Below are 53,981 nucleotides of genomic sequence, written 5' to 3' on the forward strand. Positions count from 1 at the left end.
GGGTCCGAGGACGGGCACGGACACGGGTCGGAGGACGGGCACGGCGGCGCGCGCTGACGCGCGCTGACGGGCCGGGTGGCGCCCCCGGACCCCGCTCGGGCGGTCCGGGGGCGCCGCCCCGTCAGCGGGCGGTGTCCGCGCGGCGGGCGCGCCATTCAGGGGCGAGGACCGCCCACAGTTGCTGGTCGCGGCGGACCCCGTCGTAGAGCCAGGCCTCGCGCCGTACCCCTTCGAGGGTCATGCCGAGCCGCTCGGCCACCGCGGCGCTGCGGTCGTTGTCGGCCCGGCAGAGCCATTCGGCACGGTGCAGCCCGCGCTCGACGAGGGCCCAGTCGAGGAGGGCCTCGCAGGCGCCGGTGACGAGACCGTGCCCCTCGCCGGCGGGTTCCAGCCAGCAGCCGAGCTCACAGGTGCCCGCGGCGGCGTCGAAGGCGGTGAACATGACGCCGCCGACCAGCGTCCCCTTCCGCCAGATCCCGTAGAGCCGCCCGCCGTCGGCGGCCCGGCGCTCGCCGTAGCGGACGAGAGTCCCGCGGGCCCCTTCGAGGTCGGTGGTGACGAAACCCTGCCCGACCCACGGCCGGATGTGCTCGCGGGCCCGGTCCAGATGGGCGGCGAACTCCTCGGCGTGCCAGGTCTCGAGCGGCCGGAGCTCTGCGTCGTCCCGCAGCGGGAGGGAAAACATGGGGACCCCATTCACACAACAGGCGTTATGACTATTACCGTAGCAGCATGCCACGTACCAAGGGCGACCACGAGGCCCGGCGCCGCGATGTGTCCGAGGCGGTCTGGCGCGTGCTCGCCGCGCACGGGTTCGACGGCCTCACGCTGCGCGCCGTCGCTGCGGAACTGGGCGCCACCACCGGCCTGTTGACCCACTACTTTCCGGCCAAACGCGACCTGCTGGCCCATGCCCTCGACCTGCTCGACGAGCGCACCGCCGCCCGCCCGCGCCGCTCCGCCGGACAGGGCCTCGCCGCCGTGCGGGCCGCCCTGCTCGACATACTGCCGCTCACCGCCGAGGCCACGGCGAGCAACCGCGTCTGGGTCTCCTCCTGGGACACCGCGCTCGCGGACCCCGCCCTGAGCGAGGGCCACGCCGGCCGGTACGCGCGCAGCCGGGTCCGGCTCGGCGAACTGATCGCGACGGCCCAGGAACTCGGCGAACTGCCGCCCGGCGACCCGGCCCGCCTCGCGGCCGGCGCGCAGGCCTTCACCCTCGGCCTGGTGGTCCAGGCACTCTTCGACCCCGCCGCCTTCCCGCCCGAGCACCAGGTCGCGCTCGTCGACGACTACCTGACGTCCCTGGCGGGCGGGCCGTCGGAGAGCGGGCCGACGCGCAGCGAGCCGCCGTTGTCATAGCCCTCGCATAGGGTCGCGCTCATGTGGGAGGGGCACGAGCGACACCAGACACCGCAGGGGCACCAGGCACCGCAGGGGCACCAGGCACAGCAGGAGCTCCAGGAGCACCGGCAGCACCACCACATCGACGCGGTCGACTGGTCGGCGCTCCGGCACGCGTACGGTCCGGCGGACGACGTCCCCGGTTTGCTGCGCGCGGCCGGATCGCCGGACGAGGAGGTCCGTGCCGCGGCGATGGAGGAGCTGAACTCGGCTCTGTGCCACCAGGGTTCCGTCTACTCGGCGACGGCCGCCGCAGTGCCGTTCCTGGCGCGGCTCGCCGCCGACGGGCCGGGGCACCGGCTGTCCCTGCTGTGGCTGCTGCACGCGGCGGCCGTCGGGAGCGGGCGGGAGTACCGGGAGGTACGCAGGGCGGTGGCGGCGGCGCTGCCGGGGCTGCTGGGCCTCGCGGAGGACGGGGACGCGGATGTCCGGCGGGCGGTGGTGTGGCTGGTCGCGGCGGGCGGGGAGGCGTCGTTGCCGCTGCTGCCGCTGCTGCGGGCCCGTCTCGACGCGGAGGACCACGCCGACGTACGGGCCGATCTGGTCACCGCCCTCGGGCTGCTCGACGTGTCGCCGGGTCCCCGGGACGACCGCAACCGGGCCCTGCTCGCCACGGCGCCCGAGCCGGAGGTGCGCAGGGCCGCCGCGACGGATCTGCTGCGGACCGCGGCCCTGCCGCTGCCGGGCCCGCTGGTGGAGGCGGCGCTCGACGCGTACGAGGCGGCTCCCCGAGACGACGTCCCCGACTACTGGCCGGACGCGTACCGGCCGCTGACCGACCGGCTGATGGACGACCCGGACGCGGCGCTGCGGGCGGTGGCGCGCGGGCTGCCGCTGGCCTGGGAGCTCACCGAGACCTGGCGGGACCGGGAGCGGGACGTGCTGCCGTGGCTCGGCGCCGCGGCCGAGGACGCGGAGGACCTGTGCGGGGTGGCTCGGGTGGGCGCCGCCCTGGACGACGGCGCGCCCGCGCCCTGGCTGGAGCCGCCGCTGCGGTCGCCCGATCCGGCGGTGCGGACGGCCGCGACCCTGGCGGCGGTACGGCTCCGGGTGCCGGGAGCGCTCGATCTGGTCCTGCGTCTGATGGACGAACTGCCGGAGGCGGCCGCGTCCTTGCGTCTCGGGCCCCTGTCCGCGCCGGGTGCGGTGGTGACGGCCGCGGTCGAGGTGTTCGGCGCGGCGGCCGAACCGGTGGCCCGGCGCGTTGCCGCCCGGCCGTGCGCGGCCTGGCTGCCCGCGCTGCTGCCCTTCCCCGAGCTCGCCGCCGCCTGCCGGGACGACCTCGTCCGCCTGCTGCCCGCCTCGGCGCCGGTCCTGGTCGCGCTGGGCGGAGCCGCGGGACCCGCCGGACCCGCTGCCGAGCGGGCCTTGCGGGTACGGGCCGAGGCCGGTGACCTGGAGTGCGCGACGGCGCTCGGCCGGCTCACGAGCGACGCCGGGCCCGCCGTCGCGGCCGTACGGGCGGAGCCGGACGCCCTGGCCCGCCGGATCGGGGCCGTACGGGTGGCGAACGCGCTCGGACCGGCCGCGCTCGACCTGCTCCCGCTGGTCGAGGAACGGCTGCGGGCGCCGAGCCGCGAGGCCCGGGCGGACGCCGCCGGCGCGGTCTGGCGCCTCACGGGCCGCGTCGCCGACACCGCCCCCGTGGTCGCGGCGGCCCTCGCACGCCCCGGCGACCCGCACCAGCCCCATGTCGCCGCGCTGCGAACCCTGCTCGCGATGGGAGTCCTTCCGCCCTCCGCCCTTCCCGACGTGCGGCACATCGCCTGCTCCCCGCGCCGCCTCGTCTCCGGCTTCCCCTGCGACGGCTCACCCCACCCGGACCTGGAGGCGAGACGGCTCGCCCGCGAACTGCTGGCGAGGGCAATGGGCTTCGGGGGCGGGACCGGGGTCGGGGCTGGGGTCGGGCAGGCAGGTGGCGTCGCGTGACGGTGGGGGCATGGTGCTGTTCCCCAGCGAGCCGGCCCGGGGAGCGCGGACGGGACGGGCACGACGTGCCGCTCACCGTCCCTCCCTTCTTCGACCTGATGCCGGACCTGCCGACTGCCTTCGACGCGCCGGACCGGCTGGGGCACGAGCCGGCGTGGCCCGCGGCCCGGTCCGGGGCGCGCCGTTCGAGCCCGTCCCACCGCACCTCCCGCCGCGGCCGGTTCCGCCGCCCCCGGCCCGTAATCCGTCCGGCCGGTCCCGCCTTTCGTGTCCCTCGTGCGGCGGCGGGCGTTTCCCTCGTATGAACGCTCTCTTCCCCGCCGGCTTCCGCTGGGGCTCCGCCACCGCCGCGTACCAGATCGAGGGCGCGGCGGCCGAGGACGGCCGTACGCCCTCGATCTGGGACACCTTCAGCCGTACGCCGGGCCGGGTCCGCAACGGCGACACCGGTGACATCGCCACCGACCACTACCACCGGACGCGCGAGGACGTCGCGCTGATGAAGGAGCTCGGGCTCACCGACTACCGCTTCTCGCTCTCCTGGTCGCGCGTTCTGCCCGGCGGCCGGCGGCCCGCCTCGCAGAAGGGGCTCGACTTCTACCGGGGCCTCGTCGACGAGCTGCTCGACGCCGGCATCCGGCCGGTCGCCACCCTCTACCACTGGGACCTTCCGCAGGAGTTCGAGGAGCGGGGCGGGTGGCCGGAGCGGGCGACGGCCGAGCGGTTCGCCGAGTACGCGGCGGTCGCGGCCGACGCGCTCGGTGACCGGGTCGCCACCTGGACCACGCTCAACGAACCGTGGTGTGCGGCCTTCCTCGGGTACGGCGCCGGGGTGCACGCCCCGGGGCGGACCGACGACCGGGCGGCGCTGCGGGCCGCGCACCACCTCAACCTGGCGCACGGTCTGGCCGTACAGGCGCTGCGCGCGGTACTGCCCTCGCCCGCCGAACTGTCACTGACCCTGAATCTGCACGCGCTCCGGCCGTACCGGGACACACCGGAGGACCGGGACGCGGTCCGCAGGGTCGACGCCGTCGGGAACCGGATCTTCCTGGAGCCGGTGTTCCACGGGCGGCTGCCGGACGACCTGGTGGCCGACACGGCGGGGATCACGGACTGGTCCTTCGTGCACGACGGCGACCTGGAGGCCGTCTCCACCCCGATCGACGTCCTGGGCGTCAACTACTACTGTCCCGCCGTGGTCGCCGCCGGGACCTCCGAGACGCCCTCGCCCTGGGCCGGCACCGCCGGGCACGTGCGCTTCCCGCACGTCCCGGGCCCGCGCACCGCGATGGACTGGCCGGTGGACGCGAACGGGCTCCACGAGCTGCTCGTGCGGCTGCGGGACGAGCTGCCGCACGTACCGCTGCTGATCACGGAGAACGGCGCCGCGTACGACGACTACGCCGACCCGGAGGGCGACGTCCACGACCCCGAGCGCATCGCGTACCTCCGCGCCCACCTGGCGGCGGCGCACCGGGCGATCGCCGACGGGGTGGACCTGCGCGGCTACTTCCTCTGGTCGCTGCTCGACAACTTCGAGTGGGCGTACGGCTACGGCAAGCGCTTCGGGATCGTCCACGTGGACTTCCCGACGGGCCGCCGTACGCCGAAGGACAGTGCCCGCTGGTACGCGGACGTCATCGCCCGCAACGGGCTGCCGCCGCGCTGACCCGGGCCGCCCGGCGGGCCCGCCGGGCGAGCGGGAGGTAGCGCAGTCGCTCGGGGAGCACGGGCACCACGGTCCGTGCGACCCGGGCGAAGCGGCGCAGCCGCCGCTCCTGGTCCTCGGTCCACTCCAGGCCGAGGGCGGCGCGGGCGTCAGGGGGCATGAGCCCGACGGTGAGGAAGGCGCGGGCCCGCAGGAACGGGCGTCGGAGCAGCGGCCACAGCGCCTTGAGGACGAGCCGTACGGGCAGCGGGCCCCGGTCCGGGGCGGGCACCGGCACATCGGTGGCGACCAGCTCGCGGACGACGGCGGTGGCCTCCAGCTCCTCGTCGAGGACGCGGCGGTAGTACGGCCAGAACTCCTCGATCGTCTGGGGCATGTCCCGGTCGTGGATGCCGAGCACCCGGCCGACCTGGAGCCACTCGGCGTAGAGCTGCCGTTCCTGGGCGTCGGTGAGGGGGCGGAAGAGGTAGCGCAGACCGTGGTGGTAGACGGGGAAGCCGGTGGCGTGGACCCAGGCGTAGTTGGCGGGGGTGAGGGCGTGGTAGCGGCGGCCGCGGGTGTCGGTGCCCTGGATGTCCTTGTGGAGCGCGCGGAGCCTGCGGCCCTCCTCGGCGGCCGCCTCGCCGCCGTAGATCCACAGCTGGAGCGAGAGCAGGGAACGCTCGCCGCGGCCCCAGGGGTCGGTGCGGAAGACGGAGTGGTCGTCGACTCCGGCGCCGACGGCGGGGTGGGCGACCTGGAGGGTGAGGGCGGCGGGCAGCATCAGCAGGGCCCGGACGTCTCCGGCGAGGGTCCACAGGGCGCCCCCGACGGGCGGCGGCACGGGCTCTCCGCGCCGCACCGCGGCCGTCCGTGAGGGGTGCGACCCGGGCTGCCCCTGCCGCCCCGGCCGCCCGGAGCCGGCGGACCCGGGGCTCTGGTCGGCCGGGGCCGGGTCGGACGGCGTCGTGTCGTTCGGGGCCGCGTGCGTCCGGGCCTCGTCGATCCCCGCCGGGTCGGACGGCGTCGAGCCGGTCGGAGCCTCGTCGGTCCGCCCGGGGTCGGTCCGCACCGGGTCGGACGGCGTCGAGCCGGTCCGGGCCGGGCCGGGCGGCGGAGTGTCGGGGGCCGGGGGCTGCGGGCGGGGCATCGGAGGCTTCTTCCTCACACGGTCGTCTCTGTCTCAGGCTGCCGGGGCAGGGCGCGGCGGGCAAGGCGCGGGCGGTGGCACCGGGCCGGTCGCGGATACGACGCGGGGCCGCGGCCCGGGCGTGGTGGCCCGGGGCGCGGCCCCGTACGGGTGGGTGCGCGACGCGTCAGGAGCGCTCGGCGCCGACCGGCTCGCCGACGATACGGCCGGCCAGGGCACGGGCCCAGGCGTCGACGTCACCGGCGAGCTCACGCTCGGCGGCCTCGCGCTCGACGGCGATCTGCGCGTGGCCGGCGGCGAGGATGGCCTCGCGCTCGCGGACGCCCTCGGCGCGGGCGGCGGCGATGGCCGCGGAGCCCTCCTCGGTGGCCTGGGCGCGGATGCGGGCGGCGTCGTGACGGGCCTCGGCGAGCTCGGCCTCGTACTGGGCGCGGATGGCGGCGGCCTCGGAGCGCAGGTCGTCGGCACGCTCGGTGCCGCCGTCGATGGCGTCCTCACGCTCGGCGAGCGTGCGGTTGATCTTCGGCAGGATTCCCTTGGCCAGGATCAGGAAGGTGAGGCCGAAGAGAACGGCACCCAGGATGAGCTCGGCCCAGACGGGGTTGAGCGGGCCCAGGTCAATCGGGAAGATCTGCGAGTTCTGCGCGAGGGTCATGCGCGCATCCTACCTGGTCGCAATGCTCGCAATTCAGGCAGACGGCGGGCCGCGGCCGGAGAGTTGGCGCGTTTGTGCGAGCCGCGCAAGATTCGCGGCATCCAATGGCTACCGGAAGGTAACCACGACTGATTTGATGTGCGGCGCCCGGTCCAACCCCCCACTCTTCCCTGGGAGTTCACAGTGCCGTTCGCCGCGCTCCGCCGCATCCCCGGCGCAGCCCTCTCCGTCGCGCTCGCCGCCGCCACCCTGACCGCGACCGCGCCCGCCGCCTCGGCCGCCGAATCCGGGGCCACCGCGACCCCGGCGCTGAAGGTGCTTTCCTATAACGTGTTCTTGTTCTCCAAGAGCCTCTACCCGAACTGGGGCCAGGACCACCGGGCCGCCGCGATCCCCCAGACGCCCTTCTTCCAGGGCAACGACGTCGTCGTGCTCCAGGAGGCCTTCGACAACGCCGCCTCCGACGCCCTGAAGGCGAAGGCGGCGGCGCAGTACCCGTACCAGACGCCGATCGTCGGCCGCTCGACCTCGGGCTGGGACGCCACGGGCGGCGCGTACTCGGCCACGACGCCAGAGGACGGCGGCGTGACGCTGCTGAGCAAGTGGCCGATCGTGCGCAAGGAGCAGTACGTCTACAAGGACGCCTGCGGTGCGGACTGGTACTCGAACAAGGGCTTCGTCTACGCCGTCCTCAACGTGGGCGGCACCAAGGTTCACGTGGTGGGCACGCACGCCCAGTCGACCGACCCGGGCTGCTCGGCGGGCGAGGCGGCGCAGATGCGCAGCCGGCAGTTCAAGAACATCGACGCCTTCCTGGACGCCAAGAACATCCCGGCGGGCGAGCAGGTGATCGTCACGGGCGACCTGAACGTGGACTCCCGCACCCCCGAGTACGCGACCATGCTCGCCGACGCCGGCCTGGTCGGCGCGGACGCCCGCACCGGTCACCCCTACTCCTTCGACACGGAGCAGAACTCGATCGCCCGCGACCGCTACCCGGACGACCCGCGCGAGGACCTCGACTACGTCCTCTTCCGCGCCGGCCACGCCCGCCCGGCGAACTGGACGAACCACGTGGTCCTGGAACAGAGCGCGCCGTGGACCGTCTCCAGCTGGGGCACCCGGTACACGTACACCAACCTGTCGGACCACTACCCGGTCGTGGGCAGCGCCTAGAAGAAAGCGCGGGCGGCGGCCGCCGGCACGGCGCCCGCGGCCGAGGTCGGCGCGGCCTCGCCCGGCCACGCGAAGCTCAGCACGAACGCGCCCCCTCCCGCGCCACAGCGCGGGGAGGGGCGCATTCGCCACGTCTGGGGTCAGCCGGACGCAGGGAACGAGCCAGGGTGCGCCCGACGGACGGGGTGGCCGTCGGGATCTTCACTGAGCCAGGAGCCGTCCCCCAGGGGCTCCAGCTCGTACGGATGGCTCACCTCGACGATGATCTCGCCGTTCAGCGTGCCCGTGCGCACGTCGACCAGGTGGTAGCGGAACCACTCCTCCTCGTCCTGGCCCTCACCACCCAGGGCGACGATGGCCAGGTCCGGGCTCAGGTAGCCCCCGCTCCACTCCACGAACGACTCCTCCGGGTCGTATCCGAAGGCTTCGACGGGCAGGGTGAAGAGTGCGTCCCCGCTGGGGTGACGGTGGAAAGCGACGTCATTCTGCCCATGGTCGACCGTCATGAACTGCTGCCCATCCGGCGACAGGCCGATCATGCAGCGGTCCCACCAGGGATAGGTGACGAACTCCGGCTCGCCGTCCGCCCCGGCCGTCACCCTGCAGATGACGGAGCCGTCCTGCCCCTCCCCGATGTTGAGGTAGATGCTGCCGTCCACCGGGTGCACATACTGGAAGGCGCCGTGCCCGGACGTCTCCAGCTCCCGGCGGCCCAGGACCACTCCGCTGTCGGCGTCGTGCATGACCCACTGGTCTCCGCCTCCGCGTCCCGCCATCGCATCCGGCCTGTAGACCCACACGCTCCGGCCGTCCAGGGACAGCGCACAGCCGGGCCGGTGGCCATGGGGTCGGTCCGAGTACGGCTCGAGGTTCGCCGTCCACGCCACATCACCGGAACGCGTCAGGCACACGACGCTGTTGAGCGTCGTGTACACGACTCGCTCCAGATCGGGCCAGGCCGCCGACGCCACGACCTCGTCCCCTGCCCGTGGCCGAAAGATCGCGACAGGCTCCAGCGTGCCGAGCGCGCAGGAGTCCAACCCGTACGCGTAGATCGCCCCGTCCCGGTTGCGCGTGATTACGTCCGAAGGCCGCACAGCACTCATGCGCCGAGGCTAACGGCCGTCTCACTCGGCCCAACGGGTGGGATGGGCGTCCCCACGAAAGGCGAACGACCGCATCCGGGCCGGCGCGGCGAACGAGACTCCGCGCGCGTCGCGCCTCCGCTCGTCGTTCAGGGCAGTGGAGCCCAGGGGTCTTCGCCGTACGGTTCGGGCTCTTCCGGGTGGAGCATGCGGCGGACGCAGCGCAGAAGTCCCGGCTCGCCGCCTCCGGCGGCCGTCATCCAGGGCAGGGTGTCCATGGCACGGGGCGCATTCGTCGGTGGCCAGGGCGCCGACGGTTGCGTGCAGGGCGGCGGGGGCGGGTTCGTCGGTGAGGCAGAGCCAGCCGATCGCGGCGGCCAGACGGACTTCCGGAGCCTGTTTCCGGTCCTGCCACAGTTCGTGGAGCCACGCAGTGGTCCGCGGGTGCGGATGGACACGGGTCGTCTCCGCGGTGGCGAAAATCAAGGCGGCCCGGGCCATGGGGTCTTGCTCCTCGGCGAGCCGGGTGGCGAAGGCGTTTCGGCCGTGCGGCCGGGGTCGGCGGCGGTGGCGAGGGCGTAGGAGGCGTCGATGCGAATAGTGGGGTCGGGGTCGTCGAGGAGGGCCAGGGGCACGGGGGTTTCGGCGGTGATCGCAGCTCGGGCGGCGGCCACCGACCAGCCCGCCGGGTAGCCGGTCACCTCGACGCCGTAGTCGTCGTAGTCGTCGTAGTCGTCGAAGGTGGCGTGCTCGGGGCCGGAGCGGTGGAGGAGGAGCTCGTCGCGGGAGGCGACCCCGAAGTGGCGGGCGCGGGCCGGGGCCGAGAGGACGCCGAGGGCGTTGGCGCGGTGTGGGTGGTGGAGGTCGGTGGCGAGCCGGATCAGAAACGGTACGGCGAGAGCTGCGGCGGCCCGGCTGTCGTCGGCGCACAGGGCGATCAACACGCCCATTGCGTCCCGTGCAGGCTCGCCGCCGGTACACAGCAGGCGAACGGCCTCTCGGGCCTTCTCTCCATCAGGGAAGTTTCCCCAGGGAAGGTCGTCGAGGAAGGCTCCGTGAAGGGCATCGGGACGAACAGTGGCCACCACAGCCCGACGTCGAACGGGCCTCCCGTGAACGAGGCCAGGTCCACCCCGTCCGCCAGAGCCCGGCACATCGCGAATGTCGGGTCGCTCCGCCACTCGCTCACACCGCACCACCCCACCCCACCGTCGACTCTACAGAGATTCGATCATGCTCGATCCCGTCGAGGCGAAGGGCCCCTGGCATCCACATGAAATCCGCCCGACCACAATCCTCCGGAATTGACCGATTCCCTCAACGTGTGAATCTGCCGGAGGGCACAGAATTACTCGGTCCGCAAATCCAAAAGAGGACATAAAGTCGACCCAGCCGCAATAGCACGGGAAAGAAAATCTGAAATTGACAGCGTCGTGTCACCTGCTTATCGTCCAGGCGGTCAGGTTCCCGCCGATCGATATCCGAAGGTGTTCATGTCCGCGCCTCCGACGTTGCCGAAGTTCCGGCAGCGACTGATTCTTGCCGTTCTCATGGTGTGTTCGCTGCTGATCTGGCTGGACAACACCGTCCTGAGTACGGCACTGGAGACCCTTGCCGACCCGGTTCGTGGACTGGGGGCCGATCCCGGTCAGCTGCAATGGGCCACCGGTGCCTACACGCTGGTCTTCGCGACGCTGATGTTCACCGCGGGCGCGTTGGGCGACCGGTTCGGTCACCGGACCGTGTTCTCCGGTGGGCTGGTGGTCTTCGCCGCGTCTTCGCTGTGGGCGGCGTACGCCGGCGACGCGGGTCAGCTGATTGCGGCCCGAGCCGTGATGGGGGTGGGCAGCGCGCTGATCACGCCCGCCATGATGGCCATTCTCATGTGGACCTTCACCGGCCCCGCCCGGGCCGCCGCGATCGGTGTCTTCTCCACGTCGGCCGGGGTGGGAATGGCCGCCGGGCCGGTGCTGGCGGGGTTTCTGCTCGATCATTTCTGGTGGGGCTCGGTTTTCCTGGTCAATGTCCCGGTCGCGGCATCGGCACTGGTCGGGCTCGCCGTGCTGGTTCCGAATTTCCGCAGCCCCACGCGGCGGCCGCTGGATCCCGCCGGAATGCTGCTGTCGATCAGCGGGCTCGTGGCGTTGGCCTACGGGCTGATCCGGGCGGGGCAGGTCGCCGCGTGGAGTCGTACCGACGTCTGGGCGCCGATCGTCGTCGGACTGGTCCTGCTGGCCGTCTTCGTGTGCGTCGAGCTGCGCGTCAAGGTGCCCGGCTTTGATCCGCGACTGTTCAGGCGACGCGCGTTCGCCGGCGGCAATGCGGCGCTCGGACTGCTGCTCTTCGGCGTGGCCGCCATCACCTTCTACAGCGCCTTCTACCTGCAAGGCGCGCTCGGATACTCGCCGATGGAGGCGGGTCTGGCCAATCTCCCGACCGCGTTCGGCGCGCTCGCGGGAGCGCCCCTCGCCACGCGCCTGGTTCGCCGCCTGTCGCTGCGTGTCGTCACCGTTCCGGCGCTCGCCGTGGCCGCGCTGACCATGGGCGGGTACGGGTTCCTCGGACTCCAGACTCCACTCGTCTGGATCGAGGCCCTGTTGTTGGTACAAGGTCTCTCGGTCGGCATGGTCATCGGCCCCGTCACGGCCGCACTGATCGGCAGTCTGCCGTTGGAACAGGCCGGTTCGGGATCGGCCGTCACCAACACCGTGCGGCAGACCGGCAGCGTGATCGGCATCGCGGTGGGCGGCACGATCATGTCGATCATGTATCGGCGTGCGATCGAGCCTTCGCTGGGGGCTGTGCCCGGTCCGGTGCGGGAGCAGGCCCGCGTTTCCGCCGAACAGGCCCGCCACGTCGCCGCCGCCCTCCACCGGCCCGCTCTCGCCCAGGCCGCCGACGACGCGTTCATCCGCGCCATGCACGCCGGCGCGGGCTGGATCGCGGTCATCGCGCTCCTCGGAGCGGCCGTACTGCTGGCCACCCTGCCCCCGGCCGGAAAGCCGAAGAACCACCCGCTACCGGAGCCGGACCACGAAGAGGCCCGAAGCACCGCCTGAGAGCATGATGCCGTCCGGCCGCCCACACCGAGATCGTCCGTCTTTCAGCACACGGACCAGACCCTGAAGTCCTTGTCATCCGACGGGAATGGGGTGCCGTACGCCGCCGCGATGTCGTCCCGGTCGAGGAAGACCCCGGCGTCGGTCGGGGGCTGGGCGGGTGCTCAGCTGCTCTTGTACATCGTCACCGAGATGGTCTGCTTCGTGCCGTCGTGGAAGTCGGTGCGGTCCCATACCGAGATGTGTGACCTGTCCTTCATCCGCAGATGCAGCACCTCGTTGGCGTTGCTCCAGTTGTAATAGAAGAACCGGAAGTTCGGTTCGGGGCTGTCGCCCATCCTCCGGGTCCCCCAGCTGCAGATGCGCGACTTGTCGTGCTCGCAGACGGACCAGGCCCTGGCGTAGAGGCGGCAGTCCTCTCCCTGCCAGATGTCGATGCGCTTCAGCCTGGGGTCGGACGAGCGCCATTTTCCGTTGAAACGGTCAGCGGAGCAGAGGGCGGCCGCGTCTTTCGACGAGGTGACCGTCATCACGGCCGAGAGGCCGAGCGTCAGGGCAACCGTCACGAGCAGCGCCATGATCTGGCGCAGGGGGCGGCCGACAGCAGAGGCGTGGGACATGGCGAACCTCCCCGTGGCGAGGCAGCACGGGTTGCCCGGTGAGCCCACCGGACCAGATCTGCGGGTGACTGCGACGGAGACCTTGCTGCGGCTTCCGGCCGAGACCGTCGACCCCCCTCGCCCTGCCAGCGCCACGTTTCAGGCGGGTGAGTGCCGTTTTCCCCCACCTCCTCCAGACCAGCACTGCCGCATCGTGATCGCAATCCGGAACCCCGTCCCCCTCTTGCATTTCACGCACCACCCTCAATGCCGCATGGAATGCAAGGTGGACGGGCAACGAACGCAACGGCCGGAGGGGAAGCCCGAGGGCTGCGCAGTCATCGACCGGAGCCGGCTGTCCACCCCCAGGCCCGCGTCCTAGTGCGCGTTGCCGAAGACGCTGTACGCCCACAGGGCCACGACCCCGCCCACGCACAGCAGCACCACCCACGACCCGATGCCCGTGTGGCGGCCCTTGCGCGGGCGGGCCGCCTTGGGTGCCTTGGGCGGGCGTGCGGAGCGGGCGGGACTGGTCGCGCGGGCGGGGCGGGCGCTCGCCGTGGACGGGGCCGCGTCGGCGGCGGTCTCGGCGAGCAGGCGGCGGCAGACCGCGGCCAGTTCGGTGGTGCCGGCGGTCAGGTCCACCACGGCCTCCAGGCGGGCGGGCGCGGTCGTCCCGCCGTCCAGGATCCGGCCGGCGCGGACCAGCGCCTGGTCCTTGCCGCCGGTCGGCGACAGGCTGATCCAGCGCCGCACGTGCTCCCCCCGGATCACCACCCCGCCGCCCCGCTCGCGGTAGACGGTGTGCTCCCGCCACAGGACCCCGGCCAACTCCGTGGCCGTCTCCCTGAGTTGCGCCTGCATGGCCCTCCCCTGTCATGCCCCTGAATTCGAACAGGCGCATGACTCTAGCGCCCGCCGCACCGCCCCTTCGAACGAGGCCCCCCGACCGGAGCGCCCACCCGCGCCCCGCCCGGTCCGCTACGCCCCGAAGTCGTACACGGTGACCGCTATCCCCCGCGCCGACAGACGCCCGGCTATCAGCGGCTCGACCCGGGACCACCGCCCACCCGCGAGCCCGCAGCCGATCCGGGGCATGTGCACGGACGCCCCGAGCTCGACCGCCCGCTCGGCGAGCAGCCCGAGGGCCGCGTCGATCGCCTCGTACCGCACCGGCACTCCGCTGCCGCGCCCCGTCCGTATCCCGCGCTGGCCCACCAGGTTGGCCACCCACACAGAGGGCTCCACCTGGACGAACTGGGCCGCGCCGAGCCCGAAGTCGTTCCTCGCGCGCTCGCGGTGCCAGCGGCGGTAGGCCGCCTCGGGCTCCGGCCAGCGCCGCGAGACGGCGAGGACGAAGCCCTTGCCCCAGCCGCCCAGGTCGTTGCAGACGTGCGCCACGATCTTGACGCCCTTGCCGCGCGGCGCGGTGGCGTCCCCCCGTACGTACTCGATCACGGTCATGGCACCACCGTACGAGCCGCCACTGACAACGGCCGAAGCCTTTTACATGCCTGGTGAGACAGCAATACTGTTGCACCATGGACCAGGCGAGCGACGAGCACCAGGGCGGGGAGGGGGCCGCCGCCGCGCCCACCTATACGGTCGACGAGCTGGCCGCCCGGGCCGGGGTGACCGTGCGGACGGTGCGGTTCTACGGGACGCGCGGCCTGTTGCCGCCGCCCGTGATCGGCCCCCGGCGGGTCGGGCGCTACGGCCCGGAGCACCTGTCCCGGCTCGCCCTCATCGAGGAGCTGCAGCGCCAGGGCATGACGCTCGCCGCGATCGAACGGTACCTGGGGCAGCTGCCGCCCGACCTCAGCGCCCGGGACCTGGCGGTCCACCGGGCCCTGGTGGCCTCCTGGGCGCCGGAGTCCGCCGAGGAGATCACCCGGCAGGAGCTCGAGCGGCGGGCGGGGCGGGCGCTGGCCGACCGGGACGTGGACCGACTGGCCGCCATGGGCGTGCTGGACAAGGGGCCCGATCCGGATGTCTTCCGGCTGGACGCGGCCCTGCTGCGCCTCGGGGTGGAGCTCCTGGACGTACCTATCGAGCACGAGACGATCCTGGCCTCCCGGACCGTCCTGCTGGAGCACGCCCGCGCCGCCGCCGAGGAGCTGGCCCGGCTCTTCCAGGAGCAGGTGTGGAACCCGTACCGGGAGAGCGGCGAGGACCCGGACCACCTGGCGGCGATGAAGTCGCTCTCGGCGCACATGCAGCCGATGGTGATCCAGGCCCTCGTCACGGCCTTCCAGCGGTCCCTCAGCGAGGAGCTGAGGAGCGCCTTCCGGACTACCGGGCGTCCGTGAAGACCTCGCCCCGCTCGGCCTTCTCGATCAGCAGGGCCGGCGGGTTGAACCGCTCGCCGTAGGTGGCCGCCAGCTCGCGCGCCCGCTCCACGAAGCCGGCCGCACCGCCCTCGTAACCGTTGATGTACTGGAGCACGCCACCGGTCCAGGCCGGGAAGCCGATGCCCAGGATGGAGCCGATGTTGGCGTCGGCGACGGAGGTCAGGACGCCCTCCTCCAGGAGCCGCACGGTGTCGAGGGCCTCCGCGAAGAGCATCCGCTCCTGCATGTCCCGGAACGGGATGTCCACCTCCGGCTTGGTGAAGTGCTCGCGCAGCCCGGGCCAGAGCTTCCCGCGCTTGCCGTCCTCGCCGTACTCGTAGAAGCCGGCGCCGCCGCTGCGGCCGGGGCGGCCGAACTCGTCGACCATGCGGTCGATGACGATCTCGCCGGGGTGGGTGACCCAGGTGCCGCCGGCCGCCTCGACCGCCTTCTTCGTCTCGTTGCGGATCTTGCGGGGCAGGGTGAGGGTCAGCTCGTCCATGAGGGAGAGGACCTTCGCCGGGTAGCCGGCCTGGGCCGCGGCCTGCTCGACGGACGCGGGCTCGGCGCCCTCGCCGACCATGGCGACGCCCTCGTTGATGAAGTGGCCGATCACCCGGGAGGTGAAGAAGCCGCGCGAGTCGTTGACGACGATGGGCGTCTTGTTGATCTGGCGGACCAGGTCGAAGGCGCGGGCCAGGGCCGTCTCGCCGGTGCGCTCGCCCTTGATGATCTCCACGAGCGGCATCTTGTCGACCGGCGAGAAGAAGTGCAGGCCGATGAAGTCGGTCTGCCGCTCGACGCCCTCGGCGAGGACGGTGATGGGAAGGGTGGAGGTGTTGGAGCACAGCAGCGCGTCGGGCTCGACGACGTGCTGGATCTCCTGGAACACCTTGTGCTTGAGCGCGGTGTCCTCGAAGACCGCCTCGATGACGGCGTCGCAGCCGGCGAGGTCGGCGACATCGGCGGTCGGGGTGATGCGGGCGAGGAGGGCGTCGGCCTTCTCCTTTGTGGTGCGGCCCTTGGCGACGGCCTTGGCGCAGAGCTTCTCGGAGTAGCCCTTGCCCTTGGCGGCCGCTTCGGCGCTGACGTCCTTGAGGACGACCTCGATGCCGGCGCGGGCGCAGGAGTACGCGATGCCGGCGCCCATCATGCCCGCGCCGAGGACGGCGACCTTGCGGACCGTACGGGGCTCGATGCCCTGCGGGCGGTTGGCGCCGGAGTTGACGGCCTGGAGGTCGAAGAAGAACGCCTGGATCATGTTCTTCGCGGTCTGGCCGGTGACCAGCTCCGTGAAGTAGCGGCTCTCGATGGTGAGCGCGGTCTGGAAGTCGACCTGGGAGCCCTCGACGGCCGCCGCCATGATGTTGCGCGGGGCGGGGTAGGGCGCGCCGTTGAGCTGCTTGCGCAGGTTGGCGGGGAAGGCCGGCAGGTTGGCGGCGAAGCGCGGGTTGGACGGGGTGCCGCCGGGGATCTTGTAGCCGGGGACGTCCCAGGGCTGCTGCGACTCGGGGTGGGCGTCGATGAAGGCGCGGGCCTTGGCGAGCATCTCTTCGGGGGTGGCGGCCAGCTCGTGCACGAGGCCGTTCTCCAGGGCGCGCTTGGGGTTGTACTGGGTGCCCTGGAGGAGCACCTTGAGCAGGGCGTCGGTGATGCCCATGAGGCGTACGGTGCGGGTGACGCCGCCGCCGCCGGGGAGCAGGCCCAGGGTGACCTCGGGGAGGCCGATCTTGGAGCCGGGGGCGTCGAGGGCGATGCGGTGGTGGGAGGCGAGGGCGATCTCGTAGCCGCCGCCGAGCGCGGCGCCGTTGATCGCGGCGACGACCGGCTTGCCGAGGGTCTCGATGCGGCGCAGCGCGTTCTTCATCTCCATGGCGGCGTCGAAGATCGCCCGGGCGTCCTCGGGGCCGGCCTTGATCATGTCCTTGAGGTCGCCGCCGGCGAAGAAGGTCTTCTTCGCGGAGGTGTAGATGATGCCGCGGATGGAGTCCTTCTCGGCCTCCGCGCGCTCGGCGATCGCGGTGATGGAGGCCCGGAAGGCCTGGTTCATGGTGTTGGCGGACTGGTCCGGGTCGTCGAGGACGAGGGTGACGACACCGGTCTCGTCCCGCTCCCAGCGGATGGTGGTGCTCTCGCTCATGACTGCTGCTTCTCCGTAAGGGGGTTCGGACGGGCGGTCAGACGCGCTCGACGATCGTGGCGATGCCCATGCCGCCGCCGACGCAGAGGGTGGCGAGGCCGTAGCGCTTGTCCTGGCGCTCCAGTTCGTCCACGAGGGTGCCGAGGATCATGGCGCCGGTGGCGCCGAGCGGGTGGCCGAGCGCGATGGCGCCGCCGTTGACGTTGACCTTGTCGAGGGAGACGCCCATGTCCTTGACGAAGCGCAGGACGACGGCGGCGAAGGCCTCGTTGATCTCGATGAGGTCGATGTCGTCGATGGTGAGACCGGCCTTGGCGAGCGCCTTGCGGGCGGCCGGGGCGGGTCCGGTGAGCATGATGGTCGGCTCGGAGCCGGAGACGGCGGCGGCGACGATCCGGGCGCGCGGGGTCAGCCCGTAGCGCTCGCCGACCTCCTTGGAGCCGATGGCGACGAGGGAGGCGCCGTCGACGATGCCGGAGGAGTTGCCGGCGTGGTGGACGTGGTCGATCTCCTCGATCCAGTGGTACTTCTGCAGCGCCACCGCGTCGAAGCCGCCGAGCTCGCCGATGTCGGCGAAGGAGGGCTTCAGCTTGGCGAGGGAGTCGGCGGTGGTGCCGGGGCGCAGGTGCTCGTCGTGGTCGAGGACGGTGAGGCCGGCGCGGTCCTTGACGGGGACGACGGAGCGGTCGAAGCGGCCGTCCTTCCAGGCCGTGGCGGCGCGCTCCTGGGAGAGGGCGGCGTACTCGTCGACGTCGCGGCGGGTGAAGCCCTCGATGGTGGCGATGAGGTCGGCGCCGATGCCCTGGGGGACGAAGTTGGTCTCCAGGTTGGTCATCGGGTCGGCGAACCAGGCGCCGCCGTCGGAGGCCATGGGCACGCGGGACATGGATTCCACGCCGCCGGCGAGGACCAGGTCCTCCCAGCCGGAGCGGACCTTCATCGCGGCCATGTTGACGGCTTCGAGGCCGGAGGCGCAGAAGCGGTTCTCCTGCACTCCGGCGACGGTGTCGGGCAGGCCGGCGGCGATGGCGGCGATACGGGCGATGTCGGAGCCCTGGTCGCCGACGGGGCCGACGACGCCGAGGACGATGTCGTCGACGGCGGCGGGGTCGAGGCCGGGGAAGCGGGAGCGGATCTCGTGGATGAGGCCGACGACGAGGTCGATGGGCTTGGTGCCGTGCAGGGCCCCGTTGGCCTTGCCGCGGCCGCGCGGGGTGCGGATCGCGTCGTAGACGTACGCTTCGGTGGTCACGGGTGTTGCCTTTCGGGCGAGTGGGGCGGTCTCGGGATCAGGCGAGCAGGGAGCGGCCGATGATCTCCTTCATGATCTCGGTCGTCCCGCCGTAGATGGTCTGGATCCGGCCGTCGGTGAAGGCCCTGGCGACCGGGAATTCGCTCATGTAGCCGTATCCGCCGTGCAGTTGCAGGCAGCGGTCGGCGGTCCGCTTCTGCAGTTCGGTGGACCACCACTTGGCCATGGAGGCGTGCACGGCGTCGAGGCCGCCGTTCGCGTGTTCCTCGACGCAGCGGTCGACGAAGGTGCGGGTCACGGCGCACTCGGTGGCCAGCTCGGCGATCTCGAAGCGGACGTGCTGGAGCCGGGCGAGCGGCCGGCCGAAGGCCTCGCGCTCCTTGACGTAGGCGGTGGTGAGCTCCAGGAGGTGTTCGGCGCCGGCGATGGCGGCGACGGCGATGGCGAGCCGCTCCTGGGCGAGGTTGGTCATGAGGTGGACGAAGGCGCCGTTGAGCTCGCCGAGCAGGTTCTCCTTGGGGACGCGGACGTCGTGGAAGAAGAGCTCGGCGGTGTCCTGGGACTTCTGGCCGATCTTGTCGAGGTTGCGGCCGCGTTCGAAGCCTTCCATGCCGCGTTCGACGACGAGGAGGGAGAGTCCGTGGGCGCCGCCCTCGGGGCTGGTCTTGGCGACGACGATGACGAGGTCGGCGAGGATTCCGTTGGAGATGAAGGTCTTGGAGCCGTTGAGGATCCAGTGGTCGCCGTGGTCCTCGGTGCTGGTGCGGATGGCCTGGAGGTCGGAGCCGGCGCCGGGTTCGGTCATGGCGATGGCGGTGACGGTCTCGCCGCTGCAGAAGCCGGGCAGCCAGCGGCGCTTCTGTTCCTCGGTGGCCAGCGAGGTGAGGTAGGGGCCGATGATGTCGTTGTGCAGGCCGATGGCGAGGCCGGGGGTGCCGGCCCGGGTGAACTCCTCGGCGAGGACGGCGCTGTAGCGGAAGTCGGGGTTTCCGCCGCCGCCGTACTCCTCGTCGACGGCGAGGCCGAGCAGGCCCTGCCGTCCGGCGGCCCGCCAGACCTCGCGGGAGACGATGCCGTCCTTCTCCCAGCTCTCGTAGTGGGGCAGCACCTCCTTGGCGAGGAAGGTGCGGACGGTCTCGCGGAAGGCCTCGTGGTCGGCGGTGTAGAGCTGGCGCTTCATGCGGAGGTCTCCTTGGCGGCGTCATCGGGGCGAAGGGAGGGGACGGCCCAGTCGCGGGCCACGTCGGCGGTGTCGGCGCCGGGCAGGGCGGGCCCGGTGCGGAGAGCGCCCGGGGTCACGGAGAAGCGGGGTGCGGGCGCCGGCTGGACGAGTCCGCCGTGCTCGACGAAGGTGCCGCGGGCGGCGAGGTGCGGATGGGAGGGGGCCTCGCGCAGCGACAGGACGGGGGCCACGCAGGCGTCGGTGCCCTCGAAGACCGCCGTCCACTCTTCTCGCGTACGGGTCCGGAAGCGCTCGGCGACGGCGGCGCGCAGCTCGCCCCAGCGCCCGAGGTCGTGGCGGGCCGCGGCGACGTCCTCGATGCCGAGGAGGCGGGCGAACTCGTCGTAGAAGCGCTGTTCCAGGGCGCCGACGGCCATGTATCCGCCGTCGGAGGTGGCGTAGGTGCCGTAGAAGGGGCAGCCGCCGTCGAGCAGGTTGACGCCGCGCCGGTCCTGCCAGCCGCCCGCGGCGAGCATGCCGTGGATCATGGTGGCGAGGTGGGCGGTGCCGTCGACGATGGCGGCGTCGACGACCTGGCCCTCGCCGTGCGTGCGCGCGTGCTGGAGGGCGGCGAGGACGCCGATGACGAGGTAGAGGGAGCCGCCCGCGTAGTCGCCGACCAGGTTGGCGGGGACGGTGGGCGGCCCGTCGGGGTCGGGGCCGATCATGCCGAGGGTGCCGGTGACGGCGATGTAGCCGATGTCGTGCCCGGCGGTGCGGGCGAGCGGTCCGCTCTGGCCCCAGCCGGTCATCCGCCCGTAGACCAGGCGCGGGTTGCGGGCGAGGCAGGTGTCGGGGCCGACGCCGAGGCGTTCGGCGACGCCGGGGCGGTAGCCCTCGATCAGGACGTCGGCGCGTGCGACCAGGTCGAGCACGGTGCCGGGGCCGTCGTCGGTCTTGAGGTCGACGAGGACGGAGCGCTTGTTGCGGTTGGTGAGGTCGCGGGCGGGGTCGATGCCGAGTCCGGGGCCGCCGGGCCGGTCGACGCGGACGACGTCGGCGCCGAGGTCGGCGAGCAGCATCGCGGCGAAGGGTCCGGGGCCGATGCCGGCGAGTTCGACCACGCGGACGCCGGCGAGCGGGCCGCCGGCGGGCTGGTGCGGTGTGGTCATCGAGCCCCCTGAGATGGGTGTGCGGTGCGTCCGCGCCGGGTGTGACAGTGATGATGTAACACCGGAGATGCTAGGAACGTGTTCCACTCGGCACAAGCCCCCGGGCCGAGCAAGCGCTGGGAAAATGCGGAGCGGACCGGGCCGGCCGTCCCGACCGGGTCTTCCGCTAGAGTCCGCCGACGACATGCGCGCCCAAAGACCGCGCGGGCGACATCGGAGGGGCTGGGCTGGATGGACAATGGGGCGGCCGTGAGGCCGTACGACGTGGTTCTCTTCGGGGCGACCGGTTTCGTGGGCGAGCTCACCGCGGAGTATCTGGCCGAGCACGCCCCCTCGGGCCTCCGCTGGGCGCTGGCCGGACGCAGCCGGGCCAAGCTCGCCGCCCTGCGCGACCGGCTCGCCGGGCGCCGGCCGGACTGCGCCGGGCTCCCGCTGGTCGTCGCCGACTCCACCGACCCGGAGTCGCTGCGCGAGCTGGCGGAGTCGGCGCGGGTGGTGGCGAGCACCGTCGGCCCGTACGTCTGGTACGGGGAGGGGCTGGTGGCCGCGTGCGCGGAGGCCGGCACCGACTACCTGGACCTGACCGGCGAGGCCGAGTTCGTGGACCGGATGTACGTACGCCACGACGCCCGCGCCCGGGAGACCGGCGCCCGGCTCGTGCACGCCTGCGGCTTCGACTCCGTGCCGCACGACCTGGGCGTCTACTACACGGTGCGGCAGCTGCCGGAGGGGGTGCCGCTGCGCATCGACGGCTTCGTACGGGCCGGGGCGATCTTCTCCGGCGGCACCTTCGCCTCGGCGCTGACCGCCTTCGGCCGCGGCCGGCACATCCTGCGGGCCGCGAACGAACGACGGCTGCACGAGCCGCGGTTGGTGACCCGGCGGGCCCGCGCGCCACTGGGCGGGCCGAGGTTCAGCCGCGAGACGGGGGCCTGGGCGCTGCCGCTGCCCACGCTTGACCCCCAGGTGGTCGCCCGCTCGGCGGCGGCCCTCGAACGGTACGGACCGGACTTCCGCTACCGCCACTACGCCTCGGTGAAGACCCTCGCGATGGCCCTGGGCGGCACGGCCGCCGTCGGTACGGGTGTGCTCGCCGCACAACTGCCCCTCGTACGGCGCTGGCTGATGGAACGTTACGAACCCGGCCAGGGCCCGAGCGCCGAGCGGCGGGCTCGGAGCTGGTTCTCCGTGCGGTTCGTCGGGGAGGGCGGCGGGCGCCGCGTCTTCACCGAGGTGTCGGGCGGCGACCCCGGCTACGGCGAGACCGCGAAGATGCTGGCCGAGTCGGCGCTCTGCCTCGCGCTCGACGACCTTCCGAAGACCTCGGGGCAGGTCACGACGGCGGTCGCGATGGGCGACGCGCTGCTCGATCGGCTGCGGGCGGCGGGGCTGCGCTTCCGGGTGGCGTACTCGGGCTGACGCGCCGCCGTCGCCCCGGCGGCGCGCTCAGTGCCTGACGAGGCAGAACGGGTGGCCGGCCGGGTCGGCGTAGATCCGCCAGGCCCGGTCCTCGTCGTCCCCGGCGGCGTCGAGGCGCCAGGCACCGAGCGCGAGGACCGCGTCGTGCGCGGCGTCCAGGTCGGCCACCCGCACGTCGATGTGGAACTGCTGCTCGGGCGCGCCCCAGACCGGCGGCCGGTGGTCGGCCACCCCCTGGAAGGCGAGCACCGGCGCGCCGGAGGCTCCGTGGAGCGTGGCCCAGGAGTCGCCGACCGCCCACTGCGGGTCCGGCCGGTTGATCTCACCGCCGAGCAAGCGCTGGTAGAACGTGGCCAGTTCCAGGACGTCGGGGCAGTCCAGGACCACGCACTGCAGGGTGCCGATCGGGCCGGGGGCGGGGGAACCGGGCGTGCGGAGGGGTTCGCGGCCGGGGCCGAAGGCGGGAGCGGTGGCGTCGGGGCCGGGAGTGTTCGGACCGGGGGAAGTCATGCCGGACACTCTGCCGCCCGATCGTCACCGCACGGTATCCGTACAGGTACTCAGCCGGACGGGTAGTTGGCCGGACGGGGGCGCGGCGGGACGGGGACGCGGCCGTACGACCCTCGGCGGACGGGGACGCGGCCGGCGGCCATCGGCCGGACGGGGGCGCAGCCGTACCGACGGTCAGCCGAACCGCTGGTTGGCCGTACCGAGGGTCAGCCGAACCGAAGGTCAGCCGAACCGCGGGTCAGCCGTACCGCGGGTCGGCCGTACCAAGGGTCAGCCGGTCTCCGCCCCCAGAGCCTGTGCGAGGGCCCGGCGGCACAGGGCGTCCGCGTGGCGGGTGGTCTCGGGAAGGCGGTAGCGCGGGCTGAGGTGCAGCGTGTGCGCACAGGCACGCTCCAGCGAGATCCGGTGACCGACCGACACGAAGACCGGCTTCACGCCGTCGCGGGTGCGCAGCGCCCGGCCGACGGTCTCGCCCTCGGCGACGAGGTCACTGAACTCACCGCGCCTGGCCCCTGGTTGCTCGTAGGTGAAGGTGAACGGGTTCTTGGCGACGCCGATCGAGGGCAGCCCGGTGAGCACCCCGAGGTGGCTCGCCAGGCCGAAGCGGCGGGGGTGGGCGAGCCCGTAGCCGTCGCAGACCAGCAGCCCGGGATCGGCGGTGAGGCGTCCGAGCGCGGCGAGCACGGTGGGGACCTCCCGGAAGGCCAGGAGGCCCGGCACGTACGGGAAGGACACCCGGCCGACGGCGGTGGCCTCCGCCACGACGTCGAGGGTCCGGGCGTCCAGGACGACGGCCGCCGCCGCGACGAGGTCCCGCTCGTCGTCGTACGCCACATCGACTCCGGTGACGTTCCCCTCGCCGACCCCGGGGCCCTGCTCCTCCAGCACCAGCCGCCCGTGCAGCTCCTCCTGTACGGCCAGGGCGGTCTGCTCGTCGGCGGGCCAGCCGTGGGGAATCCCGATGATCGTCATGCCGGCGTCCCGCCGTCCGCACGCATCAGCAGGTGCCCGCGGCGAAACCGCTCGCCCTCGGCCGGTTCCCGCAGCATCCGGCCGACCTCGGTGAAGCCGGCCTCGGCGGCCAGGCCCGCGAGGTCGTCGACGGGCCACCGGTAGGCCGTCGTCACCTTGTGGTCGAAGGCCGTGACCGGGGCGCCCTCCGACTCGAAGAAGGCGAGGAGGAGAGTGCCGCCGGGCGCGAGGACCCGACGGAACTCGGCGAAGTACGGGGGAAGTTCCCCGGGCGGGGTGTGGATGACCGAGTACCAGGAGACGACGCCTCCCAGCCCGCCGTCCGTCACGCCCAGGGCGTCGAGCGCGTCCATGGAGCCGACCTCGAACCGCAGGTCCGGATACGTCGCACGGGCGAGGTCGATCATCTCGGGCGACAGGTCGACCCCGAAGACGTCGAGCCCCAGGTCCCGCAGCCGCGCGGTGACCGGCCCCGGGCCGCACCCGACCTCGACGACGGGCCCGGCACCGCCGGCCCGCACGGTCTCGGCGAACGCGGCGAGCAGCGCGCGGTCGAGCGGGAGCGAGTCGAGGTCGGGGCGCGGGAGTTCGGAGTAGAGGGCGGCGACGGCGTCGTAGGCGTCGGCCGTCGTGCGGTGGTGGGCGGAGAGTTCGGTCACGGAAGGAGGTTAGAGGAGGCGGGGAGAAGGCGCTGGGGCGGCGGGACCCGGACCGGCGGGCCTCGCCCCCCCAAAGCGCCCGGACACGGCCGGGTGTCGGGGCGGCCGGGCGTTTCCAGACGGCTGGGTGTCCCGGGCGGCTGGGTGTCCCGGGCGGTCCGGCGTCGGGTGGCCCGGTGGGCGGACGACCGCGCGGACCGGTGGCGGCGCCGGGTAGCCTGGCGATCATGTTCGTACTGGAGCTGACCTACACCGCGCCCGTCGAGCGGGTCGACGCGCTGATCCCCGCACACGTCGAGTGGCTCGACGCGCAGTACGCCGCCGGGGTGTTCCTGGCCTCCGGGCGGAAGAACCCGCGGGACGGCGGGGTGATCCTGGCCGGCGGGGTCGGCCGCGAGGAGATCGAGAAGATCGTGGCGACCGACCCGTTCACCGTCGAGGGGGTCTGCGCGTACCGGATCGTCGAGTTCTACGCCACCAAGTCGGTGGACGGACTCGCCCCGTTCCGGGACGAGTTGCCGGCCTAGGGAAGGATCCGGCGGGCGGCGCTCCGAGGCGCTGGGGTCGGGGCCGTGGAGGAGGACGTCCCACCGCGGGAGTCGTCAGGAGCCGGGGGTGATCGGCCGGCGTATCTCCTTGCGTATCCGGTGGGTCTCCGCCGCCGCCTGTTCGACGTTGACGGTCGGAGGGAACGTCACCACGGCCATGGTGTTGGCGTCTCCCCACGCGCAGAGGGTCTGCTCGGTCGTCGCCTCGCAGCGGAAGTCCACGTCCGCGCCGGGGAGGCGTTTCGTGGTGGCCGGCTCGATGACACTGTCGTCGCCCCTCTCCGAGGAGTACATGAGGTTGTCCCGTTTCGCTTCCGCGAACTTGAACCGGCCGAACTCGCCCCAGACTTCTATCGTGTCGGGCTTACGGTCCTCGTCAGTGGCCGCGTAGGTGACCGAGAAGCTCCTCACGTCCCTCTCGAAATAGCCGTCCGAAGGCCCGTCCGGCGTGAGAGACCCAACGCCGTCGTGCGCGTACGCGCCCCCCAGCAGGGTCGTGGGCACGATGAGTTTGTGCGTGGCGTCGGGGAAGGACGCGTCGGAGAACTCATAGCCTCCGTAGCCCGCACCGCCGAGCAGGATCAGGGCTCCGGCGACGTACAGCCTCGTGCGCCACTTCTTCCTCGGCCGGCGTAGGGTCCCCGCCTGCTGGCCCAAGGGGGTGCGCTGCACGGGGGCGGCCCCGGGCGCGGTGTCCGGCGGGGCGCCGACGGTCATGGCGTTGTGGACGCCCTCGCCGCGCGGCGCGGTCACCGCCCCAGCGACCGCCACCGCCCCAGGCGGCGTCGGCGGGGAGCCTACGCCCGCGTCCGGCAGGGTAGGCGCATGCGCCACCGCCGTCGCCTGGCGAGCGGCGCCGGGCACGAACAGGTCCAGGAGCCCCGTCGCGGTCGGGCGTTGCGCCGGGTCCTTGGCCATACAGGCGGCGACCACCGGTCGGATGCCCTGCGGGACGGCCGCGAGGTCCGGCTGCTCGTGCACCGCCCGGTACATCAGGCCCATCGGCGTACCGTCTCCGAACGCCCTGCCACCCGCCGCCGCGACCAGCACCGCACCCAGCGCGAACACATCGGCCGCCGGGCCGACGTCGAGCCCCTGCGCCTGCTCGGGCGCCAGGAAGCCGGGAGTGCCGAAAGCGGCTCCGGCCGACGTGAGCCGGGACGATTCCAGGGCCCGGGCGATCCCGAAATCGAGCACCCGCGGCCCGTCGTCCGCCATGATGATGTTGCCCGGCTTGAGATCACGGTGCACGAGGCCACAGGCGTGAATGGCCTGCAGCGCCTCCGAAAGCGCCGCACCGAGCAGACGGAGCGCGGGCTCGTCCATCGGCCCCCGGTCGGCGATCAGTTCCGAGAGCGTCGGCCCGGCGATGTAGGCGGTGGCCAGCCAGGGTGCGGCGGCATCGGGGTCGGCGTCGACCACCTGCGCGGTGTGGAACCCGCCGACCCTGCGCGCGGCTTCCACCTCCGCGCGGAACCGGGCGCGGAAGTGGGGATCCGCGGCCAGCTCGGCTCGGGCCACCTTCACGGCCACCGTGCGTCCGCCCCGGGAACGTGCCAGGTATACCGTCCCCATGCCGCCCGCGCCCAGTTCCCGCTCCACCGTGTAGTGGCCCACACGCTCCGGCAGATCCATCGCGCCGCCCCCGTCCCGCCCCATGTGTCCCGCCCCCGTTGGAGTGCCGGGCGCCAGTATGGTCGACTTCACCGTCCAGGCCGAAGCGGCCTAGCCGCGGAACTCCACCCGCGCGACACGGCCCTTCTCGCCCGAGGCCCAGCAGGCGCCGTCGCGGGTGCAGTCGACCGTGTCGTACGAGCCGGTGTCGACGGTGCGCCAGGTGCGGCCGCCGTCGGTGGTGAGGTCCGTGCCGGTGGGGCCGACGGCGAGGGCGGCGGACCGGGAGTGCGGGAGCCAGGCGACGCCGGAGCGGTAGGCGGGCGGCGGGGTGGTGGACGGCGCCCAGGCGCGGCCGGCGTCGTCGGTGACGGCGGCGGCCCGTGGCGAGGGCTGGTCCTTGCGGTAGTCGCCGCCGACGGCGATGCCGTGCCGGCGGTCGCGGAAGGCGAGCCCGAAGACGCCCTTGGCCCCCTCCCCCGCCGGGATCGTCGTCTCCGTGGCGCGCCAGGTCAGACCCCGGTCCGCGGAGTGCAGCACCCGGCCGGTCGCCCCGCCGCCGGTCGCGAGCCACACGTCCCTGGGGCCGGACGACACCAGGCACTGGCCGCTCGCCGCGAACCCGGCCTCGCCGGGCAGCGCCTCCGGCATGCCGTCGCTGGGCAGCACCTGCCAGGAGCGGCCGCCGTCGCGGGTGGACAGGATGCGGTACCTGCCGTCGACGGGGTCGCTCATCGCGAGCCCGTGCCGGTGGTCGAAGAAGGTCATGCAGTCGTAGAAGGCGCGCGGGTCGGTGTTGCGGAAGGACTCCGTCCAGGTGGCTCCGCCGTCCTCGGTGCGGTAGACGCGGGAGGCCTCGCCCTCACCGATGGCGAGGACCACGGCCCTGCGGGCGTCGAACGCCTCCACGTCGCGGAACTCCAGTTCGCCGGCCGCCGGCGGAGAGGCGTTTCGCCAGCTGGTGCCGCCGTCGGTGGTGCGCAGCACCGTGCCGCGGGAACCGGCGGCCCAGGCGACCTGCCGGCTCACGGCGGCCAGGCCCCGGAAGCGGGCGTCCGTCCCGGTCGGGGTGAGCTCCCAGGCGGCGGTGGCGGGCGCCTGTCCGGGTGCGGTCCGCGCCAGGGCGGGGGCCGGAACCGCCGGGGCCGGTGTCGGGACGGAGGCCGGAGCCGCCGGGGCGGGGGCCGGTGCCGGAATCGCCGGAGCCGCCACAGCCGGAGCCGGGACCGCCAGGGCGGGGGCCGGTGCCGCCGCAGCCGGTACCGGGGCCGCCAGGGTCGTGGCGAGCGCCGCCCCGGCCAGTCCCGCCGCGAGTCCCAGGACCGTCATTCGTCTCGTCTTCCCCATGGGCGTCATGGCGCCGGAAGCTAGCCCACCGCGAGGACCCCGTCCAGAGTGCCTGCCCGCCATGGCGTTCCGGGGCCCGCCCGGGCGGCGGCCGCGGCCGGCGCCGAGGAGCGGTGACGCAGCTCACGTACCCCTCCAATGCACGCCGGAGCCCCTCCGCTCGTCTCCTGTGGTGTCAGGGAGACGCCAGGAGAACGTAGCCGCGCGACAGGAGGCTGGCCCATGTCCACCGTCATCGAGCAGGCCGTGCAGGCCCGACTCGTCGCGTCCGCGCCGCGGACGGAGTCCGTGGCGGCCACGCTGCGGTACGACCGCGAGGACCCGTACGCCGTGAGCATGGCCTTCCCGCCACCCGCCACCCTGGAGGGCGTGGAGGTGTCGTGGGCGTTCGCGCGCGAGCTGCTCGTCGAGGGCGTGGACGGCCCGGCGGGGGTCGGTGACGTGCGGCTGCGCCCGTACGGCTACGACCGCACGGTGGTGGAGTTCCACGCGCCCGAGGGGGTGGCGGTGGTGCACGTCCGGACGGAGGAGCTGCGCACCTTCCTGGAGCGCTCGCAGCACCTGGTGCCGCGCGGGCGCGAGCACCAGTACCTGGACTGGGACGAGGACCTGGCGCAGCTCCTGGAGGAGCACCCCTAATTCGATTGCGGCCCTCCGCCTCCCGGTCGTAGCGTTTCGTCCTGGCCCTGTTGTCACCCTGATCGGAGAAGGCCGTTGCTTCGCTGAGGCTCGAGACACCGTGCCGCGCGTGCCGCCCCGCCGCGTGTGCCGTCGTCGACCTCGGCGTACGAGCGCTGCTTCCGTTCCGGTCCGTTCCCGGCCTCTCCGGCCGCCCCGGCCCTTCCGGTCTCCGCGCGCGCCCCGGTGTCTCACGCGATGCCCTTGCCCACGTCGCGCAACCGGGAGGCCCCTATGGCGACTCGCCCCACCTTCATCACCTGCACGTCCCTCTCCTTCTCCTGGCCCGACGGGACCGGAGTCCTCGACGACTTCCGACTGGCCGTCGGCCCCGGCAGGACCGGCCTCGTCGGTCTCAACGGGGCGGGGAAGTCCACCCTGCTCAAGCTGATCGCCGGCGAGCTGACCCCGTCGGCGGGCACGATCCGCGTCGCCGGGGAGGTCGGCTATCTGCCGCAGAACCTGGTGCTGCGCACGGCCCTGCGGGTCGACCAGGTGCTCGGCATCGACCGGACCCGGGCCGCGCTGCACGCCATCGAGGCGGGCGACACCGCCGAGGAGCACTTCGCGGCCGTCGGCGACGACTGGGACGTGGAGGAGCGGGCCCGGGCCGTGCTCGACCAGCTCGGGCTCGGTCACATCGGGCTCGACCGCACGATCGGCGAGGTCTCGGGCGGTGAGTCGGTGCTGCTGCGGCTCGCCGCCCTGCTGCTCGCGCGGCCCGATGTGCTGCTGCTCGACGAGCCGACGAACAACCTCGACCTGTACGCGCGGCACCGGCTCTACGAGGCGGTGGACGCCTGGCCGGGCGTGCTGGTCGTGGTCAGCCATGACCGTGAACTCCTGGAGCGCGTCGACCAGATCGCCGATCTGCGGGACGGCGAGGTCGCCTGGTACGGCGGCAACTGGTCCGACTACCAGGCGGCGCTCGCGACCGAACAGGAGGCGGCCGAGCGGATGGTGCGGGTCGCCGAGGCCGACGTCCAGCGGCAGCGGCGCGATCTGGCGGACGCCCAGATGAAGTTGGCGCGCCGCAGGCGCTACGGACAGAAGAGCTACGACAACAAGGTCGTGCCGAAGATCGTCGCCAACAACCGCAAGGCCGCCGCCGAGGTGTCCTCGGCCAAGCACCGCGCGCTGCACACCGAGCGGCTCGCGGAGGCGCGCTCGCGCCTCGACGCGGCGGTGGAGGCGGTACGGGACGACGACGAGATCCGCATCGAACTGCCCCGCACCACCGTCCACCCGGGCCAGGACGTGCTGCTGCTGCGCGACCTGGAGCTGCCGTACGGGGCGCGGGTGGCGGGCGGCTTCGAGCTGCGCGGGCCGGAGCGGGTCGCGCTCCTCGGCCGCAACGGCGCCGGGAAGACGACCTTGCTGCGGACGATCGCGGGCGAGCTCGCCCCGGTCGCGGGCGAGGCGGTGGCGCACGTCCCGCTGCGCTTCCTGCCGCAGCGGCTCGACCTCCTGGACGACGGGCTGAGCGTGGTGGAGAACGTGGCCCGGTTCGCTCCGGCGGCGACGCCCAACCAGATCCGGGCGCGGCTCGCCCGGTTCCTGTTCCGGGGCGCCCGGGCGGACCGTCCGGCGGGCACCTTGTCGGGCGGTGAGAGGTTCCGCGCGACGCTGGCGGCGCTCCTGCTGGCCGAACCGGCTCCGCGGCTGCTGATGCTGGACGAGCCGACCAACAACCTGGACGCGGCGTCGGTACGGAGCCTGACGGCGGCGCTCGACGCGTACGAGGGCTCGCTGATCGTGGCGAGCCACGACGTCCCGTTCCTGGAGTCGCTGGGGATCACCCGCTGGCTGCTGCTCGACGGCGAGCTGCGGCCGACGACGGCCGAGGCCGTGCGGGCAGGGCTCGGGGCGGGAGCGGCGGTGGAGTGACCGACCTCCAGCGTGCCCTCCGCGGCGAGGCCGAGGCCGCCGAGGACCGGCCGCGTCTGCTCTGAGTAGCCACCAGGTCACGCGGGAAAGGGGAAGCGGGGTGCCCCGTCCGCGTGACCTGGATCTCTCTCACCCGTACGGGAGCTGGGGTCATAACGGAACGTAACCGGACATCGCCGAGACGGGCTTGGCCAGCCTCTTACGGGGCCTTAACCTACGGTCTCGTAACCTACGAATCCGTAGGTAATTGACGTATGCCCTTCCTCCGTCCCCCAGGAGTTCCCTTGACGCTCACCTCTCCCCATCTCGGCAGTTCGGCAGGGTGGACCGACGCACGGCTCCTGTACGCGTTGGAGGAGGTCGTCGAGAAGGAGCTCAACCGGCATCTGAAGGTCACCAAGGACTGGATGCCGCACGAGTACGTGCCGTGGTCGGACGCCCGGAACTTCCCCGGTTTCTTCGAGGACGGCGAGGCCTGGGACCGCTCGCAGTCCAAGGTCACCGACGTCGGCCGGATCGCGCTCGTGGTGAACCTGCTCACCGAGGACAACCTGCCGAGCTACCACCACGAGATCGCCACGCTCTTCGGCCGCGACGGCGCCTGGGGCACCTGGGTGCACCGCTGGACCGCGGAGGAGGGCCGGCACGGCATCGTCATGCGCGACTACCTGCTGGCCTCGCGGGCGGTCGACCCGGACGAGCTCGAGCGCTTCCGCATGGCCCACATGAGCGAGGGCTTCGAGTCCGACAACCGTCACTCGATGCTGCACTCGATCGCTTACGTGGCCTTCCAGGAGCTCGCGACCCGCATCTCGCACCGCAACACCGGCCACCAGTCCGGCGACCCCGTGTGCGACCGCATGCTCGCCCGCATCGCGCTCGACGAGAACCTGCACATGGTCTTCTACCGCAACCTGCTGGGCGCGGCCTTCGAGCTCGCTCCGGATCTGACGATGCAGGCCGTGCGGGACGTCGTCGTCAACTTCCGCATGCCCGGTCACGGCATGCCGGGCTTCGAGCGCGCGGCGGCCCAGATGGCGATCGGCGAGATCTACAACCTGCGCATCCACCACGACGACGTGCTGCAGCCGGTGCTGCGCTTCCTCAAGGTCCTGCAGATCGAGGGCCTCGGCCCGGAGGGCCTGAAGGCGCAGGAGGAGCTGGGGCTGTACATGAACGGGCTGGACGGCGAGGCCGCCAAGTTCGACGAGCGGCTCGCGGCGCGCAAGGCGCGGATGGAGGCCCGCAAGGCCGGCTGACGGCCGCAGGTGAGCCCTGGGGCGGGCGCGGCGACCCTGGAGGGGCCGGCGGCCCGTGGGGCGGGCGCGGCGACCCGGGAGGCTGGACCGGTGAGCCCGTGGGGCGGGCGCGGCGACCCTGGAGGGGCCGGTGGCCCGTGGGGCGGGCGGGTTCAGCCCCGGCGCCGCTTCAGCTTGATCCGCTCCTTCTCCGAGAGGCCGCCCCACACCCCGAAGCGCTCGTCGTGCTTCAGCGCGTACTCCAGGCACGCGACGCGCCCCTCGCACGCCCCGCACAGCTGCTTCGCCTCACGGGTCGAGGAGCCGGGCGCCGGGAAGAAGAACTCGGGTCCGGCCTGGGCGCACAGCGCGTCCTGCTGCCAGGAGAGGTCGGGGGTCATGAGGGCCTGCGGGGCGGAGGGCATCGTGTCGGTCTGCATGGAACCAGACTGGCCGGGTGGCCTAAACGCGCCATCAACGTCTGCTCAACGCGGCGCGCCGGGATCGGTGCGCCTGTTTCGGCCAGGCCACGGACCCCACGGCTCCGTGCGCGGCGACTGTCCGCACGGTCGTGCGGACAGTACGATGGCGGCATGAGCGGCAGCACCAGAACGGACGGGCGCGTCGAGCGCGGCAACCAGACCCGGCGACTCGTCCTGGGCCGCACGATGCACATCGCCTCCGTGGAGGGCCTGGAAGGGCTGTCGCTCGGCCGGATCGCCACGGAGCTGGGGCTGAGCAAGAGCGGGGTCTTCGCCCTGTTCGGCTCCAAGGAGGAGCTTCAGCTCGCCACCGTGCGGGCGGCGACCTCCGTGTTCGTCTCCGAGGTCGTCACACCGCTGGCCGACCTGCCGCCCGGTCCGGGCCGGGTGTGGGCGCTGTGCCGCAACTGGCTCGCGTACTCGTCCGGGCGGACCTTCGAGGGCGGCTGCTTCTTCTACGCGGTCTCGGCGGAGTTCGACGCCCGCACGGGCCCGGTCCACGACGCCGTGGCGCAGTCCCGCCGCGACTGGCTGGCCTATGTGGAGCGGACGATCGAGGAGGCCCGGCTGGCCGGCGGCTTCGTGGCGGACGTGGACGCTCCGCAGCTCGCCTTCGAGATCATCGCCCTCATGGAGTCGGCCAACGCCCAGTCCGTCCTGCTCGGCGACACCTCCGCGTACACGCGGGCCGAGCGGGGCATCGCCCGGCTGCTGCGGGCGGAGGCGACCGCCGGGGGGCGCGAGGAGATCGGCGCCCCGGCGGGGTGAGTCAGCGGGCAGCGGCGCCCGGCACTGCGGTCGCCGCGGCCGGCTCGACGCCGCCCTCGCGCTCGGCGCGCTCCTCCGTCATGAACTCCACGGCCTGCGCCACGACCTGATCGTCCATGAGGATCCGCCGGTGGCCGAGTCCACGGGTGACCACCAGCCGGGCCCGCTCGCCGTGCGCGCGGGCGAGGAAGCGGGCGTGGGCCATCGGGACCATCTCGTCGGTCTCGTCGTGGAACAGCAGGACGGGCGCGCCGAGGTCGCCGGGGTGCCAGTCCGCGTCCAGCCGGCCCCAGATCTCCGGCTCGCCCGGCGCGAGCCGGCGCTCGACGTGGCGGCGCATCGCCCGCATGGTGCGACCGGTCAGGCCGAAGGCGCCCTGGAACCAGTCGGTGAGCAGGGTGAAGGAGCCGACGCCGGAGATCCCGACGAAGCGACCGGCGCGCACCCCGTCACGCAGCGCGAAGAGGGCGGCGAGGACGCCGAAGGAGTGCGCGAGGACGGCCTCGAAGTCACCGTGCCGGGTGTGCAGCTCCCGGATGATCGCGCGGTATTCGATGATGTTGGAGGCGCGGCCGGGTGCGTCCCCGTGGCCGGGGGCGTCGAAGGCCACGGGGCTGTAGCCGCGGTCGAGCAGGGCCTCGGCGAAGGCGGCCAGGCGCGAGGCCCGTGAGGACCAGCCGTGGACGAGCAGCACCGGCCGTCTCCCGTCTCCCCACGCGTAGACGACGGCCTCCTTCCCGCCCACCCGGATGCGGTCGACCCGGGCGGTGGCCATGAGGTTTTCCTCGGCCGGCCTGAGCCGCGCCCGGCCGGCGGGGCGGACGAAGAGGTGGAAGGCGGCGCGCCCGGCGGGGGCGGGAGCGACGCGGGCGGCGGCGTTGAGCGCGGTGCGGACCAGCAGGGCCTTCGGAAACATGCCGGATCTCCTCGATCGTCCTCGATACGAGAAAATGCTAGCACGACCGTTCGTGTTGTTTTCAGACCGGACCGATCGCCCCCACACCAGCCCCCTACTCCTCCTTCCCCTCCTTCTTCGCGCGGCTCGGCTGCACCCGCTTCGGCTCGCCGGGCATCTTCGGGTACTCCGGCGGATAGGGCAGGTCGCCGAGACCGTGCTCCGCCTCGTCCCGGCGGGCCAGTTCGAGCAGGGACTCCAGGCTGAACCGCTCGTCGTCCATGTCCGCGTGCACGTCGCCGTGTTCGGCGTACCGGGCCGGCATGGTGCGGATGTCGAAGTCCCGCGGCACCGCGTCGTCGACCTCGTCCCAGCGCAGCGGCGCGGAGACGGGGGCGTGCGGGTGCGGGCGTACGGAGTAGGCGGAGGCGATGGTGCGGTCGCGGGCGGTCTGGTTGTAGTCCAGGAAGATCCGCTGCCCGCGCTCCTCCTTCCACCACTTGATGGTCACGCGCTCCGGCATCCGCCGCTCCAGCTCCCGGCCACAGGCGATGGCGGCACGTCTGACCTGGGTGAACGTCCAGTTCGGCAGGATCGGCACGAAGACGTGCAGCCCGCGTCCGCCCGAGGTCTTGGGCCAGCCTCGCAGCCCGTGCTCGTCCAGGATCGCGCGGAGTTCGTGGGCGGCGCGGACGGCGTCGGCGTAGTCGGTGCCGGGCTGGGGGTCGAGGTCCAGACGCAGTTCGTCGGGGTGGTCGGTGTCGTCACGGCGTACCGGCCAGGGGTGGAAGGTGACGGCCCCCAGGTTGGCGGCCCACAGGACGGCGGCCGGTTCGGTGGGGCACATCTCGTCGGCCGACCGGCCGCTGGGGAAGGTGATGTGGGCCGTCGGGATCCAGTCGGGCAGGTACTTGGGCGCGCGCTTCTGGAAGAAGGACTCGCCTGTCACGCCGTCGGGGTAGCGCTCCAGGGTGGTCGGCCGGTTCCGCAGGGCGCGGGTGATGCCCTCGCCGACGGCCAGGTAGTAGTGCACCATGTCCAGCTTGGTGTAGCCCGTCTCCGGGAAGTACACCTTCTCCGGGTTGGAGACCCGTACGGTCCGGTCGCCGACCTCGAGCTCCACCGCTGCCGCCTTGCCTGCCATGCGGGTCAGCCTAGGGCTCGCCGACAACTCGCGCATACCGGACAATCACCCCATGGACCTGCCGGTGATGCCGCCCGTGAAACCGATGCTCGCGAAATCCGTGAAGAAGATCCCGCCGGGCATGCAGTACGAGGCCAAGTGGGACGGCTTCCGTGCCCTCGTCCACCGGGACGGCCCCGAGCTCTTCATCGGCAGCCGCACGGGCAAGCCGCTGATGCGCTACTTTCCCGAGCTCGCCGAGGCGTTCGCCGACCGGCTGCCCGAGCGCTGTGTGATCGACGGGGAGATCGTGATCGAGCACGACGGCCGGCTCGATTTCGACCGGCTCACGGAGCGGATCCATCCGGCCGCGTCCCGGGTCCGGATGCTGGCGGAGACGACGCCCGCCCGGTTCGTCGCCTTCGATCTGCTCGCCCTCGGCGACGAGTCCTTCCTCGACACGCCGCTCGCCGAGCGGCGTGTCGTCCTGGAGAGCGCGCTCACCGGGGTCCGGCCCCCGGTCCACCTCGCCCCGGCCACCACCGACGTCACCGTCGCCGAGCACTGGTTCGAACAGTACGAGGGAGCCGGCCTCGACGGCGTGATCGCCAAGCCGCTCGACCTGCCCTACCGGCCGGACGCGCGGCTGATGTACAAGATCAAGCACGAGCGCACGGCCGACGTGGTCGTGGCCGGATACCGCCTCCACAAGAGCGGGCCGGTGGTCGGTTCGCTGCTGCTCGGCCTCTACGACGACGGAGGCGTCCTCCAGCACGTCGGCGTGTGCGCGGCCTTCACCGCGAAGCGGCGCGCCGAACTGGTCGAGGAACTGGAGCCGCTGCGCATGGACCCGCCGGACGGGCACCCATGGGCGGCCTGGGCGGACGAGGCGGCGCACGAGTCCTCCCGCCTCCCGGGCGCGCAGAGCCGCTGGACGGGAAAGAAGGACCTGTCCTGGGTGGCGCTGCGCCCCGAGCGGGTCTGCGAGGTGGGGTACGACCACATGGAGGGCGACCGCTTCCGGCACACGGCCCAGTTCAAGCGCTGGCGGCCGGACCGCACACCGGAGTCCTGCGGGTACGCGCAGCTGGAGGAGCCCGTCTCGTACGACCTCGGCGAGATCCTCTCGTAGCCCCGCTCCCGCCGGCCGGTCGGCTGCCCGACGGGGCGTGTGGAGATCGTTCCCCACCGGCGGCGACGTGAGATGCCCCACATCGGGTTTGCGTGGCGATCGGCTCTTCTCGGCGTGTCGTTCGGGGAACTGACGGTCGATCGGATCCGCGCACCGCGTCGCACCTGCGGGAACGCCGGGCGCGTTCCCGCACTCGTCCGTACGCCTCGCCGAAGGCCGCGCGCCGCTGTTGCCCGGCGGTGACGGAGCCGTCGTCGAACCGGCACCGCCATCCGGTACGTATGGATACGTATGGAGGAGGGAAACCCTCTCGCCGCCCGCCAGACTCACAAGGACCGATCGTGATCGCCTCGCCCTCGCCCCTCGTCCCCGTGCCGATCCCCGACCGTGTCGCCGCGCTCATCGGTTCCTGCCTGCCGCTGCACGTGCTCCAGGCCGAGTTCGACGCCGACTGCGCGGCGCGCGAGGTCTACCGCTTCCGCGGGCCGCTGTGCGCCGAGGACCGGGCCGACCGCGAGCACGCCCTCGCCGCGCTGGCGCGGGCGAACAAGATCCTCGCCAAGCACCACCCCAAGCTCCCGGTCCGCCCCGGGTACTGATCCTCCGGCGCTCGGCCGTTCGGGGCACGGGCCCCGCGCCGGGTACGGACCCTCGGGGCGCTCGGCCGTTCGGGGCACCGGCCCCGCGCCGGGTACGGACCCTCGGGGCGCTCGGCCGTTCGGGGCACCGGCCGTGCCCCGCACCGGTTCGGGCGTACTCCGCATGCGGGACACGGGCGCCGGTGTGAGGCTGCCAGCGTGACCACCACCAGCGAAGCAGCGCCCGCGCCTCCCGCCGCCGAGCCCCCGGTGCTCGACAGCCGCCGTCGCAACGTCGTCTTCGGCACGATCATGCTCGGGGTGCTCCTCGCCGCGCTCGACCAGACGATCGTGGGCACCGCGCTGCCGACGATCGTCTCGGACCTCGGCGGCGGCGCCCACATGTCGTGGGTGGTCACCGCGTACCTGCTCGCGGAGACGGTCGCGACCGTCCTCGTCGGCAAGTTCGGCGACCTGTTCGGGCGCAAGGTGATCTTCCAGATCTCGGCGGTCGTCTTCATCACCGGCTCGTTCCTGTGCGGCCTCGCCACCAACATGACCCTGCTGATCGTCTGGCGAGGCCTCCAGGGCATCGGCGCCGGCGGTCTCATGGTCACCTCGATGGCGCTGATCGCCGATGTGATCCCGCTGCGCGAACGCGGCAAGTACCAGGGTGCGATCGGAGCGGTGTTCGGTGTCTCGACCGTGATCGGGCCGCTGCTCGGCGGTCTGTTCACCGATCACCTGAGCTGGCGGTGGGCGTTCTACGTCAACGTTCCCCTCGCGATCCTGGTCGTCATCGCCGCCGCCCGCGCCATCCCGTCCGTACGCGCCGCGAGCCGGCCCGTCATCGACTACCTGGGCATCGCGCTCGTCGCCGTCGGCTCCAGCGCCCTGATCCTCGCGACGAGTTGGGGCGGCAACGAGTACGCCTGGGGTTCCGGGGTCATCATCGGGCTCTTCGTCGGCGGCCTGGTGGCGCTGGCGCTCTTCTGCCGGGTGGAGACCCGGGCGGCCGAACCGATGCTGCCCATGCGGCTGTTCCGCAACCCGGTCTTCACCGTCTGCTCGGTGCTCAGCTTCGTCGTCGGCTTCGCGATGCTCGGCGCGATGATCTTCCTGCCGACCTACCTCCAGTACGTCGACGGGGACTCGGCGACGATGTCCGGCATCCGCACTCTCCCCATGGTCGCCGGACTGCTCATCGCCTCCGTCTTCAGCGGCAACGCCGTCAGCAAGACGGGCCGGTACCGGATCTTTCCCATCGCGGGCTGCCTCGTGATGGGCGTCGGGCTCTATCTGCTCTCCCTGATGGGTCCCGGGACCGGCAGCTGGCTGGAGTCGCTGTACATGTTCGTGCTCGGCGTCGGCATCGGGCTGTGCATGCAGGTCCTCACCATCGCCGTGCAGAACACCGTCGACTACGCGGACCTGGGCACCGCCACCTCGGGCGTCACCTTCTTCCGTACGCTCGGCAGCTCCTTCGGCACCGCCGTCTTCGGCACCATCTACGCCAACTCCCTGAGGCCCAACCTGACGGAGGGCGTCGCCGGTGCCTCGGCGGTCGCGGCGGACCTCGGCGTGGACCCGGGGGCCGTGGCCGTGGCCGCGCAGAGCCCGGCCGGCGTGCACGGGCTGCCGGCCGAGGTGGCGGCGCCGATCGTCGGGGCGTACGCCGACACCCTGCACACCGTCTTCCTCTGGACCGTGCCGGTCGCGGCCGTCGGCCTGGTCGTGGCGTTCTTCCTCAAACAGGTGAAGCTGCGCGACACCGTCCGCGCGTCCGCGCCCGACATGGGCGAGGGCTTCGCCTCGCCCACGACCAGCGGCGACTCGGCCAAGCTGCTCGAACTCGCGGTCGGGCGGATCGTCCGCCGCATGGGCTCCGACACCGCCCGGCGGATCGTCACCGCGTCCGACACCCGGCTCGACCCGGCCGGCGCCTGGGCCGTGATGCAGGTGGAGCTCTTCACCCGCCTCGTCGGCCACGCCAGCCTCGGCCTGATCGCGGCCGGCCGCCGGGTCCCGCCCGAGGTGTTGCTGCCGGTCTTCGACCGGATGGTCGACGAGGGTTTCCTCACCCGCGACGGCAATCTGCTGTCCCACACGCCGGCCGGGAAGCGGGAGGCCGACGTCATCGCCAAGGCGTGGAGCGACTGGCTCAGCGACCGCCTGGAGCGGGAGAGCGGGCGGCCGAGCGGACCGGAGCTCAGGGCGGCGACCGATGCCATCGCGAAGAAGCTGATCGCTGAGGACCTGGCGCAGGGGCTGCCGGAGGCGGGGCGGGAGAGGGTGGGCGCGGCGGTGCGGTGATCGGATCCGATATCCAGGATCCGGGATATCGGATCCTGGATATCGGATCTGGATATTGGATCCCGGATATTGGATCCAACCTTCCCGGTCTCAGTTCAGGAACTCCCCGTCCACGTACACCCACGCCCCCTCGTGCCGCGCGAACCGGCTCCGCTCGTGCAGCTCTCCCGGCACCCCGCCGTGCGTGAAGCGGGCCCGGAAGGTCACGGTGCCGTGCTGGTGGAAAGCGGTGCCGTCGCCGGTCTCCTCGATGTCCAGACCGGCCCACCGCATCGCGGGGTCGAAGTCGACCGCGCCGGGCCGCGTCTCCGGCGCCCAGGTGCGCAGCAGATAGGCCTCGTCGCGGACGACGAAGGCGCTGTAGCGCGAGCGCATGAGCAGCTCGGCGGTGGGCGCGGTGGCGGGTCCCGTGTGGAAGCGTCCGCAGCATGTGCCGTACGTGGCGGCGAGCCCGCAGGGGCAGGCGGAATCGGCGGTCACCGCGGGCGTGGAGGCGGATGCGGAGGAAGGTGCGGACGTGCGGGTGGAACGGGCGGGGCGAGCCTTGCGTCGGGACATGGCCCCATTGTCGCGCGCCGCCACCGCCCGCCCCGCCGAGGCGCCCGTCAGCGCGGGTCGCGCCACATGCCCCACAGCACCGGGCCGCCGCCCGGGAGCTCGAACTCCTCGCGCACGGTGAAGCCGAAGTGCTCGTAGACGGGGAGGTTGGCGGCCTTGGAGGACTCCAGGTACGTGGCCTGGCCGGCCGCGTCGGCCTTCGCCAGGCCCGAGCGCAGCAGGGCGGCGCCCTGGCCCGTGCCCTGGGCCGCCGGGTCGGCACCGATGAGGGCCAGGGACCAGTGAGGCTCCCGCGGGGTGTGCGCGGCGGCCGTCTCGACGGCCTCCTTGAACAGGCCGGCACGGTCACCGAGGATGCCGATGAGCTCCTGGATGGTCTCCGCGTCGGGGACGGCCTTCTCCTGCGCGTCGGCCGGCACCCAGAAGGCCGCGGCGGCGGCGGTGCGCTCGCACACCCCGTTCCGGAGGTACTGGCGGGTGAAGAGGGTGGAGAAGTAGCGGCCCAGGGTCGCCTCGCGAGAGGCCTCCTCGGGGAAGAACCAGCGCATCATCGGGTCGTCGTCGAAGGCCCGGGCCAGCGTGTGGCTGATCGCCGGGGCGTCCTCGAGCACTGCCGTCTTCGGCAGGTTGGTTATCGCCATGCGGACATTCTGCCCTCAAACGATCTTGGACGGCCGCCGGGGGTCCTCCGGTCACTCCGTCCCGAACCAGGACTCCGCGAGCGCGTGCAGGCGGCCCTCCCCCGCGACGCCGAGCTCGCGCAGGTACCAGGCGAGGTCGCTGTACACATGGAGCAGGGTGTACGCGAGCACGGTGGACGGCTCGGCCGTACGGCCGTACGCGCGCGTGAGGCGGGCCATCAGGGCCGGGTCGCCGCGGGTGACGAAGACGCCGACGCCCACGAAGTCGTAGGCGGCGTCGCCGATCATGGCGGGTTCGAAGTCGAACAGGCCGGTCAGCCGCCAGCCGTCGGGATCCACGAGGAAGTGCTGCAGCATGACCTCGGTGTGCAGCAGGCAGGGCCTCGGGGCGCGCGGCAGCGCGACGGAGGCGAGGAAGTCCGGTATCTGCTCCAGCCACGGCTGCGCCAGTCCCCGCTCGCGCTGCCGGGCCACGGCTCCCGCCCGCTGCCGGTCGACGAAGGCCCCCCAGTCCCCCGGCCCGAGGACGTCGCCCAGCGGCCCGGGATCGAGGGCGTGCAGCGCCGCCAGTGCCTCGCCGATCTCGGTGACGAGCCGTTCGCGGTGCTCCCGGGGGACGCGGTCCCAGACCTGGGCGAGGTTCTCGCCGGGGAGCCGGGACATCAGGACGTACCGCCAGCCGTTCTCGTAGGCCCCGGCGGCCCGCACCTCCGGGGTGCGGACCGGCAGCCTTCCCTCGACATGGGCGAGGACCCGGCCCTCGGCGACGCCGTCAGGGGCGGCGGCCCCCGGGAAGAGCTTGAGGACGTGCCGGTCCCCCACCGCGTACACCGGCTGCGAGCCGTCGGGGAAGCGGGTCAGCGGCGCGCCGGCGAGGCCGAGGCGCGCGCAGAGGTCTTCCGCGCCGGGGCGCATGACCGTCTCGTCGGGGACGATCGCGTCCCATTCCTCGTCCGTCTCCACCGAGGGCAGCATGATCGCCACCGTAGGCGGCCCGCCCGACGACGTACAACGGTTTTCGCCGCGATGGGCCCCGTCAGGGCCGGTAGCGCAGCGGATGCCCCTCCGGCACCTCCACCACCGCGATCCGTACGCCGTCCGGGTCGGCGAGCCACATCTCGATCAGGCCCCAGGGCTCGGTGACCGGTTCGCGCAGCACGCGCGCGTCGGTGCCGCGCAGTTCCTCGCGGGCCGCGTGGACGTCCGCCACCTGGAGCCAGAGCCGGAGTTCGGGCTCGGGCGGTGTGGTGGCGGCGCGGCCGGAGAGTTCGAAGAAGCCGCCGCCGAGGAAGTAGACGGTGCCGCGCTCCGGACCCGTGCCGAACTCACGGTAGACCGCAAGGCCGAGCGTCTCGCCGTAGAAGCGGCGGGAGCGCTCGGGGTCGGTCGGGCGGAGCAGGATCCTGCTGCTCAGTACGTGCATCCGAGTAGCGTACGAGCATGAAACTGACGATTCTCGGAGGCGGCGGATTCCGGGTGCCGCTCGTGTACGGCGCCCTTCTCGGCGACCACGCCGAGGGGCGGGTCACCCACGTCACCCTGTACGACCTGGACGCCGGGCGGCTGTCGGCGATCGCCCGGGTGCTCGCCGAGCAGGGCGCGGGGGTGGCGGACGCGCCGGAGGTGAGCGCGACGACGGATCTCGACGAGGCGCTGCGCGGCGCGGACTTCGTCTTCTCCGCCATCCGGGTGGGTGGTCTGGCGGGCCGGGCGGCCGACGAGCGGATCGCGCTGGCCGAGGGTGTGCTCGGCCAGGAGACGGTGGGCGCGGGCGGTATCGCGTACGGGCTGCGGACGCTGCCGGTCGTGACGCACATCGCCCGGCGCGTCGCCGAACTCGCGCCGGACGCCTGGGTCATCAACTTCACCAACCCGGCCGGCATGGTCACCGAGGCGATGTCGCGGATCCTCGGCGACCGGGTGGTCGGCATCTGCGACTCGCCGGTGGGGCTCGGCCGCCGGGTGGCGCGGGTGCTCGGCGCGCACCCGGACGAGGCGTGGATCGACTACGTGGGCCTGAACCACCTGGGGTGGCTGCGGGGGCTCAAGGTCGGCGGACATGACATACTCCCCCGGCTCTTCGAGGACGACGCCCTGCTCGGCTCCTTCGAGGAGGGGAAGCTCTTCGGCACGGACTGGCTGCGGTCGCTCGGCGCGGTCCCCAACGAGTACCTGCACTACTACTACTTCAACCGCGAGGCGGTGCGGGCCTATCGGGAGGCCGAGCGGACGCGGGGCGCCTATCTCCTTGACCAACAGGCCGGTTTCTACGAGGAGATGGGCAAGCCGGATGCCCCGCCCCTCGACACCTGGCAGCGGGTGCTCGCGGACCGGGAGGCGACCTACATGGCGCACAACCGGGAGGCCGCCGGGGTCGGCGAACGGGCCGAGGAGGACCTGGAGTCGGGCGGTTACGAGAAGGTGGCGCTGGCGCTGATGCGGGCCATCGCGCGCAACGAGCGGGCCACGCTGATCCTCAACGTACGCAACCGCCACACGCTTTCGGTCCTCGACGCGGACGCCGTGATCGAGGTGCCGTGTTTCGTCGACGCGGCCGGCGCCCATCCGGTGTCGGTGGATCCGCTGCCGTATCACGCGGTGGGTCTGGTGACGGCGGTGAAGGCGGTGGAGCGGGAAGTGCTCGCCGCGGCGGAGAGCGGTTCGCGGGCGGCCGCGGTGAAGGCGTTCGCCCTGCACCCGCTGGTCGACTCGGTGACGGTGGCCCGCCGTCTGGTCGAGGGCTACACGGCCGAGCACGCCGGACTGGCCTATCTGCGTCGCTGAGATGGACGGCTGACGAACATCTTTACGGCGTCGGGCGCGCGGCCTAGGCTCGCGCCCCATGACTTCACAGCGACGTAGGGGTGTTCGACGCGGAGTGGCCCGGCTCGTCGCGGGCTGTCTGCTGGCCGCGGGACTCGTGAGCACGGGTCCCGCGGCCGCCGGCAGTCCGGCCGTCCCGGAGACGGGCGGGGCGACCGTCGTGCCGGTCCAGACGACCGGTCCCGCCGACCGGCGGTTCAACCTGGTCGTCATGGGCGACGGTTACACGGCCGCGGAGATGCCCGAGTTCCGGGCGCACGTGGAGCGGCACCTCGGCATGCTGTGGAGCATCGAGCCGTTCGCCTCGTACCGCTCGTACATCAACGTGTGGGCGGTGGAGGTCCCCTCCGCCGAGTCGGGTGTGGACTGCGATCCGGGCCTGGACGCGCCGGCCCGTGACACCGCTCTGAACATGGGCTTCTGGGGCGGCTGCAACGCGGGCAGCGTGCAGCGGCTGCTCACGGTGGACAGCGCGCGGGCCGCCGCCCACGCCGATCTGGTGCCCGGTACGAGCCCGGCGAACCGGCAGATCGTGGCGCTCGCGAACAGCACCACCTACGGTGGCGCGGGCGGCAGTTACGCCACCGCGTCCGGCGGCAACGCGCTGTCCGCCCTCATCACCCCGCACGAGATCGGGCATTCGCTCGGCGGGCTCCAGGACGAGTACGACTACTACGGGCGCGGGGTGCCGGGCGGTGCGTACACCGGCGGGGAGCCGTCCTCCGCGCACCACACGCTGCTGACGGAGCGGCAGATGCGCGAGGCGCGTGCCAAGTGGTGGCGCTGGCTGGGTGAGGAGAGCGAGTCGGGCGGGGTGATCGGCCGTCACGAGGGCGGTCTGTACAGCACCACGGGCGTGTGGCGGCCCAGCCGGCACTCGATGATGAAGACCCTGGGCTACGCCTTCGACCAGGTGGAGCGCGAGGTCATGGTGCGGGCCATCTCGGCCAAGGTGGATCTGGTCGAGGCGCACACCCCGAACACGGCGCCGGTCGGGGCCGATCGGACGGTGTGGGTGGACACGCTGCACCCGGTGGGCGGTGAACTCGCCGTGGAATGGCGACTGGACGGCCGCCTCCTCGACACCCGGGGTGCGCGCACGGTCGACCTGCGGACCCTGGATCTGCCCCGGGGCCGTACGCACACGCTGACGGCGAAGGTCACGGACCCGACGCCGTTCGTGCGGGACCCGGCGGTGCGGGCGTCCGCCGCCCTCACCCGTACGGTGAGCTGGACGGTGAACCCCGCGCTGACCACCCGGGCGGAGGAGGTCGCGCCGGCCTTCACCGGGCACACCCCGACGGCCGCCCCGGTCGGCGCCCGGTCGGTGGTCCACGCGGACACCACCCATCCGGTGCGCGGGACGGTCGCCGTGCGCTGGCGGCTCGACGGGGAGACGGTGCCGAATCCGGGCAACGACCGTGATCTGGACCTGAGGTCGCTGCGGCTCTCCCCCGGCACCCACACCCTGACGGCGGACATCCCGGGCACCGGCGCGGAGTTGAGGTGGACGGTGGACGCGCTCGCCGCCTCCGCCGCGTACGAGCTGTCGCCTCCGCTGCGTACGGTGCGGCAACCGGGGCGGCCGGTGGAGTACGTGTACGACGGCGCCTTCACGATGCGGCTGACGGCGCGGGACGACCGGGAGGGCGCGGTGGTGAGCCAGTTCCGGGTGGACGGCGACGGCTGGTACACGTACTACGGCTGGCCGACGGACGCCTCGGCCCCGTTCCTCTTCTCGCCGTCCGGCACGGTGATCGACGGTCTCGTCTACGGCAAGCTGGGGCGGACGCGGGCGGTTCCCTGGGACGACGCGACGCCCGACTACGGGACGCACACGGTGGAGTACCGGACGGTGGACGCGGCCGGGAACGTGAGCCGGGCCAGGAGCTTTTTGGTGACGCTGGTCAGGCCGGAGTAGGAAGGCCAACGGGGAGGGGCCCGGCCCGACGGACAGGGGTCCAACACGAGGGGGGCCTAGCACGACGGGAAGGGCCCGCGGACGATTCCGCGGGCCCTCCGGCGTCGTTCGTACGGGTCGCGTCAGCGCTTGCGCCCGACCGCCGCCCAGCCCGGGATCGGGTCGTCGCCCTGGACCGGGACGGGCTCGCCCAGCTCGGGGTGCCACTCGGCGGTGAGGGACACGCCGGGCTCGACGAGGTCGAGGCCGTCGAAGAACGCGGCCAGCTCGTCGCGCGAGCGCGGCCGCAGGGTCAGGCCGCGCGCCTTGTACAGGGCGGCGGCCTTGGCGGCGCCTTCGGGATCGAAGTCGCCGGTGACGTGCGAGAGGACGAGGTAGCTGCCGGGGGCGAGCTTGTCGACGATCTTGGCGACCAGCTCGTAGGCCCCGTCCTCGTCGCCGACGAAGTGCAGCAGCGCGAGCATCGACAGAGCGATGGGCTGGTCGAAATCAAGGACCTTTCCGGCCCTTTCAAGGATGATCTCGGGCTCGCGCGCGTCCGCCTGGATGTACTCGGTGGCCCCTTCCGGGGTCGAGCGCAGCAGCGCGGCGGCGTGCGCGAGCACGATGGGGTCGTTGTCGCAGTAGACGATCCGGGACTCCGGCGCGGCCTCCTGCGCGATCTGGTGCAGGTTGGGCTCGGTGGGGATGCCGGTGCCGACGTCCAGGTACTGGCGTACGCCGTGGGCGCTGAGCCAGCGGATGGCGCGGTGCATGAAGGCCCGGTTGACGCGCGCCATGTCCCGGCCGCGCGCGTCGACGGTGAGGAGCTGGCGGGCCATCTCCTCGTCCACGGGGTAGTTGTCCTTGCCGCCCAGGAACCAGTCGTACATCCGCGCGGGGTGCGGCTTGCTGGTGTCGATCCGTATGCCGCTCGGTACGGATGCGGGGTCCTGTGTCATCGGCTCTCCTCGGCGGGACGAAAGGTTGCGCTGACGGCAAGAGTTACGCGATGTGAGGGGTGGGACGGAAGGGTCAGGTGAGCAGGAAATCAGCCTGACCTGATTTGGCCCCCTGGATGAATGCGGCGATCTCTCCGTGGGTGTAGATGAGCGCTGGTCCCTCAGGGTCTGCGGACTGTCGCACGGCGACTCTGCCGTCGGCCAGCTTCATGGCCTCCACGCAGTTGCCCCCGTTCCCGCCGCTCCACGGCTTGTGCCAGCCCTCGGCACCGAGCTCGGCGGCGGGCATGCCGTTGTATATGCGATCCATTCACAGCTCCTTGCGGAGATTCCGGAGAATCTCCTTCGTGCGTTGTGCAGTCGCGGCCTGGGCCGCCATGCGGTCCATGACCTCGAGGTGGGAGGCCACCTCGGGGCGAGCGTCGAGGTAGACGGCGCCGGTCAGGTACTCGCTGTAGACCATGTCCGGCAGTTCGGGCATGGCGAAGCGGAAGAGGACGAACGGTCCGTAGGTGCCGGGGTGGTGGCCGGACGCGAACTCCGCGATCTGCAGGGTGACGTTCGGCAGCTCCGACGCTTCGAGCAGCCGGTCGAGCTGGTCGCGCATCACTTCGGGCCCGTTGCCGACCGGTCGGCGGAAGACCGTCTCGTCCATGATCACCCAGAACTTGGGCGCGTCCTGTCTGGTGAGCAGGGACTGGCGCTCCATGCGGAGGGCTACATGACGGTCGATCTCCTCGGCGTCGTTGCCGCCGCCGACGGCCCCGCTGCGCAGGATGGCACGGGCGTAGTCCTCGGTCTGCAGCAGACCGGGGACGAACTGGGGCTCGTAGGCCCGGATGAGGCTGGCGGCCCCCTCCAGGCTGACGTACATGGAGAACCAGCCGGGCAGCACGTCGTGGAACCGCTGCCACCAGCCGGGGAGGTTGGCCTCCTCCGCGAGGGCGACGAAGCCCTCCGCCTCGGAGTCCGTGATGCCGTACGCCTTCAGCAGGAGCTGTACGTACGGAATCTTCAGCGCGACCTCGGCGGTCTCCATGCGCCGGATCGTGGCCGGGGCGACCCGCAGGATCCTGGCGGCCTCTTCACGCTTGAGGCCGGCCCGTTCGCGCAGATCCTGGAGACGCCTGCCGAGGACGACCTGTCCCACCGTGGGGGCGGACCGCGGCTCGCTCACTTAAGAAGACCTCCCCGACGCGCTGTTTCGACGAGTGTGCCATGAACACGGCCAGAGAGAACACAGCACTCTGCATTTTTCAGAGTGCCACTTGCCAAGTGTCCGACTCGGGAGCAGAGTATTCCGGTGAACCAGTACGCATGCCGTCGTGCGCTCCCGCGCGGAGGGATGTGTACGGCACTCCTGCCCACAGTTGTGAGGATCCGGTCGTGGCTTCTGGTAACGCGCACTCCTCAGGTCTCATGAGCCCTCGGGTCATGACCCAGCGCCCACGCCCCCACACCGGAGACCGCAGGTTCGCCTTCGAACTGCCCGCCCGCACCGAATCCGTCTCCCGCGCCCGCAGGCTCGCGGAGGAACGCCTCATCCTCTGGGGCTGCGGCCCCGACATACGCGAGACGGTCGCGCTCGTCGTCTCGGAGCTGGTCACCAACGCCGTCGTGCACACCGCGAGCGCCCGGTTCGTCTGCGAGCTGCGCGAGGGCGAGGAACGGTTGCGGATAGCCGTACGCGACGAGGGCGGCCCGGCCGGTCCGCGCATCCGCGACTGCGGCGAGGAGGAGCGCGGCCGCGGACTCATCCTGGTCGACGCCCTGGCCAGCGCCTGGGGCGCGGACCGCACCGGCCACGGCACCGCGCAGATCGTGTGGGCGGAGCTCGCCCACGGCATGGGAGAGCCGTGCTGAGGTCCATGGCGACGCTGCTGAGGGCCCGCGCGGTCGCGCCGGCCCCGCGCGCCCGCAAAAGCCCCGAGAACGGCCCCGCCGGCCCCCACTCCCCCGCCGCCCCCGTCGGTGAGACCCGCCTCTTCGTGCCGGTCGACCTGCCGACCACCCTGGGCTGCGACGCGGTGGGAGTGCCCGCCCGCTACGGCTTCCGCATCCTGTCCCGGCTGCCCGCGAAGGGCTGCGTGTACGCCGACAGCGACTGGTGGTGGTGGCTGGTCCCGTCCGGCTCCGACCTCGACCTGACCTGGCCGCTGCCCGCCTGCTACGCCCCCGGTGCCGTGATCCCCGACCGCCGGCCCCGGCTGATCCACCACCCCGACGGCGACTCCCCGTACACCCCGCCCATCCCGCTCTACCTGCTGGTCTGCCAGCTCACCGGGACCGCCCCGGCCTGGAACGTACCGCCGCAGGTGCGCAGCGCGCTGTGATCTCCCGTTCGTCGAACCCCCGTCGCTGATCTCCCGTCGCTGATCGTCCTCTTGTGATGGGCTTCTTGTGATCGGCCTCCGGGGGTGATCTCCCGCGCCGCGCGCCGTCGGGGCCGTAGGGTCGTGGCATGTTCTCCCCCGAGGGCCCCACACTCCGCGAGCTGACCCGGCAGGCGCTGTCGTCGGTCGAGCACGGCTACGACCTGCTCGCGAGGAAGTTCGACGCCACCCCGTTCCGCACCTCCGACCGCCTGCTCACGGCCGTCGCCGAGACCCTGGAACCGCTCGGGCCCTTCGACTCCGGCCTGGACGTGTGCTGCGGCACCGGTGCCGGGCTCGCGGTGCTGCGCTCGCTGTGCGCCGGACGGATCACGGGCGTCGACTTCAGCGCCGGCATGCTCGCCGAGGCCCGCCGCGCCCACCCCACCTCGACGCTCGTACGGGCCGACGCCCTCGCGCTCCCCTTCGCACCGGCCTTCGACCTGGCCGTCAGCTTCGGCGCCTTCGGCCACTTCCTGCCCGCCGACCAGCGCACCCTCTTCGCCGGGGTCCACGCCTCCCTGCGCCCCGGCGGCACCTTCGCCTTCCCCCTGCCGGCCCCGCCGCGGGTGGGCTCCGCCCCGTACTGGACGCTGTGGGGCTTCGACGCGGTGATGCGGGTCCGCAACGCGCTGTGGCGGCCGCCCTTCGTCATGTACTACCGCACCTTCCGCCTCGCCGACGTCCGCGCGGGCCTCGAGGACGCCGGCTTCCGCGTGGAGCTGCTGCCGGTCCGTCCGCTGGGATTCCGGGAGGACGGCAGCCCGCGCTGCCGGCTGGTGGTGGCACGGAAGCCGTGAACGTCACGCGGTGCGTGACACGTCCCCCTGAGCTCGATCAGTGCCCCGCCCGCTGGTCGAACCCGCTCCCCCCGCGCATGATGCCCCTCCCCGGCCCATACGAAAGAAGACCCCAGCTCAGCTGGGGTCTTCCACATGTGTCCGAGGGGGGACTTGAACCCCCACGCCCGATAAAGGGCACTAGCACCTCAAGCTAGCGCGTCTGCCATTCCGCCACCCGGACGAGGTGTGCTGCCGTCGTGGGTGTTCCCCGCGGCGACACGGATAACTCTACCAGGGGTTCGACGCGCCTTTCACCAGCGTTTCCCGTGGTCAGTGGGGGGAGCCGCTCCTCCGGACGGCGTACGGCGCGTACCGGCGCGGGTACGCGGAGTGGAGGGCGTGCGGGGCGGCGCGCGGGGCGGCGCCGCTCGCCGGGGGGCGGCGGCGCCTAGCCTGCGCGGGGTGACCTCTCTTCCTCCCCCGTCACCCGTGTACCACCGGCCGCGGATGCTGTCGCCGCTGCGGGAGCACCTGCGGGACACCTTCTGGTTCGCGCCGGTCGCGGCCATGGCGGCGATCGGCGTGCTGTGGTGGGCCTGCGCGGCTCTGGACACGGAGATCGTCGAGACGCTGCGGCAGGAGGGCGCGTACGACGAGATCGGCGACCTGGCCGGGATCGCCGAGGACGCGAAGACCGTCGTGACCACGGTCAGCTCGGCGATGATGACCTTCATCGGTGTCGTCTTCTCGATCTCCCTCGTCGCCGTCCAGATGGCGAGCGGGCAGTTCAGCCCCCGGGTGGTGCGGATCTTCGTGAGGAGCCGTATCACCAAGGCGACGCTCTCGGTCTTCCTCGCCACCTTCCTGTTGTCGCTGCTCGTCCTGACCTCGTACGAGAGCGAGACCGATCCCCGGCTCGTGACGGCCGTGCCGCTGCTGCAGTCGATCCTGACCCTCGCGATGGTGGGGCTGAGCCTGCTGCTCTTCCTGACGTACGTGAACGCCATGCTGCGGCTGATGCGGGTCGGGCACGTGGTGGACCGGATCGCCCGGGAGTCGTTCCGGGTGGTGGCGAAGACGCCGTGGTACGGGGGCGGGGTCTGCGAGCTCGGTCCGGTGACGGGGCAGGTGGTGCACCGGGGCCGGGCCGGGGTGCTGCGGGACGTGCACGTCGCACGGCTGGTGCGGGTGGCGCGGCGGCACGGGCTGGTGCTGCGGCTGTTGCCCCGGATCGGGGACTTCGTGGTGCCGGGGACGCCGATCCTGGCGGTGCACGGCGGGGCGGTGCCGAGGGGGCTCGCGTCCTCGGTGTCGGTGGGGATCGAGCGGACCTTCCACCAGGACCTGGGCTTTGGACCGCGGCAGCTCGCGGACATCGCCCTGCGGGCCCTGTCCCCCGCCGTGAACGATCCGACGACGGCGGTGCAGTGCCTGGACCGGATCGTGGAGTTCCTGGCGGCACTCGCCCACCGGCCGCTGGGCGCGGTGGCCTACCGGGACGGGCGCGGCGGCGGGGCGGTGCGGCTCGTGCAGGACGTGCCGGGGTGGGTGGACCTGGTGGATCTCGGGTTCGCCGAGATCCGGGGCTGCGCGGCGGGCAGTCCGCAGGTGTCGCGGCGGATGCTGGCGGGCCTTGACGACCTGCTGGCGCTGGTGCCCGAGGACCGCAGGGAGCCGCTGCTGCGGCACCGTGTGCTGCTGACGGAGCTGGTGGAGCGCACGGTGCCGCAGGCCGCGGACCGGGTCTTCGCCCTGGAGGCGGACCGTCAGGGGATCGGTTAGCGCTTCTCCCTGAGCGCGTGGAGGTGGGCGCTGGAGCGGCGGGCGAAGGAGAGGGAGTCCACGGGGTTGTCGCGTTCGGCCTGCCAGTGGTGACCGGGGCGGCCGTGGTGGGTGCGGGTGACCTCGGAGATGAAGCGCCGGTAGTCGATGTCGCCGTCGCCGACGTCGGTCATGCGGTAGCCGTAGGGGGCGGCGGAGTCGTCGCGCTCGCCGTCCTTGACGTGGAAGAGCGGGTAGCGGTGGGGCTGGGCGAGCACGTAGTCGAGGGGGTCGAAGGGGGCGGGGGTGCCGTCGGGGCGTCGGGAGTAGCGGTACTGGCCGACGTAGGCCCAGTAGACGTCCATCTCCAGGTGGACGAGCTCGGGGTCGGTCTCGGCGAGGAGGACGTCGTAGAGGCGGACGTCGGGGCGGTCGGTGGCGAAGGAGAACTCCTCGGAGTGGTTGTGCTGGTAGAACTTCATGCCGCGCGCCCTGGCGGCGGCGCCGAAGCGGTTGAACTCCTCGGCGCAGCGCTTCCAGCCGTCGACGGTGGCGCCGTAGCGCCAGGGCCCGGAGGCGGTGCCGATGTGCGGCAGGCCGAGGGCGGCGGCGTCGTCGAGGACGCGGTCGAGGTTCTGGGCGAAGGTGTAGGCCTTGGGGTCGGCGGAGTAGTAGCCGACGTGGCCGCCGATGCCGCGCAGTCCGTGGTCGGCGGTGAGGCGCTTGAGCTCGGCGAGCGTGATCGGGCCGGCCGTGCCCTGGGTGTAGCCGGCGAACTCGACCTCGTCGTAGCCGTAGCGCTGGAGCTCGGCGAAGACGGCGGCGAAGCCGAGGGTGGAGACCTTGTCCCGCAGCGAGTAGAGCTGGATGCCGAGGCGGCCGGCGGGCAGGACGGGGCGGCCGTGGCCCCGGCCGTCCTCGGCGGCGTCGGGGGCGGGGGCGGGAGCGGTGGCCTGGGCGGGGGTGGCCGTGGTGCCGAGGAGGGCGGCGGCGGTGGCGCCGGCGGCGACGCCGAGCATGCCGCGTCTGCTGAGGCGGTGGGAGAGCTCGGGGTCGGCGGGGTTCCTGCCGGAGGCGGACGGGGTGCGGCGGGTGCGGCTCATCTGTGGATAACTCCTTTGTCGTCTGTTTCGTCTGCTCTACTGGTCGTACGGGTCGGGCCGGGGTCAGGAGAGACCCGCGAGCCCGAGCAGCAGGGCTTTCACATCGGTGGCCGCGACGCGGCCGCTTATGGCGCGGGGGATGGAGCACACGATGAGCGGACCTTCGTCCTCGCTCGCGGGGAGGCGGCCATGGCTGCCGCGAAGAGCTGACGGATCGAGAGGCACGACCGCCATGCGGTAGCGCATGCCGAGCTTCTTGCGGGCCAGTGCCGTGGCCGCCCTGAGCCGTACGTACGGGTCGAGCGGGTCCATGAGCAGTTCGGCGGGGTCGTAGCCGGGTTTGCGGTGGATGTCGACGGTGCGGGCGAAGTCGGGGGCGTGGGCGTCGTCGAGCCAGTAGTAGTACGTGAACCAGGCGTCGGGATCGGCGACGGCGACGAGTTCGCCGGAGCGGGGATGGTCGAGGCCGTGTTCCTTCTTGCCGGTGTCGTCGAGGAGCCGGTCGATCCCGGGGAGTTTGGCCAGGGCCTCGCGGGTCGCGTCGAGGTCGGCGGGGCGCCGGACGTAGACGTGGGCGATCTGGTGGTCGGCGACGGCGAAGGCCCGCGAGGCCATGGGGTCGAGGTACTCCATGCCGTCCTGGGTGTGCACCTCCAGGAGTCCGGCGCGGCGCAGGGCACGGTTGATGTCTACGGGGCGGTCGGCGCGGGTGATGCCGTACTCGGACAGGGCGACGACGGTGCGGCCCTCGGCGCGGGCGGTGTCGAGGAGCGGGGCGAGGGCGGCGTCGAGCGCGGCGGCGGCGCGGTGGGAGCGCGGGTCGTCGGGGCCGAAGCGCTGGAGGTCGTAGTCGAGATGGGGGAGGTAGGCGAGGGCGAGGTCGGGGCGGCGGGTGCGCAGGACGTGGCGGGTGGCGTCGATGATCCAGCGGCTGGAGACGAGGTCGGCGCCGGGGCCCCAGAAGTGGAAGAGGGGGAAGGTGCCGAGAGCGGTGGTGAGTTCGTCGTGGAGTTCGGGGGGCCGGGTGTAACAGTCGGGTTCCTTGCGGCCGTCGGCGTAGTAGACGGGGCGCGGGGTGACGGTGACGTCGGTGTCGGCGCCCATGGCGTACCACCAGCAGATGTTGGCGACGGTGTAGCCGGGGTGGGCGCGGCGGGCGGCGTCCCAGAGGCGGTCGCCGTGGACGAGGCCGTTGTGCTGGCGCCACAGCAGGACGTCGCCGAGTTCGCGGAAGTACCAGCCGTTGCCGACGATGCCGTGTTCGGAGGGCAGGGTGCCGGTGAGGAAGGTGGTCTGGGCGGTGCAGGTGACGGCCGGCAGGACGGTGGACAGGGCGGCCTGGGAGCCGTCGCGGGCCAGGGCTCGCAGGTGGGGCATGTGGGGCAGCAGCCGCGGGGTGAGGCCGACCACGTCGAGGACGAGGAGGGGGGTGGGCGTCATGGGAGTTCCTTGAGGCCGAGGTCGGTGAGCAGGTCGCGGGCCAGGGTGAGTTCGGCGGCGATGCCGTCGGCGAGCCGGGCGCGGGTGCGGGGGCGCCGCTCGGGCGGGAGGGCCTGCCAGGTGTAGGTCTCGACCTCCAGGTGGCGGGTGCGGGGGGTGGGGCCGCCGACGAGCAGGGCGAGGGTGTCGCGCAGGACGGGGAGCGTGGAGGTGAGCGGCGGCTCGGGCGGGGCGTGCAGGGGGACGTGGAAGTGGGCGCGCCACGGGGTGGAGTCGGGCAGGGCGGCGCCCGCGAGGGCTTCGGGGAGGTCGTCGGTGCCGCGCAGGCCGGCGGCGGTGAGGGTGCGGGTCTGGTGGAGGAAGCGGGGTTCGTCGAAGGCGGCGAGGGCTCGGCGGACTTCGGGGAGATGGGGGTGTTCGGCGTGCAGGGCGGCGGAGAGCTGGGCCTTGGCGACGGGGATGCCGGCGGCGGTGAGGGCCGCGAGGGCGGTGTGCGGGTCTTCGAAGGAGGTGGCGAGGTGGCAGGTGTCGAGGCAGATCCCGATGCGGGGGCTGGCGACGGCGGTGAGCGGGGCGATCGCGTCGGCGACGGTCTCGACGGTGCAGCCGGGTTCAGGTTCGAGGCCGATGCGTACGGAGCGTCCGGTGAGTTCCTCCAGGGCGTCGAGGCGCTCGGCGAGGGTGGTGAGGGCGGTGTGGGCGAGGTCGGCGG

At 72.7% G+C, this 53,981-nt stretch carries 52 protein-coding genes and 1 tRNA gene (2 of these 53 only partly in view); 22 read left to right on the forward strand and 31 right to left on the reverse strand.

Annotation, left to right across the window (positions count from 1 at the left end):
• On the forward strand, positions 1 to 57 hold the final stretch of the coding sequence (locus ABTZ91_RS09290) for a M1 family metallopeptidase (protein WP_352076520.1). The gene continues 1,644 nt to the left of window position 1, outside the view; only the last 57 of its 1,701 coding nucleotides appear in the window; its start codon lies off the left edge, out of view; its stop codon occupies positions 55 to 57.
• 64 nt (positions 58 to 121) lie between these two features.
• On the opposite strand, the gene ABTZ91_RS09295 is transcribed toward ABTZ91_RS09290, so the two are convergent.
• Positions 122 to 685 carry a GNAT family protein gene (locus ABTZ91_RS09295; RefSeq protein WP_352076521.1) on the reverse strand — a complete coding sequence of 188 codons (564 nt, stop codon included), beginning with the start codon at positions 683 to 685 and terminating at the stop codon, positions 122 to 124.
• 47 nt (positions 686 to 732) lie between these two features.
• Between ABTZ91_RS09295 and ABTZ91_RS09300 the strand changes: the two genes are divergently transcribed.
• From ABTZ91_RS09300 to ABTZ91_RS09310, 3 genes are all read left to right on the forward strand, one after another.
• The gene (locus tag ABTZ91_RS09300; protein ID WP_352076522.1) at positions 733 to 1,362 is read left to right on the forward strand and encodes a TetR/AcrR family transcriptional regulator; all 630 of its coding nucleotides are present in this window, start codon (positions 733 to 735) and stop codon (positions 1,360 to 1,362) included.
• A 21-nt stretch (positions 1,363 to 1,383) separates the two neighbouring features.
• Positions 1,384 to 3,333 (forward strand): hypothetical protein, encoded by a 1,950-nt coding sequence (locus tag ABTZ91_RS09305; RefSeq protein WP_352076523.1) that lies wholly within the window; start codon positions 1,384 to 1,386, stop codon positions 3,331 to 3,333.
• Between the two features lie 301 nt (positions 3,334 to 3,634).
• On the forward strand, positions 3,635 to 5,005 hold the full coding sequence (locus tag ABTZ91_RS09310) for a GH1 family beta-glucosidase (protein WP_352076524.1): 1,371 nt from the start codon (positions 3,635 to 3,637) through the stop codon (positions 5,003 to 5,005).
• On the opposite strand, the gene ABTZ91_RS09315 is transcribed toward ABTZ91_RS09310, so the two are convergent.
• Together ABTZ91_RS09315 and ABTZ91_RS09320 are read right to left on the reverse strand one after the other, a co-directional pair.
• On the reverse strand, positions 4,974 to 5,846 hold the full coding sequence (locus tag ABTZ91_RS09315) for an oxygenase MpaB family protein (protein WP_352076696.1): 873 nt from the start codon (positions 5,844 to 5,846) through the stop codon (positions 4,974 to 4,976). The genes ABTZ91_RS09310 and ABTZ91_RS09315 overlap by 32 nt on opposite strands.
• Before the next feature lie 454 nt (positions 5,847 to 6,300).
• Positions 6,301 to 6,789, reverse strand: coding sequence for a hypothetical protein (locus ABTZ91_RS09320; protein WP_352076525.1), 489 nt, complete (start codon positions 6,787 to 6,789; stop codon positions 6,301 to 6,303).
• A 183-nt stretch (positions 6,790 to 6,972) separates the two neighbouring features.
• On the opposite strand from ABTZ91_RS09320, the gene sph reads away from it, so the two are divergent.
• Entirely contained in the window at positions 6,973 to 7,965 is a 993-nt protein-coding gene (sph, locus tag ABTZ91_RS09325; protein WP_352076526.1) for a sphingomyelin phosphodiesterase, read from the forward strand.
• 140 nt (positions 7,966 to 8,105) lie between these two features.
• Here sph and ABTZ91_RS09330 read toward each other — a convergent pair whose 3' ends face one another.
• Positions 8,106 to 9,071, reverse strand: coding sequence for a hypothetical protein (locus tag ABTZ91_RS09330; RefSeq protein WP_352076527.1), 966 nt, complete (start codon positions 9,069 to 9,071; stop codon positions 8,106 to 8,108).
• Between the two features lie 461 nt (positions 9,072 to 9,532).
• A complete protein-coding gene (locus ABTZ91_RS09335; protein WP_352076528.1) occupies positions 9,533 to 9,994 on the reverse strand; it encodes a hypothetical protein in 462 nt (153 codons plus the stop codon).
• Between the two features lie 549 nt (positions 9,995 to 10,543).
• On the opposite strand from ABTZ91_RS09335, the gene ABTZ91_RS09340 reads away from it, so the two are divergent.
• Entirely contained in the window at positions 10,544 to 12,109 is a 1,566-nt protein-coding gene (locus ABTZ91_RS09340) for an MFS transporter (protein WP_352076529.1), read from the forward strand.
• A gap of 164 nt (positions 12,110 to 12,273) precedes the next feature.
• Here ABTZ91_RS09340 and ABTZ91_RS09345 read toward each other — a convergent pair whose 3' ends face one another.
• The 3 genes from ABTZ91_RS09345 to ABTZ91_RS09355 all read right to left on the reverse strand — a co-directional run bounded on the left by ABTZ91_RS09345 (position 12,274) and on the right by ABTZ91_RS09355 (position 14,172).
• Positions 12,274 to 12,729 (reverse strand): hypothetical protein, encoded by a 456-nt coding sequence (locus tag ABTZ91_RS09345; protein WP_352076530.1) that lies wholly within the window; start codon positions 12,727 to 12,729, stop codon positions 12,274 to 12,276.
• Between the two features lie 357 nt (positions 12,730 to 13,086).
• Positions 13,087 to 13,572 carry a hypothetical protein gene (locus ABTZ91_RS09350; RefSeq protein WP_352076531.1) on the reverse strand — a complete coding sequence of 162 codons (486 nt, stop codon included), beginning with the start codon at positions 13,570 to 13,572 and terminating at the stop codon, positions 13,087 to 13,089.
• A 117-nt stretch (positions 13,573 to 13,689) separates the two neighbouring features.
• Positions 13,690 to 14,172: a macro domain-containing protein gene (locus ABTZ91_RS09355; RefSeq protein ID WP_352076532.1), complete on the reverse strand. Its 483-nt coding sequence runs from the start codon at positions 14,170 to 14,172 to the stop codon at positions 13,690 to 13,692.
• A gap of 77 nt (positions 14,173 to 14,249) precedes the next feature.
• Here ABTZ91_RS09355 and ABTZ91_RS09360 point away from each other — a divergent pair, with 77 nt between their 5' ends.
• Positions 14,250 to 15,017, forward strand: a complete 768-nt coding sequence (locus ABTZ91_RS09360) for a MerR family transcriptional regulator (RefSeq protein WP_352076533.1) — start codon at positions 14,250 to 14,252, stop codon at positions 15,015 to 15,017.
• On the opposite strand, the gene ABTZ91_RS09365 is transcribed toward ABTZ91_RS09360, so the two are convergent.
• From ABTZ91_RS09365 to ABTZ91_RS09380, 4 genes are read right to left on the reverse strand one after another with little or no spacing between them, the layout of a single operon-like run.
• The gene (locus ABTZ91_RS09365) at positions 15,001 to 17,178 is read right to left on the reverse strand and encodes a 3-hydroxyacyl-CoA dehydrogenase NAD-binding domain-containing protein (protein ID WP_352076534.1); all 2,178 of its coding nucleotides are present in this window, start codon (positions 17,176 to 17,178) and stop codon (positions 15,001 to 15,003) included. The genes ABTZ91_RS09360 and ABTZ91_RS09365 overlap by 17 nt on opposite strands.
• Positions 17,179 to 17,215: 37 nt before the next feature.
• A complete protein-coding gene (locus ABTZ91_RS09370; protein WP_352076535.1) occupies positions 17,216 to 18,430 on the reverse strand; it encodes an acetyl-CoA C-acetyltransferase in 1,215 nt (404 codons plus the stop codon).
• A 37-nt stretch (positions 18,431 to 18,467) separates the two neighbouring features.
• Entirely contained in the window at positions 18,468 to 19,610 is a 1,143-nt protein-coding gene (locus ABTZ91_RS09375) for an acyl-CoA dehydrogenase family protein (protein WP_352076536.1), read from the reverse strand.
• The gene (locus ABTZ91_RS09380) at positions 19,607 to 20,764 is read right to left on the reverse strand and encodes a CaiB/BaiF CoA-transferase family protein (protein WP_352076537.1); all 1,158 of its coding nucleotides are present in this window, start codon (positions 20,762 to 20,764) and stop codon (positions 19,607 to 19,609) included. Before ABTZ91_RS09380 ends, ABTZ91_RS09375 begins: the two co-directional genes overlap by 4 nt.
• A gap of 231 nt (positions 20,765 to 20,995) precedes the next feature.
• Here ABTZ91_RS09380 and ABTZ91_RS09385 point away from each other — a divergent pair, with 231 nt between their 5' ends.
• Complete coding sequence (locus ABTZ91_RS09385) at positions 20,996 to 22,183, forward strand: saccharopine dehydrogenase NADP-binding domain-containing protein (RefSeq protein ID WP_352076538.1); 1,188 nt, start codon at positions 20,996 to 20,998, stop codon at positions 22,181 to 22,183.
• A gap of 27 nt (positions 22,184 to 22,210) precedes the next feature.
• On the opposite strand, the gene ABTZ91_RS09390 is transcribed toward ABTZ91_RS09385, so the two are convergent.
• From ABTZ91_RS09390 to ABTZ91_RS09400, 3 genes are all read right to left on the reverse strand, one after another.
• Complete coding sequence (locus ABTZ91_RS09390) at positions 22,211 to 22,570, reverse strand: VOC family protein (protein WP_407077929.1); 360 nt, start codon at positions 22,568 to 22,570, stop codon at positions 22,211 to 22,213.
• 393 nt (positions 22,571 to 22,963) lie between these two features.
• The gene (locus ABTZ91_RS09395; RefSeq protein ID WP_352076539.1) at positions 22,964 to 23,665 is read right to left on the reverse strand and encodes an endonuclease V; all 702 of its coding nucleotides are present in this window, start codon (positions 23,663 to 23,665) and stop codon (positions 22,964 to 22,966) included.
• Complete coding sequence (locus tag ABTZ91_RS09400) at positions 23,662 to 24,324, reverse strand: methyltransferase domain-containing protein (RefSeq protein ID WP_352076540.1); 663 nt, start codon at positions 24,322 to 24,324, stop codon at positions 23,662 to 23,664. Before ABTZ91_RS09400 ends, ABTZ91_RS09395 begins: the two co-directional genes overlap by 4 nt.
• A 227-nt stretch (positions 24,325 to 24,551) precedes the next feature.
• On the opposite strand from ABTZ91_RS09400, the gene ABTZ91_RS09405 reads away from it, so the two are divergent.
• Positions 24,552 to 24,851: a YciI family protein gene (locus ABTZ91_RS09405; RefSeq protein WP_345484439.1), complete on the forward strand. Its 300-nt coding sequence runs from the start codon at positions 24,552 to 24,554 to the stop codon at positions 24,849 to 24,851.
• Positions 24,852 to 24,926: 75 nt separating this feature from the next.
• On the opposite strand, the gene ABTZ91_RS34145 is transcribed toward ABTZ91_RS09405, so the two are convergent.
• Positions 24,927 to 26,507 carry a serine/threonine-protein kinase gene (locus ABTZ91_RS34145; protein ID WP_407077923.1) on the reverse strand — a complete coding sequence of 527 codons (1,581 nt, stop codon included), beginning with the start codon at positions 26,505 to 26,507 and terminating at the stop codon, positions 24,927 to 24,929.
• Between the two features lie 90 nt (positions 26,508 to 26,597).
• Positions 26,598 to 27,815: an oxidoreductase gene (locus tag ABTZ91_RS09415; RefSeq protein WP_352076541.1), complete on the reverse strand. Its 1,218-nt coding sequence runs from the start codon at positions 27,813 to 27,815 to the stop codon at positions 26,598 to 26,600.
• Between the two features lie 240 nt (positions 27,816 to 28,055).
• Here ABTZ91_RS09415 and ABTZ91_RS09420 point away from each other — a divergent pair, with 240 nt between their 5' ends.
• The 3 genes from ABTZ91_RS09420 to ABTZ91_RS09430 all read left to right on the forward strand — a co-directional run bounded on the left by ABTZ91_RS09420 (position 28,056) and on the right by ABTZ91_RS09430 (position 31,657).
• Complete coding sequence (locus ABTZ91_RS09420; protein WP_352076542.1) at positions 28,056 to 28,472, forward strand: SsgA family sporulation/cell division regulator; 417 nt, start codon at positions 28,056 to 28,058, stop codon at positions 28,470 to 28,472.
• A gap of 273 nt (positions 28,473 to 28,745) precedes the next feature.
• Positions 28,746 to 30,398 carry an ABC-F family ATP-binding cassette domain-containing protein gene (locus ABTZ91_RS09425; RefSeq protein ID WP_352076543.1) on the forward strand — a complete coding sequence of 551 codons (1,653 nt, stop codon included), beginning with the start codon at positions 28,746 to 28,748 and terminating at the stop codon, positions 30,396 to 30,398.
• 284 nt (positions 30,399 to 30,682) lie between these two features.
• Positions 30,683 to 31,657 carry an acyl-ACP desaturase gene (locus tag ABTZ91_RS09430; RefSeq protein WP_352076544.1) on the forward strand — a complete coding sequence of 325 codons (975 nt, stop codon included), beginning with the start codon at positions 30,683 to 30,685 and terminating at the stop codon, positions 31,655 to 31,657.
• Between the two features lie 152 nt (positions 31,658 to 31,809).
• Here the strand turns inward: ABTZ91_RS09430 and ABTZ91_RS09435 are convergent, their stop codons facing one another.
• Positions 31,810 to 32,076 (reverse strand): WhiB family transcriptional regulator, encoded by a 267-nt coding sequence (locus tag ABTZ91_RS09435; protein ID WP_352076545.1) that lies wholly within the window; start codon positions 32,074 to 32,076, stop codon positions 31,810 to 31,812.
• 153 nt (positions 32,077 to 32,229) lie between these two features.
• On the opposite strand from ABTZ91_RS09435, the gene ABTZ91_RS09440 reads away from it, so the two are divergent.
• Positions 32,230 to 32,886, forward strand: a complete 657-nt coding sequence (locus tag ABTZ91_RS09440; RefSeq protein ID WP_352076546.1) for a TetR/AcrR family transcriptional regulator — start codon at positions 32,230 to 32,232, stop codon at positions 32,884 to 32,886.
• Between the two features lies 1 nt (position 32,887).
• Here ABTZ91_RS09440 and ABTZ91_RS09445 read toward each other — a convergent pair whose 3' ends face one another.
• Positions 32,888 to 33,802 carry an alpha/beta hydrolase gene (locus ABTZ91_RS09445; protein ID WP_352076547.1) on the reverse strand — a complete coding sequence of 305 codons (915 nt, stop codon included), beginning with the start codon at positions 33,800 to 33,802 and terminating at the stop codon, positions 32,888 to 32,890.
• A 94-nt stretch (positions 33,803 to 33,896) separates the two neighbouring features.
• Positions 33,897 to 34,925, reverse strand: a complete 1,029-nt coding sequence (gene ligD, locus ABTZ91_RS09450) for a non-homologous end-joining DNA ligase (protein ID WP_352076548.1) — start codon at positions 34,923 to 34,925, stop codon at positions 33,897 to 33,899.
• A 52-nt stretch (positions 34,926 to 34,977) separates the two neighbouring features.
• On the opposite strand from ligD, the gene ABTZ91_RS09455 reads away from it, so the two are divergent.
• The 3 genes from ABTZ91_RS09455 (at position 34,978) to ABTZ91_RS09465 (ending at position 38,927) form a co-directional block, all read left to right on the forward strand.
• Complete coding sequence (locus ABTZ91_RS09455; RefSeq protein WP_352076549.1) at positions 34,978 to 36,036, forward strand: ATP-dependent DNA ligase; 1,059 nt, start codon at positions 34,978 to 34,980, stop codon at positions 36,034 to 36,036.
• A gap of 341 nt (positions 36,037 to 36,377) precedes the next feature.
• Positions 36,378 to 36,635 (forward strand): hypothetical protein, encoded by a 258-nt coding sequence (locus tag ABTZ91_RS09460; protein ID WP_407077924.1) that lies wholly within the window; start codon positions 36,378 to 36,380, stop codon positions 36,633 to 36,635.
• A gap of 198 nt (positions 36,636 to 36,833) precedes the next feature.
• Positions 36,834 to 38,927: an MDR family MFS transporter gene (locus ABTZ91_RS09465; protein ID WP_352076550.1), complete on the forward strand. Its 2,094-nt coding sequence runs from the start codon at positions 36,834 to 36,836 to the stop codon at positions 38,925 to 38,927.
• Between the two features lie 90 nt (positions 38,928 to 39,017).
• Here ABTZ91_RS09465 and ABTZ91_RS09470 read toward each other — a convergent pair whose 3' ends face one another.
• The 4 genes from ABTZ91_RS09470 to ABTZ91_RS09485 form a co-directional block, all read right to left on the reverse strand.
• Entirely contained in the window at positions 39,018 to 39,485 is a 468-nt protein-coding gene (locus ABTZ91_RS09470; RefSeq protein WP_352076551.1) for a YchJ family metal-binding protein, read from the reverse strand.
• Between the two features lie 47 nt (positions 39,486 to 39,532).
• Entirely contained in the window at positions 39,533 to 40,126 is a 594-nt protein-coding gene (locus ABTZ91_RS09475) for a GNAT family N-acetyltransferase (protein WP_352076552.1), read from the reverse strand.
• Positions 40,127 to 40,177: 51 nt separating this feature from the next.
• Positions 40,178 to 41,101, reverse strand: coding sequence for an aminoglycoside phosphotransferase family protein (locus tag ABTZ91_RS09480; RefSeq protein WP_352076553.1), 924 nt, complete (start codon positions 41,099 to 41,101; stop codon positions 40,178 to 40,180).
• A gap of 61 nt (positions 41,102 to 41,162) precedes the next feature.
• Entirely contained in the window at positions 41,163 to 41,549 is a 387-nt protein-coding gene (locus tag ABTZ91_RS09485; RefSeq protein WP_352076554.1) for a VOC family protein, read from the reverse strand.
• A gap of 17 nt (positions 41,550 to 41,566) precedes the next feature.
• Here ABTZ91_RS09485 and ABTZ91_RS09490 point away from each other — a divergent pair, with 17 nt between their 5' ends.
• Positions 41,567 to 42,910: a 6-phospho-beta-glucosidase gene (locus tag ABTZ91_RS09490; RefSeq protein WP_352076555.1), complete on the forward strand. Its 1,344-nt coding sequence runs from the start codon at positions 41,567 to 41,569 to the stop codon at positions 42,908 to 42,910.
• Positions 42,911 to 42,968: 58 nt separating this feature from the next.
• Entirely contained in the window at positions 42,969 to 44,870 is a 1,902-nt protein-coding gene (locus ABTZ91_RS09495) for a M64 family metallopeptidase (protein WP_352076556.1), read from the forward strand.
• 122 nt (positions 44,871 to 44,992) lie between these two features.
• Here ABTZ91_RS09495 and ABTZ91_RS09500 read toward each other — a convergent pair whose 3' ends face one another.
• From ABTZ91_RS09500 to ABTZ91_RS09510, 3 genes are all read right to left on the reverse strand, one after another.
• Positions 44,993 to 45,811, reverse strand: coding sequence for an SAM-dependent methyltransferase (locus ABTZ91_RS09500; RefSeq protein ID WP_352076557.1), 819 nt, complete (start codon positions 45,809 to 45,811; stop codon positions 44,993 to 44,995).
• Positions 45,812 to 45,884: 73 nt separating this feature from the next.
• Positions 45,885 to 46,121, reverse strand: a complete 237-nt coding sequence (locus tag ABTZ91_RS09505; RefSeq protein WP_015037566.1) for a DUF397 domain-containing protein — start codon at positions 46,119 to 46,121, stop codon at positions 45,885 to 45,887.
• Positions 46,122 to 46,988: a helix-turn-helix transcriptional regulator gene (locus tag ABTZ91_RS09510; protein WP_352076558.1), complete on the reverse strand. Its 867-nt coding sequence runs from the start codon at positions 46,986 to 46,988 to the stop codon at positions 46,122 to 46,124. It abuts the gene before it with no gap.
• A gap of 257 nt (positions 46,989 to 47,245) precedes the next feature.
• On the opposite strand from ABTZ91_RS09510, the gene ABTZ91_RS09515 reads away from it, so the two are divergent.
• From ABTZ91_RS09515 to ABTZ91_RS09525, 3 genes are all read left to right on the forward strand, one after another.
• Positions 47,246 to 47,674 carry an ATP-binding protein gene (locus ABTZ91_RS09515; RefSeq protein WP_352076559.1) on the forward strand — a complete coding sequence of 143 codons (429 nt, stop codon included), beginning with the start codon at positions 47,246 to 47,248 and terminating at the stop codon, positions 47,672 to 47,674.
• Between the two features lie 5 nt (positions 47,675 to 47,679).
• Positions 47,680 to 48,144 (forward strand): hypothetical protein, encoded by a 465-nt coding sequence (locus tag ABTZ91_RS09520; protein ID WP_352076560.1) that lies wholly within the window; start codon positions 47,680 to 47,682, stop codon positions 48,142 to 48,144.
• Positions 48,145 to 48,272: 128 nt separating this feature from the next.
• The gene (locus tag ABTZ91_RS09525) at positions 48,273 to 48,983 is read left to right on the forward strand and encodes a methyltransferase domain-containing protein (protein WP_352076561.1); all 711 of its coding nucleotides are present in this window, start codon (positions 48,273 to 48,275) and stop codon (positions 48,981 to 48,983) included.
• A gap of 138 nt (positions 48,984 to 49,121) precedes the next feature.
• On the opposite strand, the gene ABTZ91_RS09530 is transcribed toward ABTZ91_RS09525, so the two are convergent.
• Positions 49,122 to 49,206 (reverse strand) — tRNA-Leu (locus ABTZ91_RS09530).
• 266 nt (positions 49,207 to 49,472) lie between these two features.
• Between ABTZ91_RS09530 and ABTZ91_RS09535 the strand changes: the two genes are divergently transcribed.
• Positions 49,473 to 50,747: a DUF2254 domain-containing protein gene (locus ABTZ91_RS09535; protein WP_352076699.1), complete on the forward strand. Its 1,275-nt coding sequence runs from the start codon at positions 49,473 to 49,475 to the stop codon at positions 50,745 to 50,747.
• Here ABTZ91_RS09535 and ABTZ91_RS09540 read toward each other — a convergent pair.
• The 3 genes from ABTZ91_RS09540 to eboE form a co-directional block, all read right to left on the reverse strand.
• Complete coding sequence (locus tag ABTZ91_RS09540) at positions 50,744 to 51,829, reverse strand: sugar phosphate isomerase/epimerase (RefSeq protein WP_352076562.1); 1,086 nt, start codon at positions 51,827 to 51,829, stop codon at positions 50,744 to 50,746. The two genes, ABTZ91_RS09535 and ABTZ91_RS09540, sit on opposite strands and share 4 nt — an antisense overlap.
• Before the next feature lie 63 nt (positions 51,830 to 51,892).
• Entirely contained in the window at positions 51,893 to 53,269 is a 1,377-nt protein-coding gene (locus tag ABTZ91_RS09545; protein ID WP_352076563.1) for a nucleotide pyrophosphatase/phosphodiesterase family protein, read from the reverse strand.
• Positions 53,266 to 53,981, reverse strand: partial view of a metabolite traffic protein EboE gene (gene eboE / locus ABTZ91_RS09550; RefSeq protein WP_352076564.1) — the 3' portion only. The gene runs 454 nt beyond the window's last position; the window shows 716 of its 1,170 coding nt (coding positions 455-1,170); its start codon lies beyond the right edge, outside the window; the stop codon is at positions 53,266 to 53,268. The genes ABTZ91_RS09545 and eboE overlap by 4 nt, the downstream gene beginning before the upstream one ends.

This window comes from Streptomyces sp. NPDC126499 (assembly GCF_040302485.1).
Classification (GTDB): Bacteria; Actinomycetota; Actinomycetes; order Streptomycetales; family Streptomycetaceae; genus Streptomyces.

What these genes read in the sequence shown, in the direction of transcription:
- ABTZ91_RS09305 (WP_352076523.1), top strand. Translation starts at nt 1,384, where the DNA reads ATGTGGGAGGGGCACGAGCGACACCAGACACCGCAGGGGCACCAGGCA.
- ABTZ91_RS09480 (WP_352076553.1), bottom strand. Translation starts at nt 41,101, where the DNA reads ATGCTGCCCTCGGTGGAGACGGACGAGGAATGGGACGCGATCGTCCCC.
- ABTZ91_RS09395 (WP_352076539.1), bottom strand. Translation starts at nt 23,665, where the DNA reads ATGACGATCATCGGGATTCCCCACGGCTGGCCCGCCGACGAGCAGACC.
- ABTZ91_RS09365 (WP_352076534.1), bottom strand. Translation starts at nt 17,178, where the DNA reads ATGAGCGAGAGCACCACCATCCGCTGGGAGCGGGACGAGACCGGTGTC.
- ABTZ91_RS09440 (WP_352076546.1), top strand. Translation starts at nt 32,230, where the DNA reads ATGAGCGGCAGCACCAGAACGGACGGGCGCGTCGAGCGCGGCAACCAG.
- ABTZ91_RS09535 (WP_352076699.1), top strand. Translation starts at nt 49,473, where the DNA reads ATGCTGTCGCCGCTGCGGGAGCACCTGCGGGACACCTTCTGGTTCGCG.
- ABTZ91_RS09355 (WP_352076532.1), bottom strand. Translation starts at nt 14,172, where the DNA reads ATGACCGTGATCGAGTACGTACGGGGGGACGCCACCGCGCCGCGCGGC.
- ABTZ91_RS09545 (WP_352076563.1), bottom strand. Translation starts at nt 53,269, where the DNA reads ATGACGCCCACCCCCCTCCTCGTCCTCGACGTGGTCGGCCTCACCCCG.
- ligD (WP_352076548.1), bottom strand. Translation starts at nt 34,925, where the DNA reads ATGGCAGGCAAGGCGGCAGCGGTGGAGCTCGAGGTCGGCGACCGGACC.
- ABTZ91_RS09475 (WP_352076552.1), bottom strand. Translation starts at nt 40,126, where the DNA reads ATGGCGATAACCAACCTGCCGAAGACGGCAGTGCTCGAGGACGCCCCG.
- ABTZ91_RS09350 (WP_352076531.1), bottom strand. Translation starts at nt 13,572, where the DNA reads ATGCAGGCGCAACTCAGGGAGACGGCCACGGAGTTGGCCGGGGTCCTG.
- ABTZ91_RS09300 (WP_352076522.1), top strand. Translation starts at nt 733, where the DNA reads ATGCCACGTACCAAGGGCGACCACGAGGCCCGGCGCCGCGATGTGTCC.
- ABTZ91_RS09360 (WP_352076533.1), top strand. Translation starts at nt 14,250, where the DNA reads ATGGACCAGGCGAGCGACGAGCACCAGGGCGGGGAGGGGGCCGCCGCC.
- ABTZ91_RS09490 (WP_352076555.1), top strand. Translation starts at nt 41,567, where the DNA reads ATGAAACTGACGATTCTCGGAGGCGGCGGATTCCGGGTGCCGCTCGTG.
- ABTZ91_RS09345 (WP_352076530.1), bottom strand. Translation starts at nt 12,729, where the DNA reads ATGTCCCACGCCTCTGCTGTCGGCCGCCCCCTGCGCCAGATCATGGCG.
- ABTZ91_RS09455 (WP_352076549.1), top strand. Translation starts at nt 34,978, where the DNA reads ATGGACCTGCCGGTGATGCCGCCCGTGAAACCGATGCTCGCGAAATCC.
- ABTZ91_RS09445 (WP_352076547.1), bottom strand. Translation starts at nt 33,802, where the DNA reads ATGTTTCCGAAGGCCCTGCTGGTCCGCACCGCGCTCAACGCCGCCGCC.
- ABTZ91_RS09385 (WP_352076538.1), top strand. Translation starts at nt 20,996, where the DNA reads ATGGACAATGGGGCGGCCGTGAGGCCGTACGACGTGGTTCTCTTCGGG.
- ABTZ91_RS09340 (WP_352076529.1), top strand. Translation starts at nt 10,544, where the DNA reads ATGTCCGCGCCTCCGACGTTGCCGAAGTTCCGGCAGCGACTGATTCTT.
- ABTZ91_RS09470 (WP_352076551.1), bottom strand. Translation starts at nt 39,485, where the DNA reads ATGTCCCGACGCAAGGCTCGCCCCGCCCGTTCCACCCGCACGTCCGCA.
- ABTZ91_RS09485 (WP_352076554.1), bottom strand. Translation starts at nt 41,549, where the DNA reads ATGCACGTACTGAGCAGCAGGATCCTGCTCCGCCCGACCGACCCCGAG.
- ABTZ91_RS09435 (WP_352076545.1), bottom strand. Translation starts at nt 32,076, where the DNA reads ATGCAGACCGACACGATGCCCTCCGCCCCGCAGGCCCTCATGACCCCC.
- ABTZ91_RS09525 (WP_352076561.1), top strand. Translation starts at nt 48,273, where the DNA reads ATGTTCTCCCCCGAGGGCCCCACACTCCGCGAGCTGACCCGGCAGGCG.
- ABTZ91_RS09515 (WP_352076559.1), top strand. Translation starts at nt 47,246, where the DNA reads ATGACCCAGCGCCCACGCCCCCACACCGGAGACCGCAGGTTCGCCTTC.
- ABTZ91_RS09330 (WP_352076527.1), bottom strand. Translation starts at nt 9,071, where the DNA reads ATGAGTGCTGTGCGGCCTTCGGACGTAATCACGCGCAACCGGGACGGG.
- ABTZ91_RS09405 (WP_345484439.1), top strand. Translation starts at nt 24,552, where the DNA reads ATGTTCGTACTGGAGCTGACCTACACCGCGCCCGTCGAGCGGGTCGAC.
- ABTZ91_RS09420 (WP_352076542.1), top strand. Translation starts at nt 28,056, where the DNA reads ATGTCCACCGTCATCGAGCAGGCCGTGCAGGCCCGACTCGTCGCGTCC.
- ABTZ91_RS09310 (WP_352076524.1), top strand. Translation starts at nt 3,635, where the DNA reads ATGAACGCTCTCTTCCCCGCCGGCTTCCGCTGGGGCTCCGCCACCGCC.
- ABTZ91_RS09380 (WP_352076537.1), bottom strand. Translation starts at nt 20,764, where the DNA reads ATGACCACACCGCACCAGCCCGCCGGCGGCCCGCTCGCCGGCGTCCGC.
- ABTZ91_RS09500 (WP_352076557.1), bottom strand. Translation starts at nt 45,811, where the DNA reads ATGACACAGGACCCCGCATCCGTACCGAGCGGCATACGGATCGACACC.
- ABTZ91_RS09375 (WP_352076536.1), bottom strand. Translation starts at nt 19,610, where the DNA reads ATGAAGCGCCAGCTCTACACCGCCGACCACGAGGCCTTCCGCGAGACC.
- ABTZ91_RS09505 (WP_015037566.1), bottom strand. Translation starts at nt 46,121, where the DNA reads ATGGATCGCATATACAACGGCATGCCCGCCGCCGAGCTCGGTGCCGAG.
- ABTZ91_RS09520 (WP_352076560.1), top strand. Translation starts at nt 47,680, where the DNA reads ATGGCGACGCTGCTGAGGGCCCGCGCGGTCGCGCCGGCCCCGCGCGCC.
- ABTZ91_RS09425 (WP_352076543.1), top strand. Translation starts at nt 28,746, where the DNA reads ATGGCGACTCGCCCCACCTTCATCACCTGCACGTCCCTCTCCTTCTCC.
- ABTZ91_RS09540 (WP_352076562.1), bottom strand. Translation starts at nt 51,829, where the DNA reads ATGAGCCGCACCCGCCGCACCCCGTCCGCCTCCGGCAGGAACCCCGCC.
- ABTZ91_RS09495 (WP_352076556.1), top strand. Translation starts at nt 42,969, where the DNA reads ATGACTTCACAGCGACGTAGGGGTGTTCGACGCGGAGTGGCCCGGCTC.
- ABTZ91_RS09295 (WP_352076521.1), bottom strand. Translation starts at nt 685, where the DNA reads ATGTTTTCCCTCCCGCTGCGGGACGACGCAGAGCTCCGGCCGCTCGAG.
- ABTZ91_RS09320 (WP_352076525.1), bottom strand. Translation starts at nt 6,789, where the DNA reads ATGACCCTCGCGCAGAACTCGCAGATCTTCCCGATTGACCTGGGCCCG.
- ABTZ91_RS09415 (WP_352076541.1), bottom strand. Translation starts at nt 27,815, where the DNA reads ATGACGGTCCTGGGACTCGCGGCGGGACTGGCCGGGGCGGCGCTCGCC.
- ABTZ91_RS34145 (WP_407077923.1), bottom strand. Translation starts at nt 26,507, where the DNA reads ATGGATCTGCCGGAGCGTGTGGGCCACTACACGGTGGAGCGGGAACTG.